The organism is Nonomuraea sp. NPDC051941 (genome assembly GCF_044593615.1).
Genome location: NZ_JBIUCF010000006.1, coordinates 57,672 through 114,443 on the forward strand (window position 1 = coordinate 57,672; position 56,772 = coordinate 114,443).

The 56,772-nt window shown below is 71.8% G+C and carries 54 protein-coding genes (2 of these 54 running past the window's edge); 26 read left to right on the plus strand and 28 right to left on the minus strand.

Translation table 11 applies throughout. From position 1 onward, the window contains the following. Positions 1-1,160, minus strand: partial view of a DUF6297 family protein gene (locus tag ACIHFD_RS13095; protein WP_397367013.1) — the 5' portion only. The gene continues 322 nt to the left of window position 1, outside the view; the window shows 1,160 of its 1,482 coding nt (coding positions 1-1,160); the start codon lies at positions 1,158-1,160; its stop codon lies beyond the left edge, outside the window. A gap of 68 nt (positions 1,161-1,228) precedes the next feature. After that, complete coding sequence (ccmA, locus tag ACIHFD_RS13100; protein WP_397367014.1) at positions 1,229-1,852, minus strand: heme ABC exporter ATP-binding protein CcmA; 624 nt, start codon at positions 1,850-1,852, stop codon at positions 1,229-1,231. A gap of 151 nt (positions 1,853-2,003) precedes the next feature. Between ccmA and ACIHFD_RS13105 the strand changes: the two genes are divergently transcribed. Further along, positions 2,004-2,246, plus strand: a complete 243-nt coding sequence (locus ACIHFD_RS13105; RefSeq protein WP_397367015.1) for a hypothetical protein — start codon at positions 2,004-2,006, stop codon at positions 2,244-2,246. Positions 2,247-2,256: 10 nt separating this feature from the next. Here ACIHFD_RS13105 and ACIHFD_RS13110 read toward each other — a convergent pair whose 3' ends face one another. From ACIHFD_RS13110 to ACIHFD_RS13120, 3 genes are all read right to left on the minus strand, one after another. Continuing rightward, positions 2,257-2,961 (minus strand): response regulator, encoded by a 705-nt coding sequence (locus ACIHFD_RS13110; protein WP_397367016.1) that lies wholly within the window; start codon positions 2,959-2,961, stop codon positions 2,257-2,259. Then, positions 2,958-3,851, minus strand: coding sequence for a sensor histidine kinase (locus ACIHFD_RS13115; protein ID WP_397367017.1), 894 nt, complete (start codon positions 3,849-3,851; stop codon positions 2,958-2,960). Before ACIHFD_RS13115 ends, ACIHFD_RS13110 begins: the two co-directional genes overlap by 4 nt. Before the next feature lie 767 nt (positions 3,852-4,618). Continuing rightward, complete coding sequence (locus ACIHFD_RS13120; RefSeq protein WP_397367018.1) at positions 4,619-5,107, minus strand: hypothetical protein; 489 nt, start codon at positions 5,105-5,107, stop codon at positions 4,619-4,621. 137 nt (positions 5,108-5,244) lie between these two features. Here ACIHFD_RS13120 and ACIHFD_RS13125 point away from each other — a divergent pair, with 137 nt between their 5' ends. After that, a complete protein-coding gene (locus ACIHFD_RS13125; protein WP_397367019.1) occupies positions 5,245-5,880 on the plus strand; it encodes an MOSC domain-containing protein in 636 nt (211 codons plus the stop codon). A gap of 438 nt (positions 5,881-6,318) precedes the next feature. Here ACIHFD_RS13125 and ACIHFD_RS13130 read toward each other — a convergent pair whose 3' ends face one another. Then, the gene (locus ACIHFD_RS13130; RefSeq protein WP_397367020.1) at positions 6,319-7,566 is read right to left on the minus strand and encodes a glycoside hydrolase family 18 protein; all 1,248 of its coding nucleotides are present in this window, start codon (positions 7,564-7,566) and stop codon (positions 6,319-6,321) included. 38 nt (positions 7,567-7,604) lie between these two features. Beyond that, positions 7,605-8,822, minus strand: coding sequence for a styrene monooxygenase/indole monooxygenase family protein (locus tag ACIHFD_RS13135; protein ID WP_397367021.1), 1,218 nt, complete (start codon positions 8,820-8,822; stop codon positions 7,605-7,607). A gap of 67 nt (positions 8,823-8,889) precedes the next feature. On the opposite strand from ACIHFD_RS13135, the gene hemW reads away from it, so the two are divergent. Continuing rightward, entirely contained in the window at positions 8,890-10,110 is a 1,221-nt protein-coding gene (hemW, locus tag ACIHFD_RS13140) for a radical SAM family heme chaperone HemW (RefSeq protein ID WP_397367022.1), read from the plus strand. Here hemW and ACIHFD_RS13145 read toward each other — a convergent pair. From ACIHFD_RS13145 to ACIHFD_RS13155, 3 genes are read right to left on the minus strand one after another with little or no spacing between them, the layout of a single operon-like run. Continuing rightward, positions 10,107-10,859, minus strand: coding sequence for a DUF4870 domain-containing protein (locus tag ACIHFD_RS13145; protein WP_397367024.1), 753 nt, complete (start codon positions 10,857-10,859; stop codon positions 10,107-10,109). The two genes, hemW and ACIHFD_RS13145, sit on opposite strands and share 4 nt — an antisense overlap. After that, complete coding sequence (locus ACIHFD_RS13150; RefSeq protein WP_397367026.1) at positions 10,856-11,662, minus strand: DUF3097 domain-containing protein; 807 nt, start codon at positions 11,660-11,662, stop codon at positions 10,856-10,858. The genes ACIHFD_RS13145 and ACIHFD_RS13150 overlap by 4 nt, the downstream gene beginning before the upstream one ends. Positions 11,663-11,679: 17 nt before the next feature. Beyond that, positions 11,680-12,462, minus strand: coding sequence for a hypothetical protein (locus ACIHFD_RS13155; protein ID WP_397367027.1), 783 nt, complete (start codon positions 12,460-12,462; stop codon positions 11,680-11,682). Positions 12,463-12,620: 158 nt separating this feature from the next. Between ACIHFD_RS13155 and hrcA the strand changes: the two genes are divergently transcribed. Genes hrcA through ACIHFD_RS13170 form a run of 3 tightly spaced genes read left to right on the plus strand, consistent with a single transcriptional unit; the run spans position 12,621 to position 15,512 of the window. Next, on the plus strand, positions 12,621-13,634 hold the full coding sequence (gene hrcA, locus ACIHFD_RS13160; protein WP_350724927.1) for a heat-inducible transcriptional repressor HrcA: 1,014 nt from the start codon (positions 12,621-12,623) through the stop codon (positions 13,632-13,634). 11 nt (positions 13,635-13,645) lie between these two features. Then, positions 13,646-14,785, plus strand: a complete 1,140-nt coding sequence (dnaJ, locus tag ACIHFD_RS13165) for a molecular chaperone DnaJ (protein ID WP_350724929.1) — start codon at positions 13,646-13,648, stop codon at positions 14,783-14,785. A gap of 1 nt (position 14,786) precedes the next feature. Beyond that, entirely contained in the window at positions 14,787-15,512 is a 726-nt protein-coding gene (locus tag ACIHFD_RS13170) for a 16S rRNA (uracil(1498)-N(3))-methyltransferase (protein WP_397367028.1), read from the plus strand. Positions 15,513-15,518: 6 nt separating this feature from the next. Here ACIHFD_RS13170 and ACIHFD_RS13175 read toward each other — a convergent pair whose 3' ends face one another. Next, positions 15,519-16,169 carry a hypothetical protein gene (locus ACIHFD_RS13175; protein WP_397367029.1) on the minus strand — a complete coding sequence of 217 codons (651 nt, stop codon included), beginning with the start codon at positions 16,167-16,169 and terminating at the stop codon, positions 15,519-15,521. Further along, complete coding sequence (locus ACIHFD_RS13180) at positions 16,166-16,678, minus strand: SigE family RNA polymerase sigma factor (RefSeq protein ID WP_049573205.1); 513 nt, start codon at positions 16,676-16,678, stop codon at positions 16,166-16,168. The genes ACIHFD_RS13175 and ACIHFD_RS13180 overlap by 4 nt, the downstream gene beginning before the upstream one ends. A gap of 280 nt (positions 16,679-16,958) precedes the next feature. Here ACIHFD_RS13180 and ACIHFD_RS13185 point away from each other — a divergent pair, with 280 nt between their 5' ends. The 8 genes from ACIHFD_RS13185 (at position 16,959) to era (ending at position 22,972) form a co-directional block, all read left to right on the plus strand. Next, entirely contained in the window at positions 16,959-17,303 is a 345-nt protein-coding gene (locus ACIHFD_RS13185) for a histidine triad nucleotide-binding protein (protein WP_363967462.1), read from the plus strand. A gap of 91 nt (positions 17,304-17,394) precedes the next feature. Beyond that, complete coding sequence (locus ACIHFD_RS13190) at positions 17,395-18,435, plus strand: PhoH family protein (RefSeq protein WP_185071921.1); 1,041 nt, start codon at positions 17,395-17,397, stop codon at positions 18,433-18,435. Further along, positions 18,432-18,908 carry an rRNA maturation RNase YbeY gene (gene ybeY, locus ACIHFD_RS13195; protein WP_397367031.1) on the plus strand — a complete coding sequence of 159 codons (477 nt, stop codon included), beginning with the start codon at positions 18,432-18,434 and terminating at the stop codon, positions 18,906-18,908. The genes ACIHFD_RS13190 and ybeY overlap by 4 nt, the downstream gene beginning before the upstream one ends. After that, positions 18,905-20,200: a hemolysin family protein gene (locus tag ACIHFD_RS13200; protein WP_355201846.1), complete on the plus strand. Its 1,296-nt coding sequence runs from the start codon at positions 18,905-18,907 to the stop codon at positions 20,198-20,200. The genes ybeY and ACIHFD_RS13200 overlap by 4 nt, the downstream gene beginning before the upstream one ends. A gap of 337 nt (positions 20,201-20,537) precedes the next feature. After that, entirely contained in the window at positions 20,538-21,167 is a 630-nt protein-coding gene (locus ACIHFD_RS13205) for a hypothetical protein (protein WP_350724941.1), read from the plus strand. Positions 21,168-21,242: 75 nt separating this feature from the next. Then, positions 21,243-21,560, plus strand: a complete 318-nt coding sequence (locus tag ACIHFD_RS13210; RefSeq protein WP_350724943.1) for a cytidine deaminase — start codon at positions 21,243-21,245, stop codon at positions 21,558-21,560. Positions 21,561-21,589: 29 nt separating this feature from the next. Further along, a complete protein-coding gene (locus tag ACIHFD_RS13215; RefSeq protein WP_397367032.1) occupies positions 21,590-22,045 on the plus strand; it encodes an NUDIX domain-containing protein in 456 nt (151 codons plus the stop codon). Positions 22,046-22,063: 18 nt separating this feature from the next. After that, positions 22,064-22,972: a GTPase Era gene (era, locus tag ACIHFD_RS13220; protein WP_397367033.1), complete on the plus strand. Its 909-nt coding sequence runs from the start codon at positions 22,064-22,066 to the stop codon at positions 22,970-22,972. Positions 22,973-22,996: 24 nt separating this feature from the next. On the opposite strand, the gene ACIHFD_RS13225 is transcribed toward era, so the two are convergent. The 7 genes from ACIHFD_RS13225 to ACIHFD_RS13255 form a co-directional block, all read right to left on the minus strand. Next, on the minus strand, positions 22,997-23,467 hold the full coding sequence (locus ACIHFD_RS13225) for a hypothetical protein (protein ID WP_397367034.1): 471 nt from the start codon (positions 23,465-23,467) through the stop codon (positions 22,997-22,999). 156 nt (positions 23,468-23,623) lie between these two features. After that, complete coding sequence (locus ACIHFD_RS13230) at positions 23,624-24,370, minus strand: urease accessory protein UreD (protein WP_397367035.1); 747 nt, start codon at positions 24,368-24,370, stop codon at positions 23,624-23,626. Beyond that, positions 24,370-25,044 carry an urease accessory protein UreG gene (gene ureG / locus ACIHFD_RS13235; protein ID WP_363967450.1) on the minus strand — a complete coding sequence of 225 codons (675 nt, stop codon included), beginning with the start codon at positions 25,042-25,044 and terminating at the stop codon, positions 24,370-24,372. Before ureG ends, ACIHFD_RS13230 begins: the two co-directional genes overlap by 1 nt. Positions 25,045-25,060: 16 nt before the next feature. After that, positions 25,061-25,936 (minus strand): urease accessory protein UreF, encoded by an 876-nt coding sequence (locus ACIHFD_RS13240; RefSeq protein WP_397367037.1) that lies wholly within the window; start codon positions 25,934-25,936, stop codon positions 25,061-25,063. Between the two features lie 4 nt (positions 25,937-25,940). Then, entirely contained in the window at positions 25,941-27,647 is a 1,707-nt protein-coding gene (locus ACIHFD_RS13245) for an urease subunit alpha (RefSeq protein ID WP_397367038.1), read from the minus strand. After that, positions 27,640-27,951, minus strand: coding sequence for an urease subunit beta (locus ACIHFD_RS13250; protein ID WP_350724958.1), 312 nt, complete (start codon positions 27,949-27,951; stop codon positions 27,640-27,642). Before ACIHFD_RS13250 ends, ACIHFD_RS13245 begins: the two co-directional genes overlap by 8 nt. Then, entirely contained in the window at positions 27,948-28,250 is a 303-nt protein-coding gene (locus tag ACIHFD_RS13255; RefSeq protein ID WP_080041930.1) for an urease subunit gamma, read from the minus strand. Before ACIHFD_RS13255 ends, ACIHFD_RS13250 begins: the two co-directional genes overlap by 4 nt. 200 nt (positions 28,251-28,450) lie before the next feature. On the opposite strand from ACIHFD_RS13255, the gene urtA reads away from it, so the two are divergent. From urtA to urtE, 5 genes are read left to right on the plus strand one after another with little or no spacing between them, the layout of a single operon-like run. After that, positions 28,451-29,656, plus strand: a complete 1,206-nt coding sequence (urtA, locus tag ACIHFD_RS13260; RefSeq protein ID WP_397367039.1) for an urea ABC transporter substrate-binding protein — start codon at positions 28,451-28,453, stop codon at positions 29,654-29,656. Then, complete coding sequence (gene urtB / locus ACIHFD_RS13265; protein ID WP_319713349.1) at positions 29,656-30,504, plus strand: urea ABC transporter permease subunit UrtB; 849 nt, start codon at positions 29,656-29,658, stop codon at positions 30,502-30,504. Before urtA ends, urtB begins: the two co-directional genes overlap by 1 nt. Further along, positions 30,501-31,520: an urea ABC transporter permease subunit UrtC gene (urtC, locus tag ACIHFD_RS13270; protein WP_363967443.1), complete on the plus strand. Its 1,020-nt coding sequence runs from the start codon at positions 30,501-30,503 to the stop codon at positions 31,518-31,520. The genes urtB and urtC overlap by 4 nt, the downstream gene beginning before the upstream one ends. Next, positions 31,504-32,253: an urea ABC transporter ATP-binding protein UrtD gene (gene urtD, locus ACIHFD_RS13275; protein ID WP_350724963.1), complete on the plus strand. Its 750-nt coding sequence runs from the start codon at positions 31,504-31,506 to the stop codon at positions 32,251-32,253. Before urtC ends, urtD begins: the two co-directional genes overlap by 17 nt. Continuing rightward, the gene (urtE, locus tag ACIHFD_RS13280; RefSeq protein WP_397367040.1) at positions 32,231-32,920 is read left to right on the plus strand and encodes an urea ABC transporter ATP-binding subunit UrtE; all 690 of its coding nucleotides are present in this window, start codon (positions 32,231-32,233) and stop codon (positions 32,918-32,920) included. The genes urtD and urtE overlap by 23 nt, the downstream gene beginning before the upstream one ends. Here urtE and ACIHFD_RS13285 read toward each other — a convergent pair. Continuing rightward, a complete protein-coding gene (locus ACIHFD_RS13285) occupies positions 32,917-35,487 on the minus strand; it encodes a BTAD domain-containing putative transcriptional regulator (RefSeq protein ID WP_397367041.1) in 2,571 nt (856 codons plus the stop codon). The two genes, urtE and ACIHFD_RS13285, sit on opposite strands and share 4 nt — an antisense overlap. A gap of 34 nt (positions 35,488-35,521) precedes the next feature. On the opposite strand from ACIHFD_RS13285, the gene ACIHFD_RS13290 reads away from it, so the two are divergent. After that, on the plus strand, positions 35,522-38,974 hold the full coding sequence (locus ACIHFD_RS13290; protein ID WP_397367042.1) for a serine/threonine-protein kinase: 3,453 nt from the start codon (positions 35,522-35,524) through the stop codon (positions 38,972-38,974). Here the strand turns inward: ACIHFD_RS13290 and ACIHFD_RS13295 are convergent. Further along, entirely contained in the window at positions 38,971-39,723 is a 753-nt protein-coding gene (locus ACIHFD_RS13295; RefSeq protein WP_397367043.1) for a Mut7-C RNAse domain-containing protein, read from the minus strand. The genes ACIHFD_RS13290 and ACIHFD_RS13295 overlap by 4 nt on opposite strands. Here ACIHFD_RS13295 and ACIHFD_RS13300 point away from each other — a divergent pair. Next, positions 39,722-40,627 (plus strand): TAXI family TRAP transporter solute-binding subunit, encoded by a 906-nt coding sequence (locus tag ACIHFD_RS13300; protein WP_397367044.1) that lies wholly within the window; start codon positions 39,722-39,724, stop codon positions 40,625-40,627. The two genes, ACIHFD_RS13295 and ACIHFD_RS13300, sit on opposite strands and share 2 nt — an antisense overlap. Here ACIHFD_RS13300 and ACIHFD_RS13305 read toward each other — a convergent pair. The 6 genes from ACIHFD_RS13305 to ACIHFD_RS13330 form a co-directional block, all read right to left on the minus strand. Next, positions 40,618-41,946 carry an ATP-binding protein gene (locus ACIHFD_RS13305; RefSeq protein WP_397367045.1) on the minus strand — a complete coding sequence of 443 codons (1,329 nt, stop codon included), beginning with the start codon at positions 41,944-41,946 and terminating at the stop codon, positions 40,618-40,620. The genes ACIHFD_RS13300 and ACIHFD_RS13305 overlap by 10 nt on opposite strands. After that, positions 41,943-42,608 carry a response regulator transcription factor gene (locus tag ACIHFD_RS13310; RefSeq protein ID WP_363967431.1) on the minus strand — a complete coding sequence of 222 codons (666 nt, stop codon included), beginning with the start codon at positions 42,606-42,608 and terminating at the stop codon, positions 41,943-41,945. Before ACIHFD_RS13310 ends, ACIHFD_RS13305 begins: the two co-directional genes overlap by 4 nt. 9 nt (positions 42,609-42,617) lie before the next feature. After that, complete coding sequence (locus ACIHFD_RS13315; protein ID WP_363967429.1) at positions 42,618-43,931, minus strand: MFS transporter; 1,314 nt, start codon at positions 43,929-43,931, stop codon at positions 42,618-42,620. A gap of 127 nt (positions 43,932-44,058) precedes the next feature. After that, positions 44,059-46,275: a glycoside hydrolase family 6 protein gene (locus ACIHFD_RS13320; RefSeq protein ID WP_397367046.1), complete on the minus strand. Its 2,217-nt coding sequence runs from the start codon at positions 46,273-46,275 to the stop codon at positions 44,059-44,061. 34 nt (positions 46,276-46,309) lie between these two features. Further along, on the minus strand, positions 46,310-47,284 hold the full coding sequence (locus tag ACIHFD_RS13325; RefSeq protein WP_397367047.1) for a GNAT family N-acetyltransferase: 975 nt from the start codon (positions 47,282-47,284) through the stop codon (positions 46,310-46,312). Between the two features lie 42 nt (positions 47,285-47,326). Further along, on the minus strand, positions 47,327-47,572 hold the full coding sequence (locus ACIHFD_RS13330; protein ID WP_397367048.1) for a DUF2630 family protein: 246 nt from the start codon (positions 47,570-47,572) through the stop codon (positions 47,327-47,329). 262 nt (positions 47,573-47,834) lie between these two features. Between ACIHFD_RS13330 and leuA the strand changes: the two genes are divergently transcribed. Beyond that, complete coding sequence (gene leuA, locus ACIHFD_RS13335; protein WP_397367049.1) at positions 47,835-49,541, plus strand: 2-isopropylmalate synthase; 1,707 nt, start codon at positions 47,835-47,837, stop codon at positions 49,539-49,541. Between the two features lie 46 nt (positions 49,542-49,587). Here leuA and ACIHFD_RS13340 read toward each other — a convergent pair whose 3' ends face one another. Next, entirely contained in the window at positions 49,588-50,496 is a 909-nt protein-coding gene (locus ACIHFD_RS13340) for a LysR family transcriptional regulator (protein ID WP_397367050.1), read from the minus strand. Positions 50,497-50,639: 143 nt separating this feature from the next. On the opposite strand from ACIHFD_RS13340, the gene ACIHFD_RS13345 reads away from it, so the two are divergent. The 4 genes from ACIHFD_RS13345 to ACIHFD_RS13360 all read left to right on the plus strand — a co-directional run. Then, positions 50,640-52,046 carry a M20 family metallopeptidase gene (locus ACIHFD_RS13345; RefSeq protein WP_397367051.1) on the plus strand — a complete coding sequence of 469 codons (1,407 nt, stop codon included), beginning with the start codon at positions 50,640-50,642 and terminating at the stop codon, positions 52,044-52,046. A gap of 32 nt (positions 52,047-52,078) precedes the next feature. Continuing rightward, the gene (locus ACIHFD_RS13350) at positions 52,079-53,365 is read left to right on the plus strand and encodes an MFS transporter (RefSeq protein WP_397367052.1); all 1,287 of its coding nucleotides are present in this window, start codon (positions 52,079-52,081) and stop codon (positions 53,363-53,365) included. 82 nt (positions 53,366-53,447) lie between these two features. Further along, positions 53,448-54,833, plus strand: a complete 1,386-nt coding sequence (locus ACIHFD_RS13355; RefSeq protein ID WP_397367053.1) for an MFS transporter — start codon at positions 53,448-53,450, stop codon at positions 54,831-54,833. After that, positions 54,830-56,772 carry the 5' portion of a PEP/pyruvate-binding domain-containing protein gene (locus ACIHFD_RS13360; RefSeq protein WP_397367054.1) on the plus strand. Its footprint extends 412 nt past the window's final position, so 1,943 of the gene's 2,355 nt are visible here — the first part of the coding sequence; its start codon is at positions 54,830-54,832; its stop codon lies off the right edge, out of view. Before ACIHFD_RS13355 ends, ACIHFD_RS13360 begins: the two co-directional genes overlap by 4 nt.

The following is a 56,772-nucleotide window of genomic DNA, read 5'->3' on the forward strand; positions in this document are numbered from 1 at the left end:
GCGGCCAGCCCCAGGGTCGCCCACGCGCCGCCCAGCAGCATGGGCAGCACCGCGCGGGCCGCGAGCGCCTGGCGGCGGTCAACGCCGAGCAGCCTGGACAGGGCCGGATTGTCGCCGTCCCTGCGCGCCCCCGACACGCTCACCGCCGCCACGGCCAGCGAACCCGCCAGCACGGCCGCCCCGAGCGCCACCGGAGCGCCGCCCGCCTGCGCCAGCACGGCGGGCAACGCGGACATCGCGAACATGGCCCCCAGCCGCCCCGGCCTGCGGCCCACCCGGCGCCAGTCGTGCCAGGCCAGCGCGAAAGGCGCGGGCAGCGCCGGCCACCGCCGCGAGCTGAGCTTCCTGGCCCGCCAGTGGTTGTCCTCCGCTATCCAGGTGAGCGCATCGGGGTCGAGGCCGACGGCCGCGTTCGCGACGCGTCCCGCCCGGGTCGAGGCGGTGACGAGGGTACGGGTGGGGATCCGGTCGAGTGACGTCCACGCGTGGCGTACCAGCAGGGCGGAGGAGGCCGCCGCGACGGCCGCGGTGACGGCCACCGCCGACAAGGGAGCGCTCGCGGCGACGGCGAGCACCGTGCGCAGCTGCCCGCTGACGGTCACGACGGCGGCCACCAGCAGCGCGACCGTCGCGGACGTCAGCCAGACCTGCCACGACTGGGACGCCTGACCGAGCACCGCCAGGGCCATCCCGCCCGCGGTCGCCGAGACGCCCAGCACCATGGCGCCGAGCAGGCGCCACACGAGCTGGTCAGGGGCGCCCAGCACGGCGACCAGCCCCAGCCCGAGCAGCAGCCCGGCCGCCACCGCCACCGTGAACAGCACCCGGGCGGTGCGTCCGAGCAGGTGCCGCCGGTTCAGCGGCGAGGGCAGCAGCCAGGAGGCGTCGGCGGCGGACAGCATCACGGGTCCCGCCGCGCGGGCCGCGGCCAGGAAACCGGCCAGCGCCAGCGCGAGCAGGGCCGCTCCCGCGCTCACGCGGGCGGGATCAGCCGTTCCGGCCAGCCCTTGGAGCACGGTGGTGAGCGGGTGGCCGAGCACGGCGGCGAGCATCGCCAGCCCGAACCCGGCGACGTACCGATCGAGCAGGCCACCGCGGGCCGGGCCACGCGAGCGGAGATACGCCCGCACCACCCGCACACTGCCTGCGGCCTCGCTCACGCGTCCACCCCAAGGGGGTACGTCGGCTCCGCTCATGCGTCCGCCCCCAGGAGGCGCCTCGGCTCCGCTCACGCGTCCACCCCTGACGGTGAGACCTGGCGGGCGCGCCCGGCCAGGTCGTGATCATGCGTGGCCATCACCACGGTGCCTCCCTCGTCCGCGTACTCCTCGAGCAGATCGGCCAGCCGGGCCCGGAAACCGGCGTCCAGGCCGCGTTCCGGCTCGTCGAGCAGCAGCAACGTGCTCGGCCTGAGCAGCGCGGAGGCCAGGGAGAGGCGCTGGCGCTGCCCGGTGGACAGGTTCAGCGGCGGCGCGTCCGCCCGCTCCACCAGCGCGAACACCTCCAGCGCCGCCTCCACCTCCATGCGGGCCTCGGCGTGCACGGCTCCCATGAGCTCCAGGTGCTCGCGGGCGGTGAGCCCCGGATACCAGGAGGGCTCGTCGCCGAGCATCGCCACCCGGCGCCAGAAGGCGGCGTCGTCGGCCGGCGGCTCCCCGAACACCCTGACCTCGCCGGAGGTCGCGGGCTGGAGCCCGGCCAGGCAGCGCAGCAGGGTCGACTTGCCGCTCCCGTTCGGGCCGACGACCGCCACGATCTCGCCCGGTGACACGGTCAGCTCCATGTCTCGCAGCACGGGGTTGCCGCCGAGTTCGACCGTGAGGCCGTGAACGCTGATGATCGAGTCGTACACGGATTCGAGCCTAGCCAGCCGATCGCACAGGCGATCGCGACGATTTTCTGTCGGTGCCATCGCCTACCTTCTATTCCGAACACCTGTGCGACTGGAGGGTGACGTGATTGCTTCTGAGCGATTCGAGCGTGCCGCCGTGTTGGGGGTGGCTGTGGCTGAGGAGGCTCGACGGCTGCTGAGGCTCCACCTGGTTTCGGGGGAGGAGGGAGGCGACGGCACCGTGCTCGTCGACGTGCCCTATCCCGACGCGGTCGTGGTGGCGGCGCTGCTCGACGTGGCGGCGGAGTGTTTCGGCGAACGGGGTGACTCGGTCGAGGAGACCAGGCAGGCGGCGTTGGAGACGTTGTTACAACTGGCCGGGTTCGACGGCGAGTCCCAGATCAGGCGCGCCTGATCGGCCGGGCTCACTGCGGGCGCGCCACCCCGTGCCGGAAGGCGTAGGAGACGGCCTGGGCTCGGTCCCGCAGGCCCGCCTTGGCGAAGAGGTTGTTGATGTGGGTCTTGACGGTGGCCTCCGAGATGTAGAGGCGGCCGGCGATCTCGGTGTTCGAGAGGCCGTCGGCGATGAGAGCCAGCACCTCGCCCTCGCGCGGGGTCAGCCCGTCGGGGAGCCCGTCACGGACGATTCCAGGAGGAGGGATGGTTCCGGTTGTGGCCGGGGTCTGCCTCGTGGGCGCCGACATGGTGTCCAGGAGGCGGCGCTGGACGGTGGGGTCGAGTTGGGCGTCGCCGCGCTTCACCGTGGCGACGGCCCTGGCGATGTCGTCGGCGTCCGCGTCCTTGGTGAGGAAGCCGCGCGCGCCCGCTCGCAGCGCCGCGAAGACGGACTCGTCGTCGGAGTACGTGGTGAGCACCACGACCTGGGTGTCCGGAAACCCGGCGCGGATGCGGCCGGTGGCCTCCACGCCGTCCATGCGCGGCATGCGCAGGTCCATGAGCACCACGTCGGGCCGCCGTTCCTCGACCAGCCGCAGCGCCGCCTCGCCGTCGCCGGCCGAGCCGACCACCTCGATGTCCGGCAGCAGCCCGAGCAGCAGCACCAGGCCCTCGCGCACCACGGCCTGGTCGTCCACCACGATGACCCTGGTCATCCGGGCACCCCCGGTCATGCCGGCACCTTCAGGCGCACCTGGAAGCCGCCGTCGTGTTCGCCTGCCGACAGTGTCCCGCCGAGCAGTTCGGCCCGTTCGCGCATGCCCACGAGGCCGTAGCCGCCCCCGGGCGAGCCCTTCTCGGTGGAGGCCGGGTTGGTGATGCGCAGCTCGCACCAGAGCCGGTCGAAGTCGAGCTCGACCGTGGCCGGGCTGCCGGGGGCGTGGCGGCGTACGTTCGTGAGGGCTTCCTGGGCGGTGCGCACCAGGGCGAGCTCCGTCTCGGGTGACAGGCGGTGCTCGGGGCCGGAGACGCGCAGCGTGCAGGCCTGGTGGGCGGCGCCCTCGAAGTCGTCCGCCAGCGTGCGCAGCGCCACGGGGAGCGCGGGCGGGTCCTCGCGCAGCGCCTGCACCGCGCGCCTGGCCTCATCGAGCCCCGACTTGGCCAGGTCGCGGGCCCGGGTGACCCGGTCGAGCGCTTCGGCCGTGCGCTCCGCGCGCAGCAGCAACTTGGCGCCCTCCAGATGGACGAGCTGGGCCGAGAGGGAGTGGGCGAGGATGTCGTGGATCTCCCTGGCGATCCTGGCCCGTTCCGCGAGCACGGCCTCTCGCGCCTCGGCGGCCCTGGTGGCCTTGCGCTGTCTGGCCGCGTACGAGATCAGGAAGATCAGGCAGGTGCTGAGGATGAGGGGGAGGTCCCGGGCCGGGTTGCCGACGATCACACCCGCCACGACCAGGCCCCCGACGGCCAGCAGGCCGATGGGCAGCGCCTGGCGCAGGGTGAAGCGGGTGACGGCCAGGCTGACGCAGATGAGCAGAGCCCCGATCGCGGCGCCGCCGTCGGTCAGGGTGCTGAGGGCGATGGAGAGGACCACGGCAAGGGCGACTGCGATCAGCGCGACAGGCACCCCGAAAACCCGCAAGGCCCGCAAGTCCCCCAACCCTGACCTCGCGCCCAACCCCGGCCCCGCCCTCAACCCTGACCCCGCCTCCGCTTCGGCCCCCACCAGGCCACCACCCGGCATCCTCAGCCTGCTTGACCCAGGCGGTCCTAAGGACATCGGGCCGTTGGGCGTCGGCGACCCCGACGGCATCGGATTGTCGGGTGCTGTTGGCCTCGATGGTGGCGGGCTGCCGGGTGCCGGTGCTCCTGGGTCCGTCGGGCTGTCTGGCGCGGATGGCTCTGGTGGGCTGCCCGGCACCGGCACCGGCGCTTCTGGCTGCGATGGGCTGGCCGGCGCTGACGGCTGCGTCGGCGAGCCTCCTGCCCGCCGGACCTCCCACTGGCCTTCGGACCGGACCTCCGCGCCCTCGGGCCGCCTCTCCTGCCGGACCTTCCGCTGGCCCTCGGGCCGCGCCTCCAGTCGGCCCTCCTGCCGGGCCGCCCGTGAGACTTCCCGCAGGGCCTCCCGGTGGGTCTCCAGCGGGACCTCCCGTCGGGCTTCCGTCAGGGCCGACCATGAGTCTTCCCGTGGGGCCTCTCGGCGGGTGTGGCGGTCGCGTAGTGACAGGAACAGGGTGGTGAGCAGGGTGAGGCCCAGTCCGGCGGTCAAAAGGGTGACCGCCAGTCCGATGCCGGTCAGGCCCGGCGCGGGGGTTGCTCCCATCTGGGCCGCGATCAGCAGCGCGATCACCCCGAGCTGCAGCGCGAAGGCGATTCCGTACGGCGCACGCATCACCCCACGACGGTATCCGGTCGCCTGCCCATGCTCGAAAGCGCACGCCCTCTACGGGCGACGACGTACGACTGGGCGCCGATGGTGAGGCCGAGGAACAGCATGATCCCGCCGCTGGAGAGGTCGAGGCCGAGGGCGCCGCCGGTGAAGTACAGGCCGACGCGGATGGCGACCGAGGCCAGCCACACCAGCATGGTCCAGGCCGTGGCCTTCGACCAGGAGACGCCGGAGTCGTCCAGCCATACCCGTACGGTTGTCCCCCGCCACACGCCCAGGACGACGGCGACGACGGCCTCCACCAGGGCCAGGCCGATGCTGAGTGCGAGCTGTCGGGGATCGATGATCCCGCCTGATGCGATGCCGACGATGACCATGAAGGCGGCGGTGTAGAGGATGCCCCGCTTGGCGGTGGGACGGGTCTGCATCTGGCGGTAGACCACGAACACCACGGCGAGAGGGACGAGGAGAGAGATCAGTATGGGTTCCACGGGTTTGACGGTAGGGATCGGCACGGCGTACCGGATCGGCCCGAGGGTTGAGTGCGCGGATCTCCACCCTGGGGTGGAGATCGAGGTGAGAGGTAATCGGGTCGCTGGGGGAGCAGGCTCTCGGTTACCGTCCAAGCATGGGCGTTATCTCCGTAAATGTGGGCCGATCGGTCGAGGCTGAGTGGGCGGGGAAGCTGGGGCGTACGGCGATCGACAAGCGGGCGGTCACGCACCGGGTGGCCGTACTGGCCAACGGGCTCGCGGGTGACGAGCGGGCCGACAGGAAGCACCACGGCTCGCCCGACCAAGCCGTCTACTCGTACGCAAGAGAGGACTATGACTGGTGGGAGGGGGAGCTCGGGCGGGAACTGCGTAACGGGCAGTTCGGCGAGAACCTCACCATGTCCGGCCTCGACGTCACGGGGGCTGTGATCGGCGAGCGGTGGCGGGTGGGCAGCGCCTTGCTGGAGGTGAGCGGGCCCCGGATTCCGTGCGTGGTGTTCCGCAACTGGATGGACGAGCCGGGGTGGGTCAAGCGGTTCACGGCGGCGGGGCGGCCCGGGGCCTACCTGCGGGTGGTCTCACTCGGGGAGCTTGGCGTGGGGGACGAGGTGGAGGTCGTCTCGCGGCCCGAGATCGGGGTGACGGTGGGGGACTGGTTCCGGGCTCGGCACGGGGACGAGGAGGCGCTGCGCCGCATCCTGGCCGTTCCCGGGCACGACGCCGAGTGGGACCGCATGGCCGAGCGTCTTTTCAGCGGCCAACGATCTTAGCCCGTCCGGCCTGCCCGTCCGGCCTGCCCGTTCGGCCTGCTCGTTCGGCCTGCTCGTTCGGCCTGCTCGTTCGGCCTGCTCGTCCGTCCGGTCCGTCCGTCCGGTCGGCTCGTCCGGCCCATCCAAGTGGTCGAGCGGTGGGCGGGCGGGTTGGTTGGACGGCGGTCAGGCAGCCTAACCACCCGACCTTCCCACCGACCAACCCACCCACTCGCCCGTCGGGCCGCCCATCCGCCGGGCCGCTCGCTCATTGGGGCACCCGCTCGTTGGGGCAACCGCCTATTCGGGCGTTCGGCCCGCCCGTTCGGCCCGCCCGTTCGGCCTGCCCGTTCGGCCCGCCGTCCGGCCCGCCGTCCGGGCCAACCGCCCAGCCCACTTGGATGGGCAGCCGTCCGAGGCTGCCCATCCGCCTCCTAACCCGCCCATTTGGGGTGGGGGTCAGTGGAGGATTGAGTACAGGGCTGAGGTGAGGGAGGCGTGGGTGTCGTCTTGGTCGATGGACCACATCATCGAGCCGCCCAGCCCCTTGAGGCGGATGTACGCCGCCTTCTGCAGCAGCACCGCCGGATCGTCGTACGACCAGAACTCGTTCCCGTCATACAGCCACAGCGTCCCGGTCCGCAGGTCCCGGTAACGCTTGCCGGGCTTGGTGACCAGGTCCTTGTAGTCCTCCGTCCCGGGTCCCCACTTCCCGGCGGCGGGGCCGGCGGCCGGCTTGTAGAGGCCGTCGCCGCCGCCGGTGACCCCCGTCCAGCCCTGCCCGTACGCGGGTACGCCGACCACGATCTTGCGGCCGGGCGCCCCGCGGGACAGGTAGTCGCGTACGGTCTGGTCCACGCTGTACCTCACCGGGTTCGGATCCCGCCGATCGGTGAGGAGGTTGCCGTTGTGCCCGGTCTGCGCCTCCCATGTCCCGTGCAGGTCATACCCCTGGACGGTGGCGAAGTCGAGCGCCCTGAACACCCGCCGCACCTCGAACCCGGCGTCGATCTTGGCGGCCGCGGCCGGGAGGAAGGCCGTGAGCTGCGCGTTTGAGGAGAAGGCGGTGAGCTGCGCCCGCAGTTCCTCCGCGAACAGCGTGAAGTTCCGCCTGTCCTCCGGCCGCACGACGTTCCCCTCGGCGCCGGAGGAGCCCGGCCACTCCCAGTCCAGGTCGATCCCGTCGAACACGCCGGCTCCGGCGCCCGCGGGGAGGTCCGGCAGGTTGCCGCGCAGCCACAGGTCGATGCACGAGCGGGCCAGCGCGGCGCGGGACTCGGCGGTGAGGACCGCGTCTGAGAAGTACTTGGAACCGGTCCAGCCGCCCAGCGAGATCATCACCTTGAGCCCCGGGTGCTTGGCCTTGAGCTTGCGGAGCTGGTTGAGGTTGCCGTTCAGGGCCTGGCCGCGCGCGTCGGCCACGCCGTCCACGCTCTGCTCCGCGGGCACGGGCCGCTGCCAGTCCGCCCACGGGTCGGCCGAGTAGCAGGCGCCCCCGGCGTTCACGAACCCGAACGCGTAGTTCAGGTGCGTGAGCTTGGCTGCGGCACCCGTGGCGTCCACGTCCTTGACGTGGTAGTTGCGCCCGTAGACGCCCCACTGGATGAAGTACGCGACCCGTTTGAAGCCGGTGCGGGCCTCGGCCGGCGCGGAGATCGCCGTACAGCCGAGTAAGAGCGAGAGTGCGAGGAGGATCGTCTTCTTCACGGGGCGACTCCCGAGGGGTGCACTTATAGGAAACTTTCCTAAAAGTAGGGCGACGGCCCGCCGCCGTCAACGATCCGCGCCACCTCCTCGGGGTTCGAGATCACCGCCCACTCGTACGCCGGGTTCGCGAACAGGCCGAGGACCAGGTCCGCCACGTCCTGCCTGCTCGTGGCCGCCAGCAGCAGGGTCACGACGTGCGCGGCCGGCGGCCGCAGGAACGCGTTGGTCCAGTCGGTGACCGGCGCCGCCGCCTCCCACATCCGCTCCGCCGTGGCGCGGCCGAAGGCGGCGTCGTACGGGCCGCCCGCCGCGATGGCGTCGGCCGCGATCCAGGCGCAGGCCGAACCCAGGTTCGCGCCCTGGCCGGTCAGCGGGTCGTTGGTGATCCAGGCGTCGCCGACGGCCAGCGCGATCCGCCCGCCGGGCAGCTCGGCCACCGCCTCGCGAACGACCGGCGTGATCGCCCCCTGCAGCAGGTCGTCCTCACCCAGCAGCTCGAAGCCCCCGTCCACCCGCTCGGCCAGTCGCGGCGCGTGCTCGGCGAGCAGCCCGGCCAGCTCCCCGGCGACCTCGGCCGCGGGCAGGTGCGAGAGCGGCTCCAGCGGCCCGCCGGGAACCGCCTCGACCAGCACGCTGGAGACCACGCCGTGCCTGGTCATCATCGGCATGCGGAGGATCTCCCCGCACCCGGGCGAGACGTTGTAGCTGAACATGGGGCCGAGGTCGAGACCGCCGTACAACCCGGCCGTCAGGACGCGCTGCGGCCGGTCGAACGGCGAGCGCGCCGGGTCGCGCGGGAACAGCTCCGCCACCGAGCGCCGCCCGGCCGTCACGACCATCAGCTCGTGCTCCCGGGACCATCGATCCACCCGCGCCGCGTCCGGCGGCGCGCCGGTGACGACGACCTCGCCGCCCCGGCCGGTGAAGTCGTCCAGGTACGCGGGCAGCAGCAGCCGGAAGTCGACCGCGTGGAACGGCTCGGAGATCCCGGCCAGGAACTCCAGCGGCGGATCCCCCTTGATCGAGAGCTTGGCGGATCCCATCAGGCACGCGGGATCCCGGTAGTGCTCGCAGCCCAGCTCCCGCTCCCGCGCCAGGGTGTGCCCCATCCTGGCCACCGTGTTGGGCAGCCGCCCCGAGCGCAGGGAACCGGCGTCCCGCTCGCTGTAGAGCGTGGCCTCGATGCCGAGCTGCTGGAGGCGCAGAGCGAGGGTCAGCCCCGAGATTCCCGCGCCCACGATGCCGATGCCCGCCATGTGCAGCAGTGAACCTCTCAGGGGTTGCAGTTCGATAGCACCCTCGAACAACGGGCAAACTGAAGGGGTGCCATCCACCCTGCCTGACGGCGATCCCGTGCCCACCTCGGGCGAGCTGCCCGACAGCGCCCTGAGGGGCCTCGGCGAGCGTCCGTTCGGCTTCTACGTGCACGTGCCGTTCTGCGTGACCCGCTGCGGCTACTGCGACTTCAACACCTACACCGCCGCCGAGCTGGGCCCCGGCGCCTCGCACCGGGACTACGCGGACACGGTCGTCGAGGAGATCCGCCTCGCGCGCCGCGTCCTGGGCCCGGCCGAGCTGCCGGTGGAGACGGTGTTCTTCGGCGGTGGCACGCCCACGCTGCTCCCCCCGGAAGACCTGGCCAGGATCCTGGCCGCGATCGACTCGGAGTTCGGGTTGAGCGCAAGGGCCGAGGTGACCACGGAGGCCAACCCCGAGTCCGTCGACCCGGCCTACCTCGACAAGCTCCGCCAGGGCGGCTTCAACCGGATCAGCTTCGGCATGCAGAGCGTGGCCGAGCACGTGCTCCAGGTGCTCGACCGCCGGCACACCCCCGGCAGGGCGGCGGCGGCCGTCAAGGAGGCGAGGCAGGCCGGGTTCGAGCACGTCAACCTCGACCTGATCTACAGCACGCCCGGCGAGTCCGACGACGACTGGCGGGCCTCGCTGGCCGCCGCGATCGAGGCCGGGCCCGACCACGTGTCGGCGTACTCGCTGATCGTCGAGGAGGGCACCAGACTGGCGGCCAGGATCCGGCGCGGCGAGCTGCCCATGCCCGACGACGACGTGGCCGCCGACCGCTACCTGATCGCCGACGAGCTGCTGTCCCAGGCCGGGTTCGACTGGTACGAGGTGTCCAACTGGGCCACGTCCGACCGGGCCCGCTGCCGCCACAACCTGCTCTACTGGACCGGCGGCGACTGGTGGGCCGCCGGGCCCGGCGCCCACAGCCACGTCGGCGGCACCCGCTGGTGGAACGTCAAGCACCCGGCCGCCTACGCCCAGCGGCTGGCGGCGGGCACGTCGCCCGCCCACGCGCGCGAGGTGCTCGGCGACGACGACCGGGCGGCCGAGCGGCTGATGCTGGAGCTGCGGCTTTCGTCCGGCTACCCGCTGGCCGAGGTGACCCCGGACGCGCGCCCGGCCGTGGCGAGCGCGCTGGCGCGCGGCCTGCTGGAGCCCGGGCCGTTCAGGTCCGGCCTCATGGTGCTCACGCTGCAGGGGCGGCTGCTGGCCGACGCGCTGATCAGGGATCTGCTGGTCTAGGTGATCAGGCGGACGGCGAACGGGTAGCGGTACGGCTCGCCCTTGTTGGTGGCCATGGCGGCCTGGATGTGGAAGATCAGGGACAGGATCCAGACGACCGGCAGCAGGAGCAGGCCGATGAAGATGATCGTCAGGATGCCCGAGATGACATAGCCGATGAACATCGTGATCTGGAAGTTGAGCGCCTCAGCGGCCTGATCCCTGACGTAGGGGGACTCGTCCTTCTTCATCAGGTAGATGATCAGCGGGCCGACCCAGGAGACCAGCAGGCCGAGCAGGTGCGAGAGCATCGCCATGGTGGTGTCGTCGGTGCCCGGGCGTGGGCCGAACCTGCCGGGGACGTACGGCTCGCCGGGCGCGCCGTAGCCGTAGCCGGGCGGCTGCGGCGCGGAGCCGTAACCGCGCGGGGGAGGGCCGTAACCCTGGGACTGCTGGCCGTAGCCGGGCTGTCCGTAGCCGGGTTGGCCATGACCGGGTTGTCCGTAGCCGGGCTGGCCGGGACCGGGCTGGCCGTATCCGGGTTGACCGTACGCCGGTTGGCCGTAGCCGGGCTGGGATCCTGGCTGCTGCCCGTACCCCGGCTGGCCGTAATGGGGCTCGGATCCGGGCTGCTGCCCGTAGACACTGGGCTGCTGGCCGTATCCCGGCTGCTGGGGGCCGGAGCCCTGGCTGGGCGGGATGCTCGACGGGGGGACGAAGCGGGTGGCGTCGTCGTCCGGCGGCGGCGGTTGCGGTGGGTCCTGGCTCATGATGCCTCCGTAACGAAGTCGATCAGTTCCTCGACCCGGCCGAGCAGTTCCGGCTCCAGGTCTGTGTACGTGGAGACGGCCCCGAGGATCCGCCGCCACGCCTCCGCGGGCTCCATCCGCCAGCCCAGGGCGGCGATGACGCCCTCTTTCCACGGCACTCCGCGCGGCACCGCGGGCCAGGCGGGAATGCGCAGCACGGACGGCTTGACCGCCTGCCAGATGTCGATGTACGGATGCCCCACGACGAGCACGTCCGGCGAGGTGATCTCGGCGGCGATCCTGCTCTCCTTGGAGCCGGGCACGAGGTGGTCCACCAGCACCCCCAGCCGGCGCTCCGGCTCCGGGCCGAACTCCGCCACGATGGCCGGCAGATGGTCCACGCCCTCCAGGTATTCGACCACGACCCCCTCGACCCGCAGGTCATGGCCCCAGATCTTCTCCACCAGGGCGGCGTCGTGCACGCCCTCCACGTAGATGCGACTCTCCCGGGCGACCCTCGCCCGCAGCCCCTCCACGGCGATCGAGCCCGAAGCGCTGCGCCTGGGCCCCGCCGGGGCCGCCGACGGGCGTACGAGCGTCACGGGCTTGCCCTCCAGCAGGAACGCGGCGGGCGCGAGCGGGAACAGCCGGCGTTTGCCCAACCGGTCTTCGAGCGTGACGGCCTCCTTGTCACAGGCCACCACCGCGCCGCAGAAGCCGCTGTCTGCGTCCTCCACGACGAGGTCCAGCTCGGCCGGCACTTTCGGGATCTTGCCCTTGCCCGGCCGCCGCCAATTCCCCGCCAGCACATCGCCCTCGTACACACGGGGACCGTAGCAAATCACCCGCCGACCGCAAGGCGCTTGCGCGCGCCGCTGCGGCGGACCAGCACGATGATGGTGCCGGCGATGGCGATGAGCAGTCCCGCCCCGGGGATCAGGATGAGCGCCATCACCCCGCCGGCGATGCCGCCCGCGGCCGAGGTCAGCTCGCGGCCCACGCCGTAACGCACGTCGGCCTGCTCCTGGGTGGTGCAGGACAGCTGGTAGTCGCCCCTGGTGGGCGCGTTGATCACGAGGATCTGCTCCCACTTGACGGACCCGGACGTGACCGTCTGCGTGCCGGTGGTCTTGGCGAGCCTGGCTCCGTTGGTGATCTGGCACTCGTAGTGGACGGCGGTGTCGCTGGAGAGGTAGACGGCGGGTTTGTTCGCCGGGTCGATCGGCACCGTCACGGTTTCGCCGGACGCGAACGTCCTGGTGGGGGCTATGTTGCTGACGCTGCTGACGATGCCCGTGGTGAACAGGACGACGCCTGCGATGGTGCAGACCACGGCGATGCCCCAGACGAGCCCGATCCACCAAAGTCGCGGTTTGATGGCTTTCGAGTCGATTCGTGCGGGGAATTGGGGCTGTTGGCCGTACTGTCCGTACTGAGGAGGCGGGCCGTACTGAGGCGGAGGCCCGTACTGCGGCGGCGGCCCGTACTGGGGCGGTGGCTGACCGTAGCCGGGCTGGGACCCGGGCTGAGGGCCATAGCCGGGCTGGGAGCCGGGCTGAGGGCCGTAACCCGGCTGGGAGCCGGGCTGGGGCCCGTACGGCGGAGGCGGGGAGTTGTCGCTCATGTCGGCAAGTGTGGTACTTGCCCCTTGTAAGAAGCTAGGAGCCTGGTTGCGACCTTGTGTTATCGCACCTTGTGGATGAGAGCCGTACACTTGGCACTCAGGAACACAGAGTGCTAGATGGTTGCGTTCCTCGGATGTCAGAGGCAGGAGGTGAGCACGTGCTCGACGATCGGAAGCTGGCGGTGCTCCGCGCCATTGTCGAAGACTACGTGTCCACCAACGAACCGGTGGGCTCCAAGGCGCTCGCCGAGCGCCACAACCTGAAAGTCTCCCCGGCGACGGTCAGGAACGACATGGCCGCGCTGGAGGAGGAGGGCTACATCACCCAACCCCACACCAGCGCCGGCCGCGTGCCGACCGACAAGGGCTATCGGCTGTTCGTCGACCGGCTCTCGCAGGTCAAGCCCCTGTCCGGGGCCGAGCGCAGGGCCATCGAGACGTTCCTGGCCGGTGCGGTCGACCTCGACGACGTGGTCACCCGCACGGTCCGGCTGCTCGCGCAGCTGACCAGGCAGGTGGCGGTGGTGCAATACCCGACGCTGACGCGTTCGACGGTCAGGCACGTCGAGCTGGTGCCGCTGAACGACCGGCGGGTCATGCTCGTGCTGATCACCAACACCGGCCGCGTCGAGCAGCGCGTCATCGAGCTGCCCGAGGTGGTGGAGGACACCCGCATCGCCCACCTGCGCGCGGTCCTCAACGCCTGCCTCGACGGCTGCGGCCTGAGCAACGTGCCCGAGCTGGTCGCCGACCTGCCCGAGCGGCTCCCTCTCGAAGACCGCCCGGTGGTGGCGACGATCCTGTCGGTGCTGCTGGAGACGCTGGTCGAGCGGCACGACGAGAAGATCGTGTTCGCCGGCGCGGCCAACCTCGCGGGCGCCGACTTCTCGATCGGCCTGCGCGACGTGCTCGAGGCGCTGGAGGAGCAGGTCGTGCTCATGAGGCTGCTCGGCGAGACATCCGCAGACACACCGTCCGCGCTCACCGTGCGCATCGGCTCCGAAAACCCCTATCTGCGGGGGACATCCATAGTCGCGACCGGATACGGTTCAGGCGACAACCAACTGGCCCGGCTCGGGGTGTTGGGGCCCACGAGGATGGACTACCCAGTGACGATGGGAGCCGTGCGCGCGGTGGCACGCTACGTCAGCCAGATCCTGGCTGCATCATAAGAGGTCGATAAGTGGCAAACAGCGACTATTACGCCACCCTCGGGGTGCGCCGTGACGCCAGTCAGGACGAGATCAAGAAGGCTTATCGCCGACTTGCCCGCGAGCTGCATCCCGACGTGAACCCCGATCCTGAGACCCAGGAGCGGTTCAAGGAGATCACGCAGGCCTACGAGGTGCTGTCCGACCCGAACAAGCGCCAGATGTACGACCTGGGTGGCGACCCCTTCGGCGGCGCCGGAGCAGGCGCGGGCGCCGGCGGCTTCGGAGCGGGCTTCCCCTTCAGCGACATCATGGACGCGTTCTTCGGCACCGCGGCCGGCGCCAGGGGCCCGCGCTCGCGTGCCCGCAGGGGACGCAACGCCACCATCCGGGTCGAGCTCGACCTGCGCGAGACGGCGTTCGGCACCACGCGTGAGCTGGTCGTCGACACGGCCGTGCTCTGCGAGGTCTGCCACGGGGCCGGCACGGCGCCCGGCACCCACCCCGACACCTGCGACATGTGCAACGGGCGCGGCGAGATCTCCCAGGTCACCCGCTCGTTCCTGGGCCAGGTCATGACCTCGCGGCCCTGCCCGCAATGCGGCGGTTTCGGCACCATCATCCGTCACCCCTGCCAGGAGTGCTCCGGCGACGGCCGGGTGCGCACCCGCCGTACGATCAAGGTCCGCATCCCCGCGGGCGTCGAGGACGGCACCCACATCCAGCTCGCCGGCGAGGGCGAGGTCGGCCCCGGCGGCGGCCCGCCCGGAGACCTGTTCCTCGAGATCGTCGAGCGTGCCCACGAGATCTTCGAGCGGCGCGGCGACGACCTCCACTGCACCGTGCAGATCCCGATGACGGCCGCCGCGCTCGGCACCATCCTGGCGGTCGAGACGCTCGACGGCTCGGAGGAGGTCGATGTCCGCCCCGGCACGCAGTCGGGCCAGGTCATCACCATGTTCGGGCGGGGCGTGCAGCGGCTCAACGAGTCCGGCCGCGGCGACCTGCTGATCCACGTCAACGTCGAGACCCCGACCCGCCTCGAGCCCGCGCAGGAGGAGCTGCTGCGCGAGCTGGCCAAGCAGCGGGGCGAGGAGCGGCCGCCGGGCAAGTTCGCCCCCGGCCAGCAGGGCTTCTTCTCGCGGCTGCGCGACGCCTTCAACGGCAGGTGACGTGACCGTCCCGGTGTTCCTGTCGCAGGAGCTGGACGGGCCCGAGCTGACGCTCGGCGGCCCTGAGGGGCGCCACGCGGCCTCCGTGCGGCGCCTGCGGGCCGGCGAGCGGATCGATCTGACGGACGGTGCCGGCGCGGTCGCCGAGTGCGTCGTCCGCGAGGTCCTCAAGGACGCGCTGAGGCTCGACGTGCTGCGCCGCTACGAGGTCGACCAGCCGCGGCCGCGGCTGGTCGTCGTCCAGGGGCTGCCCAAGGGTGACCGGGGCGAGCTGGCCGTCGAGATGATGACCGAGGCGGGCGTGGACGTCATCGTGCCCTGGGCCGCCTCGCGCAGCATCACCCAGTGGAAGGGCGACAAGGTCGCCAAGGGGCTGCACAAGTGGCGCTCGACGGCTCGTGAGGCGGGCAAGCAGGCCCGCAGGTTCCACCTTCCCGAGGTGACCGAGCCCGCCACCACCGCGCAGGTCGACAAGCTGCTGGCGGGCGCGGCGTTGGGGCTGGTGCTGCACGAGGAGGCGGCCGAGCCGCTGTCCGGCGTGGCGCTGCCCGCGTCGGGCGACATCGTGGTGGTCGTGGGGCCCGAAGGGGGCGTCTCGGACGACGAACTGGCCGGGTTCCGGGCGGCAGGGGCGGTGTCCGTGCTGCTGGGGCCCACGGTGCTGCGTACGTCCACGGCAGGGGTGGCGGCGGCCTCAGTGCTGCTCACGCGTACCGGACGCTGGTAGAGCCTTTCAGGGCGTCGGGTGAGAGGCGTCCACCAACGGGCTGGTCACGTCGGTCGGACTGTCGGTGATGTCGTCGGGCGGGCACTCGTCGGCCGGGCACGTCGTGGGCTGCAGGGTCTCCTCCACCGACGACGGCGACGGGGTCGGCGAGACCGTGGGGCAGTCGGACGGCGGCTCGGCCTGCTCGGCCAGGGGCGACGGGCACTCGGTCGTCGTGGGAGTTGGGGTCGGCGAGGGCCGGCTGGTCGATTCGGCCCTCTTCGTGGGCCGGGGCGTCGGGCTCTTGGAGGGGATCTCGGGGATTCCCACCGGGTGCTGGTCGTGGCTGGTCGGCTGCCTGGGCGGCGGCGGCTCCTGGGAGCGGGTGGTGGAGGAGTTGGACGGCACCTTGGAGGTCGTCTCGCTGTCCACCCACTTGGCGGGCTGGTCGATGATCTGCGAGCGCAGGCTGGGAACGGCCATCACGATCGTTCCCGCCACCAGGAGGGCGCTGGCGGCGGCCGCGCCCGCTCGCCACCAGAACAGATTGCGGACGCCGCGCCGCTCGATGCGGGTGCGGATGATCTCCAGTCCGTCCGGCGAGGGCACGACCGCGTCCGCCTCCGCGCGGAGCGCACGGCGCAGGAGATCTCCGTGCTCGTCGGGGGGCTGGGTCATGACATTTTCTCCAGAACGGATCGCAAGGCGGCCATGCCACGTGCGGTGTGGCTCTTGACCGCGCCCTTGCTGATGCCCATCGCGTGGGCTATCTCAGCTTCGGACAGATCACCGTAGTACCGCAGAACCAGTGCTTCTCTCTGTCGGGTCGGCAGGGCCCGTAACGCCTCGATGACGGCGGAGCGTTCCAGCTCGCCGATCGCGCCGTTCTCGGCGCTCGGGGCGTCCGGCAGACCCTTGGGAGCGTACTTCTCGACGACCGCGCGGTGACGCAGCACGGAACGGGACCGGTTGACGACGGATTGACGGAGGTAGGCCAGTGCCTTGTCGGGGTCACGCAGCCTGCGCCAGGCGCCATGGATGGCGACGAACGCATCCTGCACGACTTCCTCGGCTGTTGCCATGTCTCGCACCAGCAACACGGCAAGACGCACCAACGACCGAAAATGCGCGCTATAGAGCGCGGTCACGGCCATGTCGGCATCCCACCCGACCGGCACCGCCCCCATCGACCTGTCGGCCAGAAGGGTTTCGGTGGTCACATCAGTGGGACGCGCGGCCTTCCCAGAGGGTTTACGCTCTTCCGGTTCTTGAGGTTTCCCCGGTTCCTTAGGGTGCATTACCCAGTCGTGTCCTCGCCAGGTGGCGCTCGCCCGACCCTGAATCGTCTCTTTTTTTGCTGAAGTGTCGCACACTTACCCTAACCGTGTGGATCTTCCTGCGCACGACACAGCTGATTACCGATTCGCAACGGGTTCCGTGCGTCGGGGGTCTCGATAAGGTGGCCGGGTGAGCGATTGCCTCTTCTGTCAAATCGTCGCCAAGGAGATTCCCGCCGAGATCGTTTACGAAACCGGCAGGACGCTGGCGTTCCGCGACGTCAACCCGCAGGCCCCGACCCACGTGCTGGTCATCCCGAAGCAGCACCACCGCGACGCCGCGGAGCTCGCCAGGGCCGACGACGGGCTGGCCGACGACGTGCTCAAGACCGCCCACGCCGTGGCCGTGCAGGAGGGCGTGGCCGACGGCGGCTACCGCGTGGTGTTCAACACCGGGCCCGGCGCCGGGCAGACGGTCTTCCACGTGCACGCCCACGTCCTGGGCGGGCGCGGCCTCACCTGGCCCCCCGGCTGATATTGGGGAGAGCAATCGGCCTGGTCCCGGATACCATGGGCTCAGACGAACAACGCAAGAGACCTGGAGGCATCAGGCCGCGGGCCTGCCCATGTCCGAACTACACGAATCCCGACGTACGGCACCTCCCTCGCGCACTCAAGCCAAGGTGCTGATTCCGGACGAATACCCGATGGTCAGCCTCCTGGGCTCCCGCGACGAGCTGCTACGCGTCATCGAGGGTGCCTTCAGGGCCGACATCCACGTACGGGGTAACGAGATCACCGTCACCGGCAGCCCCGACGAGAGCGGCACCGTGGTGCGGCTCTTCGAGGAGCTGGTCGAGGTCCTGCGCAGCGGCGGCGAGCTCACCCCCGACGCGGTCGAGCGGAGCATCGCCATGCTCCGCATGACCTCCGACCGTCCCGCCGAGGTGCTGTCGCTCGACATCCTCTCCTCGCGCGGGCGCACCATCAGGCCGAAGACGGTCAACCAGAAGCGCTACGTCGACGCGATCGACAAGCACACGGTCGTGTTCGGCATCGGCCCCGCCGGCACCGGCAAGACCTATCTCGCGATGGCCAAGGCCGTGCGGGCGCTGCAGGAGAAGCGGGTCAACCGGATCATCCTGACCCGCCCGGCCGTCGAGGCCGGCGAGCGGCTGGGCTTCCTGCCCGGCACCCTGTACGAGAAGATCGACCCCTACCTGCGGCCGCTCTACGACGCCCTGCACGACATGGTCGACCCCGACTCGATCCCCAAGCTGATGGCCGCGGGCACGATCGAGGTCGCGCCGCTGGCGTACATGCGCGGTCGCACGCTCAACGACGCGTTCATCATCCTCGACGAGGCGCAAAACTCCTCGGCCGAGCAGATGAAGATGTTCCTCACCCGGCTCGGGTTCAACTCCAAGATCGTGGTGACCGGTGACGTGACGCAGGTCGACCTGCCCGCCGGCACGGTGAGCGGGCTGCGGGTCGTCCAGGAGATCCTCGACGGCATCCCCGACATCCACTTCGCGCGCCTGTCCAGCGCCGACGTGGTCCGTCACAAGCTGGTGAGCGAGATCGTGGACGCGTACGGGCGTTACGACGCCACGCAGGCCGCGCAGGAGCCCAAGAGCATCCAGCACCGGGGGAAGCGGCGACCATGAGCATCGAGATCAACAACGAGTCCGGCGTAGAGGTCGACGAGGAGAAGCTCTCCGCCCTGGCCGCTCACGTGCTCGGCGAGATGGGCATCAACCCGCTCGCCGAGCTGTCCATCGTGGTGGTCGACGAGGACGCCATGGCCGAGCTCCACGAGAAGTGGATGGGCGAGCCGGGCCCGACCGACGTGCTGGCGTTCCCGATGGACGAGCTGCGCCCCGGCGGCGGAGCGCGCGGCGACTCCGAGAGCCCGGCCGACCCGGCCCTCCTCGGCGACGTCGTGCTCTGCCCGCACGTGGCAGCCCGGCAGGCCAAGGAGGCGGGCCACAGCGCGGCCGACGAGCTGGAGCTGCTGTGCACCCACGGCATCCTCCACCTGCTCGGCTACGACCACGCCGAGCCCGAGGAGCACAAGGAGATGTTCGGCCTGCAGGCCCGGCTCCTGGAGTCGTGGCAGGAGGTGCGCAACCCGCGGTGAACGCCTGGTTGCTGTCGGCCATCGCGCTCGTGATCATCGGTGGCCTGATCGCCAGCGCGGAGACGGCACTGACGCGCATCTCAAGGGTGCGCACCGAGGAATACGTGCGTGAGGGCCGGCGGGGCGCGGTGCGCCTGCAGGCCATCGTCAACGACCCGCCCCGCTACCTCAATCTGCTCCTGCTGCTCAGGCTGAGCTGCGAGCTGGTGGCCACGGTCATCGCGACCCTGCTGTTCATCGACCTCATGCACGACCAGGGCTGGGCGTACGTCTGGGCCGCGGTCGTGATGATCGTGGTCAGCTACGTCGTGGTCGGTGTCATGCCGCGTACGCTGGGCCGCCAGCACGCCGAGCCGGTCGCGCTGGCCAGCGCCCCCATCGTCTACGGCCTGACCCGCATCTTCGGCCCGCTGCCCAAGCTGCTCATCCTGCTCGGCAACGCCCTGACCCCCGGCAAGGGGTTCCGCGACGGGCCGTTCACCTCGGAGGCCGAGCTGCGCGAGCTGGTCGACCTGGCCGAGGAGCGCCGGGTGATCGAGCCGGACGAGCGCGAGATGATCCACTCGGTCTTCGAGCTGGGTGACACGCTGGTGCGCGAGGTCATGGTGCCGCGCACCGACATGGTCCACATCGAACGCGGCAAGTCGATCAGCCAGGCCCTGTCGCTGGCGCTGCGCAGCGGGTTCTCCCGCATCCCCGTCGTGGGCGAGAACGAGGACGACGTCATCGGCATCGCCTACCTCAAGGACATCGCCCGCAAGATCCACGAGTCCGGCGAGGGCGGAGGCGAGGACACGGTCGAGTCGATCATGCGGACGGCCGCGTACGTGCCCGAGAGCAAGCCCATCGACCAGCTCATGCGGGAGATGCAGGCGCGCCAGATCCACATCGCCATCGTCATCGACGAGTACGGCGGCACCGCCGGGCTGGTCACGATCGAGGACGTGCTGGAGGAGATCGTCGGCGAGATCACCGACGAGTACGACCAGGAGGCGCCCCGCGTCGAGCCCATGTCCGACGGCGGGATGCGGGTGACGGCCCGGATGCCGGTCGACGAGCTGGGCGAGCTGTTCGACACGGAGATCGAGGTCGACGACGTGGAGACCGTGGGCGGGCTGCTCGCCCACGCTCTGGGCCGGGTGCCCATCGCCGGGTCGCAGGCCGAGGTGGCCGGGCTCATGCTCACCGCCGAGAGCCTGGCGGGCCGCCGCAACCGCATCAGCACGGTGGTGGTCCGCCGTGCCAAGCCCTCGGAGGACGACACCGAACCGGTCGGCGCCGAACACGACTGACCTGTCTCAGGGCGGGTCCGGACGAAGGCGGACGAAAGGTCGCAAGCGTTCTACAAGTCTTCTGCAAGCCGGTCCGGGCACTCTCTAACCACGACATCCAGTGCGGTGGGTGTCAGAGGGGAAAGCATCCGAACGCCGGGTGGGGTTCGCGGCGGGAGGATGTCCCTGGGGGGAACGACGGTGTCCCGGCCGGCTGCCCAGCCGGCTGGGACGCAGGTCGGCGTAAAGGGTGTTCTCGTCCGGAAAACCGGGTGAGGGCACCCTTTTTGCGCATTGGTGGAAGCTCCGGTGGATTGCCGCATTCGTCGGTGGGGGAGGCTGCGATCCAGGGGGAATCATGAAACGCGAGATCATCGCCTGTGCCCTGCTGGCCGGCGTTCTGGGGGGTTGCGTCAGCGGGGGGACGGGGAGCGCTCTCGACGCGCAGGCCACCGCGCACCTGCGCGAGGTGCTCAGCAAGGAGCCGCCGTTGCCCGACGGCTTCACGGCCCGGCCCGAGCAGGCGTGGCGGATGCCGTTCGCGCAGGCCGACAGCAACTGCAAGGCCGTGCTCGAGCCCGTCGGGGGGCTGGCGCCGCGGCAGGCGCTGACGGCCGAGGCGGCGGTCAGCTACCGCGGTGACGGGCTGGGGGAGCAGGCGGGGGTGGGGCTGGCCCGGTACGCGGACGGGGAGGCCGAGGAGCACCTCGACGCGCTGGCCGAGGCCCTGGAGTCGTGCCGGGAGGTACGTACGTCCTCCGGCACCGACCTGCGCTCGCAGGAGCTCCCGGTCGAGAACGCGGCCGACGAGACCGTGGGCGCGCGGCTGAGCGGGCGCCTGAACGGCTACCCGTACGCGATGGACGTCGTGCTGTCGCGGGTGGGCGACACGCTGGTCTCGGTCGTGCACACGGGCATGAACGACGTGGACGCGGCCCGTACCAGCGAGGTGGTCGACGCGGTCATCTCCATGACCGGGACCCACTGACAGGAAACCTGCTGTCATGCCTGGTCGAGGCTGCGGGGGCAAACCGCTTGGCGGATTTCTCGTAGCCTTGTTCCCGTGACACTCGATCCTGAAGACAGCAAGATCATCACTCTGGCCCGGGCGGCCCGAGCGCGTAACGAGTCCGCGGAAGGGGCCGCCGTACGCGACGAGACCGGCCGTACGTACTCGGCGACCGACGTGGCGCTGGACGCGCTCGCGCTGTCGGCGGTGCAGGTGGCCGTGGCCATGGCGGTCTCCAGCGGCGCGCGGTCCCTGGAGGCCGTGGCGCTGGTGAGCGAGGGCGCGCCGAGCGCCGCCGACGAGGCCGTGGCCGCGGAGCTGGGCGTCAAGGCGCTGCTCGTGGCCGGTCCCGACGGGAAGCTGCGGGGCTGATCATGCCGATGTCGCCATTTTTGGCGAAATTGCGGGAGAAGGTTGGCACCGAGCTGCTCATGCTGCCGTCGGCGGCGGGCTTCGTGTTCGACGACGCGGGCAGGCTCCTGGTGGCCCGCCACGGCGACGTCGGCCTCTGGGCCGCGCCCGGCGGCGGCATCGACCCTGACGAGCGGCCCGAGGACGCCATCGTCAGGGAGCTGCGCGAGGAGCTCGGCATCGACATCGAGGTACGCGGCCTGATCGGCGTGTTCGGCGGCCCCGAGTTCCGCACCGTCTACCCGAACGGCCATCAGGTCGGCTACGTCATCGCCGCCTACGCCTGCGTGATCGCCCCGGGCTCCGCCGGACCGGAGCCGGACGGGGTCGAGATCAACGACTACCGATGGGTGACCGAGCAGGAGTTCTCGGAGCTGCCGACGACGCCCTGGACCCCGATCGCCGCGCCCCAGGCGTTCGCCTGGTGGCGTGCGCATGCCCGCTGATAGGCCACAATGCAGAATGTGACTTCGCCAGACAACCATCGCGCCGGATTCGCCTGTTTCGTGGGGAGGCCGAACGTCGGCAAGTCCACGCTCATGAACGCCCTGGTCGGCAGCAAGGTGGCGATCACCTCGTCCAAGCCGCAGACGACCAGGCGCACCATCAGGGGCATCGTGCACCGGCCCGACGCCCAGCTCGTCATCGTCGACACGCCGGGCCTGCACCGGCCGCGCACGCTGCTCGGCGAGCGGCTCGACAGCCTGGTGCTGTCCACGCTGACCGAGGTCGACGCGATCGGCTTCTGCGTGCCCGCCAACGAGCCGATCGGCAAGGGTGACCGGTTCATCGCCGACAAGCTCGCGGCGGTGAAGAAGACGCCGGTCGTGGCGGTCGTGACCAAGTGCGACCTGGCGTCCAAGGAGCAGATCGCGGAGCAGCTGCTGGCGGTGTCGCAGGTGGGGGAGTTCGCCGCGATCGTGCCGGTGTCGGCGCAGTCGGGCGAGCAGCTCGACGTGCTGGCCGACGTGCTGATCGAGCACATGCCCGAGTCGCCGCCGCTCTACGAGGACGGCCAGCTCACCGACGAGCCCGAGCAGGTGCTGGTGGGCGAGCTGATCAGGGAGGCGGCGCTGGAGGGCGTACGCGACGAGCTGCCCCACTCGATCGCCGTGGTCGTCGACGAGATGATGCCCCGGGAGGGGCGTGACGACCTGCTGGACATCTACGCGCACCTGTTCGTGGAGCGGCCCTCGCAGAAGGCGATCGTCATCGGGCACAAGGGCGAGCGGCTGCGCGAGGTGGGCACCAAGGCCCGCAAGCAGATCGAGGCCCTGCTCGGCACCCGCGTCTACCTGGACCTGCGGATCAGCGTGGCCAAGGACTGGCAGCGCGACCCCAAGCAGCTGCGGCGCCTGGGCTTCTACGACTGATCAGCTCGGGGCCGGCGGACCAGCTCAGGGGCGGCGGAGCAGCGCTACGACGGACAGTACGACGACCGCCACCGCGCAGCCCATGGCCGCGAACCAGCCGAACTTGATCACCGGCCCGACCGACAGCACCTGGCCCAGGTCGAAGGAGAGCCGGTCACGGACGCCGCTCCCGTCGGTCATGAAGAGCACCAGCACCGCCACCGCCACCGCCCCCGGGACGGCGGCCAGGGCGGCGACCCTGGGGCGGGTGAGCAGCCCGGCGATGCCGCAGCCCAGCGCCGCCAGGCCCGCCACCAGCGTGTAGACGCCGAACGTGTCGTCGATGCCGCGGATGTCGTTGGCCAGCCCGCCGCCGATCAGCTCGCTGCGCACCTCGAGCCCGGACCACGGCAGGACGGCGCAGAACACCAGCAGCGCTCCGGCCACCACGACGGCCAGGGCGTAGCCGCGACGGGCCGCCGGTTTGGCGGGGGCGGGCTGGAGGTAATCGGCCACACGATCACTGTAAGCCGGACCCGCGCCTCCCACCACCGAACGCAACGGGGTCGTCACCATCACCGCCAACCGCCGCAGCCGCTACCGGGCGCCGTCATCGGCCGCCGGGGCTGGGCGATACGGGGGTGCCGCTCTTGTCTTAATGGGTTCGCCAGGTCAGGGCTCCGGGGTGAGGGTGGTGCGTTCGCCCCATTCGAGGCGGGAGCGGAGCTGGACGGCGTCCGCGGCCAAGGCGGACACGAGCGTGCCCCGACCGGCCAGGGGCAGGACGGCGACGCCTTCGGCCACCACCGGCTCCTTGGCGGACGTCGTGAGGAACGTGGTGCCGACGCAGCGGGCAGAGCCATAGACGGCCGGGGAGGTGTCCACGGCCGGGTCGCCCACGGTGAACTCCTGCCGGAGCACCGGGCGGCCGTCGCACGTCGCGTCGAAGCGGGCGTGGCAACGCCCCGAGACCTCGCCGTGGCGGCCGAAGACGATCTCCTCGCGCCACAGCACCTCGGCGTCCGCCGCCAGCTCGAGGCGTACCAGGAGCCGATGCTCGCACCCGGCGGCGAGCACCGTGGGCTCCGGGGTGAAGCGGAGTGTGGCGCCCGCCCCCACCCGGGCGGTGATCAGCATCTCGGACGTGCCGTCCCCCGGCAGGACCAGGGTGCTGGCGACCGAGCCCAGCTCCAGGGTGGTGCGCGGGGCGACGTCCAGGTCCAGGGAGAGCCGGTCGCCGCCGAGCGGGCCCGCCGCCGTGGAGATGAGATGCACGGTGTACGGCCCCGTCTGGCGCAGCGTCAGCGGGGGCGCCGAGGCCAGCCGGCGGATGAGGGTCCGGCCGTCCGGGGACGAGGCCGTCGCGACGGCGGCGCTCGCCCTCATCCCGCGGCGGCCGGGCCGGGCGCTGGCGGGCATCAGGAGACGGCGGCCGCGTGGGTGTGGGACCAGGCCGTCACCTGCTCGGACACCCAGGAAGCGACCGTGGCGGCGGTGGGCTCCTGCCTGATCGAGGTGAACAGCACCGGCCTGTCACCGCGTACGGCCGCCGCGTCCCGATCCATCACGCCCAGGTCGGCGCCCACCATCGGGGCCAGGTCCGTCTTGTTGACGACCAGCAGGTCCGCCGTCGTCACCCCCGGACCGCCCTTGCGCGGCACCTTGTCGCCGCCCGACACGTCCAGGACGAAGATCTGCCTGTCCGCCAGCCCACGGCTGAACGTGGCCGTCAGGTTGTCGCCGCCGCTCTCCACGATCACCAGGTCCAGCGGGCCAAAGCGGTGCTCCAGGGTCTCCACGGCGTCGAGGTTCGCGGCGATGTCGTCGCGGATGGCGGTGTGGGGGCAGCAACCGGTCTCGACGGCGAGGATGCGCTCGGGGTCGAGCACGCCCGCCCGGCGCAGGAAGTCGGCGTCCTCGGTGGTGTAGATGTCGTTCGTCACCACCCCGAGGGACAGCGACGGGCCCAGCGTCCTGCACAGCGCGGCCACCAGGGCCGTCTTGCCGCTCCCTACCGGGCCGCCCACCCCGAGCCGCAGCGCCCGGCCGCGGCCGTCGGGGGCGTGGTGGTGGTCGTCGTGATTGGCACCCATGTCTGGGGATCCTTCCTTAGGAGACGAACAACCTGACCTCGGCGCGCGCGTGCTGCTCGGCCAGGAGGTCAAGGGCTGGGGACGAGTACGCAGGGAGCGCCGCCAACCAGGGGAGCGGGTCCGCGGGGTCCGGGGTCTGGCTCGTGGGGCCGGGGTGGGCGGTTGAGTCGGCGTTCGTCACGTCGGGGTGAGCGGTGGAGCGGGCGGTCGTCACGTCGGGGTGAGCGGTGGAGCGGGCGTTCGTCACGGCGAGGTGGGCTTCGGTGGCGACGGCCGTGAGGTCGGGGGTGAGGTCGGCCAGGAGCCCGTGCACGGCCACCGGGTCGAGGCCCAGGAGCCGCACCGCCGCCGTGGCGGGCCCGCTGATCGCATGGTACGCCGCCGCCATGGCCGCCTCCTCGGCCGTGGCGCCCGCCGCGTACGCCACCGCTCCGAGGGCGATCGGGTGATGGGGGCTCGGTACGGCTCGCGCCAACTCATCGAGCACCGGTGACGGCCACACGCGGCGGGCGACCCTGAGGAGGAGCCTGCCCTGGGTCCTGGACGCGTCCCGCTGGGCGGGGGCGGCGGTCCTGGCATCGACCTCGGCGTCGAGCAGCACCCACGGCGCCCCGGCCGCGACCTGACCGACTTCGGCGTCGGCCCCCGCCCCAGTGGTGCTGCTCGCGCTGGTGGGCGGCTGAGGTGATGGGGTGGTGGCCTGGGTGTGGGCGGCGGCTGTGAGGGTGGCGGCGAGGGAGCCGGTGGTGTGGAGGCGGCCGCGGAGGAAACGCGCCAGTGAGGGCACGTCGGAGACCGCTCCCGACGTGATGGCCTGTTCGGTGCCGCCCGAGTGGGCGTGGCCGCCGGCCGGGAGGCGGGAGTCGGCGAGGAGGAGCAGCGCTGGGTTCATGGCATCAGAAGAGGAAGTAGCGCTGGGCCATGGGAAGGCGGGTGGCGGGGGCCGGTTCGACGAGGTCGCCGTCGATGCGGACCTCGAACGTGTCGGGCGCCACCTCGATCCGGGGCATGGCGTCGTTGAGCGGCATCCAGGACTTGCCGCGCCGTCGTACGTCGGCCACCGGAGCCAGGCGGCGGCGTACGGACAGCCGGTCGGCGAGGCCCGACTCCAGGGCCACCGGCGCGACGAAGTGGAGCGAGGTGGCGGCGGCGGTCACCGGTGAGGCGCCGAACATGGGACGGGGCAGCACCGGCTGCGGCGTCGGGATGGAGGCGTTGGCGTCGCCCATCTGCGCCCAGGCCACCACGCCGCCCTTGAGGACGAGGTCGGGCTTGACCCCGAAGAACGCCGGGTCCCAGAGGACGAGGTCGGCGAGCTTGCCGCGTTCGACGGAGCCGACCTCGCCGTCCAGCCCGTGGGCGATAGCCGGACAAATCGTATATTTCGCGATGTAGCGGCGGGCTCGCAGGTTGTCCGCGGGCCCACCGAGCGACCCCCGGCGGCCCTTCATGACGTGCGCCGTCTGCCACGTACGGATGATCGTCTCCCCGATCCGCCCCATCGCCTGCGAGTCCGAGCCGATCATCGAGATCGCCCCCAGATCGTGCAGCACGTCCTCGGCGGCCATCGTCGCCGGCCTGATGCGCGACTCGGCGAAGGCCAGGTCCTCCGGGATCGACGGGTTGAGATGGTGGCACACCATGAGCATGTCGAGGTGCTCGTCCAGCGTGTTGACGGTGTGCGGCCGGGTGGGGTTGGTGGAGGAGGGCAGGATGTTGGGGTAGGAGGCGACGCGGATGATGTCGGGAGCGTGCCCGCCGCCGGCCCCTTCGGTGTGGTACGCGTGGATCATCCGATCCCCGATGGCCTTCAGCGTCGACTCCACGAACCCCGCCTCGTTCAGCGTGTCCGTGTGCAGCGTCACCTGCACCCCCGAGGCGTCCGCCACGCTCAGGCAGGCGTCGATGGCGGCCGGCGTCGAGCCCCAGTCCTCGTGCAGCTTGAAGCCGGAGGCCCCGGCCTCGAGCTGCTCCATCAGGCCGTCGGCGGAGACCGTGTTGCCCTTGCCGAGCAGCGCGAAGTTCAGCGGGTACGCGTCCAGCGACTCCAGCATCCGGCCCAGGTACCAGGCGCCGGTGACGGTCGTCGCCTTGGTGCCCTCGACGGGCCCGGTGCCGCCGCCGACGATCGTGGTGACGCCGGAGGCGATCGCCTCGTCGAGGACCTGCGGGCAGATCAGGTGGACGTGCGAGTCGACGCCCCCGGCGGTGAGGATCTTGCCGTTGCCCGCGAGCACCTCCGTGGACGGCCCGATGACCAGGTCGACGCCGTCCATCGTGTCGGGGTTGCCGGCCTTGCCGATGGCGTAGATGCGGCCGTCGCGGATGCCGACGTCGGCCTTGACCACACCCCAGTGATCGAGGATCACCGCGCCGGTGATGACCAGGTCGGCCGCGCCCTGCGCCCGGGTGGTCCGCGCCTGTCCCATGGACTCGCGGATGACCTTGCCGCCGCCGAACACCGCCTCGTCGCCCGGCCCGGCGGGCCCGACCGACAGGTCCTCGGTGACCTCGATGAACAGGTCGGTGTCGGCCAGCCGGATCTGGTCGCCGACCGTGGGGCCGTAGAGCGCCGCGTACCGGGCGCGCGAGATGTCAGCCATCGAGCGGCCCCGCCCACTCCGGCCGCAGCCCGGGCACGACCCGGTTGCCCGCCAGCGGCACGAGCGTCACGTCGCGCTCGACGCCAGGCTCGAACCTGACCGCCGTCCCCGCCGGCACGTCCAGCCGCATGCCCCAGGCCGCCTTCCTGTCGAACTCCAGCCCCGGGTTGGCGGCCGCGAAGTGGTAGTGCGAGCCCACCTGCACCGGCCGGTCCGCCGTGTTCACCACCCGCAGCGTGCGGCGCTCGCGCCCGGGGTTGAGGGTGTGAGCGCCCTCGGGGTGCACGTACTCGCCCGGGATCACGGGATCGGCCTGTGTACGGTGACCAGCTTCGTGCCGTCGGGGAACGTCGCCTCGATCTGCACGCTCTCCAGCATCTCCGGCACGCCTTCCATGACGTCGGCCCGGCCGAGCACCGACCGTCCGGCCTCCATCAGGTCGGCCACGGAGCGCCCGTCCCTGGCGCCCTCCATGAGGAACGACGCGATGATGGCGGTAGCCTCGGGATGGTTCAGGCGCAGGCCTCTGGCCTGCCGCTCGCGCGCCACCCCGGCGGCGACGTGGATGAGCAGCCGTTCCTGCTCGTGTGAGGTAAGCCGCATGGCCGGACCATAGGAACCGGCGGTTTCGTGGCTGTTGCCGGGGCATGTCGTGTTGGTTTCGCACTGCGACTCAACCCCCATATTTCGGATTAAGTGCATTTGTGAACACCCGGCAAACGCGTCTTAACAATCGCGATCTACTCGGGAAATCTCGCGGAGTCACCTTTCTCCCAGTAACGGTCGGCAGGAAGGAAACGGCTGTGCGCATCTCCCGTCCGATTGTCTCCGCCACCTTGGTGTTAGCCCTCGCGGCCTGCGGATCGAATGCCAAGCCCGCCGACTCCAAGGAGATCAAGGTGGGCCTTCTCCACTCGCTCAGCGGCACGATGGCGATCAGCGAGGTCACCGTCCGCGACGCCGAACTCCTGGCCATAGAAGAGATCAACAAGGCCGGCGGCGTGCTCGGCAAGCAGCTCGTCCCCGTGGTGGAGGACGGCGCCTCCGACTGGCCCACGTTCGCGGAGAAGGCCACCAAGCTGATCAGGCAGGACAAGGTCGCCACCGTCTTCGGCGGCTGGACCTCGGCCAGCAGGAAGGCGATGCTGCCGGTCTTCGAGCGCCACAAGGCCCTGCTCTGGTATCCGGTGCAGTACGAGGGGCTGGAGAGCTCGCCGTACATCTTCTACACGGGCGCCACCACCAACCAGCAGATCATCCCCGGCCTCGACTACCTGAAGGAGCAGGGCAAGAAGAAGCTGTTCCTGGTGGGCAGCGACTACGTCTTCCCGCGGACCGCGAACAAGATCATCAAGGCGTACGCGGCGGCGAACGGGATGGAGATCCTCGGCGAGGAGTACACGCCGCTCGGCCACACCGAATACTCCACGCTGGTCAACAAGGTCATGCAGGCCAAGCCGGACGCCGTCTTCAACACCCTGAACGGCGACAGCAACGTGGCCTTCTTCAAGCAGCTCAAGAGCGCGGGCGCGTCCGCCGACAGCATGCCGGTGCTGTCGGTGAGCGTCGCCGAGGAGGAGGTCACCGGCATCGGCGTGGACAACATCGTGGGCCAGCCGGTCGCCTGGAACTACTACCAGACCACCGACACCCCGGCCAACGACGCGTTCGTCAAGGCGTACAAGGCCAAGTACGGGCAGAACAAGGTCACCTCCGACCCCATGGAAGCCGGCTACAACGCGGTCTACCTGTGGGCCGAGGCGGTCAAGAAGGCGGGCAGCACCGAGGTCGAGGCGGTCAAGAAGGCCGCGCCCGGCATCTCGCTCGAACGCCCCGAGGGCCTGGTCACCATCGACGGCGAGAACCAGCACATGTACAAGACCGCCCGCATCGGCATCGTCCAGCCCGACGGCCTGATCAAGCAGGTGTGGGACTCCGGCAAGCCGATCAAGCCGGACCCGTACCTCAAGGGCTACTCCTGGGCCTCCGGCCTGGCGGCGGGGCAGTGATGCCAGCCTTCCTCAACCAGCTCCCCATCGGCCTGTCCATCGGGGCGGTGCTGCTGCTCATCGCGCTCGGGCTGACGTTCACGTTCGGGCAGATGGGCGTGATCAACATGGCGCACGGCGAGTTCATCATGGCGGGCGCGTACACCGCGTTCCTGCTGCAGGACCTGGTGCTCGCGCTGCCGGCGGCGTTCCTGGTGGCGGGGCTCATGGGGCTGATCCTGGAGCGGGCCGCCATCAGGCACTTCTACGGCCGCCCGCTGGACACGCTGCTGCTCACCTGGGGTGTCAGCCTGGTGCTGCAGCAGCTCGCCCGCGACCTGTTCGGCGCGCCGAACGTGCAGGTGCCCGCCCCCTCCTGGCTCGCGGGCGGGGTGGGCATCCTGCCCTACAACCGGCTGTTCATCATGGGGCTCGCGATCGCCGGCGTGGTGGCGGTCTGGCTGTACCTCAACCGCACCGGGCTCGGCCGCCGGACCCAGGCCGTCGTGCAGAACCGGCAGCTCGCCGCGACCAGCGGCATCGACACCGGCCGGGTGGACATGCTGACGTTCTTCATCGGGTCCGGGCTGGCGGGCGTGGCCGGGGTGGCGCTGACGCTGATCGGGCCCGTCGGGCCGGCGCTCGGCACGTACTACATCGTGGACGCGTTCCTCGTCGTCGTGGCGGGCGGGCTCGGGCAGCTGCGCGGCGCCGTGCTGGCCGCGATCGGGCTGGGGCTGCTGAACTCCTACGCCGAGTTCTGGTCGGACGCCTCCCTGGCGAAGGTCATCGTGTTCGCCGTGATCATCGCGTTCCTGCAGGTGCGCCCGCAGGGCATGTTCGTGCTCCGGTCGAGGGTGCTCACATGATCAAGAGAAATCTGCCTTTCGCGACCGTGGCCGTGATCGCCCTGGTGGCGGCCCCGCTGCTGCTGGAGCCGTTCCGGCTGGGGCTGCTGGCGAAATACCTCTGCTACGCGATCGTCGCGCTCGGGATCGGGCTGGCCTGGGGGCAGGGCGGCATGCTCACCCTCGGCCAGGGCGTCTTCTTCGGGCTCGGCGGCTACGCCATGGCGATGTACCTCAAGCTCACCGAGGCCGGCGGCGGGCTGCCCGACTTCATGGTGTGGAGCGGGGTGGAGCGGCTGCCCGCGCTGTGGGCGCCGTTCGCCAACCCCATATTCGCCCTCGCCATGGCCGTGCTCGGACCCGTGGCGATCGCGCTGCTGCTGGGCGCGCTGGTGTTCCGGCAGCGGGTACGGGGCGCGTACTTCGCGATCCTCACCCAGGCGCTGGCCGCCGCCCTGGTCATCCTGCTCATCGGCCAGCAGGGCCTGACCGGCGGCACCAACGGCATGACGAACTTCTTCGAGCTGTTCGGCCAGGACCTGGCCGAGGACTCCACGCAGCGGACGCTCTACCTCGTGGTGGCGGTCGTCCTCGGGGTCCTCTACCTCGCCACCCGCCAGCTCGTGAACAGCCGCTACGGCCGGCTCCTCGTCGCCGTCAGGGACGGCGAGGACCGGGTGCGCTTCCTCGGCTACGACCCGGCCCTGGTCAAGACCGTCACCTTCGCCGCCTCGGCGGGCATGGCGGGGCTGGCGGGCGCGCTGTTCGTGCCGGTGGTCGGCATCATCTCGCCCGCGCTGCTCGGCGTCGTGCCCTCGCTGGAGCTGGTCGTCGCGGTGGCGGTCGGCGGGCGGCACGCGCTGGCCGGCGCGGTGCTCGGCGCGGTCGTCATGGGCTACGCCAAGACGGCGTTCAGCGAGCAGTTCGCCGACGGCTGGCTCTACCTGCAGGGAGCGCTGTTCATCCTGGTCATGACGCTCGCCCCGAAGGGGATCGTGGGCCTGGTGGGGAGGTGGCGGCGTGCTCGAACTGCGTGACGTCCAGGTCGTGTTCGACGGGTTCCGGGCGCTCGACGGCGTGGACCTGACCGTGCCCGAGGGCGAGCTGCGCTTCCTGATCGGGCCCAACGGCGCGGGCAAGACCACGCTGATCGACGTGATCACCGGGCTCACCAGGCCGGCGGCGGGCAGCGTGCGGTTCGGCGAGCACGACCTGGTCGGCAGGAAGGAGCACCAGATCGTCCGCCTGGGCGTCGGCCGCACGTTCCAGACGTCGGTCGTGTTCGAGGAGCTGAGCGTGGTCGAGAACCTCGACCTCGCGGCCAGCTTCCGCAAGCCGCTCTGGTCGCTGGCCAGGCGGCGCAAGGGCGTGTCGGAGGCCGTCGAGGAGGCGCTGGCCAGGACCGGACTCGAAGATCTCGCCGAACGTTCGGCCGGTGTTCTCTCGCACGGTCAGCGCCAGTGGCTGGAGATCGGCATGCTGCTGGCGCAGCGCCCCCGGCTGCTGCTCCTGGACGAGCCGGTGGCGGGCATGTCCAGCGACGAACGGGAGCGCACGGGGGAGCTGCTCACCCAGATCGCCGCCGACCACACGGTGATCGTGGTGGAGCACGACATGGAGTTCCTTCGGCGGCACGCCTCGACGGTGACCGTGCTGCACGAGGGCAGGGTGCTCGTGGAGGGGTCGGTCGACGAGGTCAGCGCCGACCCCCGCGTGCAGGAGGTCTACCTGGGGAGGAGGGCCAGCGATGCTGTCGGTGACCGGCCTTGAGTCGGGGTACGGGAGGGCACGCGTACTGTTCGGGGTCTCTCTGGAGGTCGGGCCGGGACAGCTCGTGTGCGTCATGGGACGCAACGGCGTCGGCAAGACCACGCTGCTCAACACCGTCATGGGCGTGATCCCGGCGACGGCCGGCACGGTCACGTTCGACGGCCGCGACATCACCCGGCTGAAACCGCACGAGCGGGTCAGGCTCGGCATGGGGTACGTCCCCCAGGGCCATCAGTGCTTCCCCCAGCTCTCGGTCCTGGGCAACCTGCTGGTCACCATGGAGGCCGCCAAGGTGACCAGGGAGGCCATCGACGAGGCCCTGGATGTGTTCCCCGCGCTCAAGCCGCTGCTCAAACGGAGCGCCGGCCACCTGTCGGGCGGCCAGCAGCAGCAGCTCGCCATGGCCCGGGCCCTGGTCACCAGGCCCAGGATGCTCATACTCGACGAGCCGACCGAGGGCATCCAGCCGTCGATCATCCTGGAGATCGAGGCGGCGATCGAGCGGCTGCACGCCGCAGGGCTGGCCGTGCTGCTCGTGGAGCAGTACCTGGACATCGCGCTGCGGCTGGCCGACACGTTCGTCATCCTCGACGGCGGGCACGTCGTGCGCACCGGGGCCGCCGAGGAGCTGCACCGGGAGGACGTCCGCCGCCTGCTCGCGGTCTAACCCTGGGCCAGCAGGGCGCGGGCGTTGGCGGCGCCCTGGCGGTCGCCGGTCCGCTCGAACACCTCCAGCGCCGCCCCGGCCAGCTCCCGCGCCCGCCCCGCCGCGCCCTCGGCCCGGTTCACCCTGGCCAGGGCCAGCAGGGCGTGCGCGTCCAGCAGCCGGTCGCCGAGGCGTACGGCGATGCTCCTCGCCTGCTCGGCGGCGGCCCTGGCGTCCGATTTGGCGGCCTGCGCCAGGTGCGTCGCGGACAGGTCGAGCAGCGTGTCGGCCTGCCGGTGCCGGTCGCCCAGCTCCTCCAGGTGCTTGACGGCGGCCCGCAGGCGTTCGGCGGCCTCGTCGAGCCGCCCCGCGCGGCGCAGCACGGCCCCGAGCACGCGCTCGGCGTCGGCGGCGTCCCGCTGGTTGTCCGCGCCCTCCAGGCAGGTGCGCAGGGCCCGCTCGGCGTCCTCCAGCCGCCCCTGCTCCAGGTGGACGCGGCCGAGCCGGCGCCTGGTGTGGTTCACCTCGCGGGTCCGGCCCTGCCGCAGGAACATGCCCAGCGCCAGCCGCAGCCGCCCGTGCGCGAGCTCCCACTCCCGCTCGGCCAGGTGCAGGTCGCCCTGGTCCAGCAGGACCAGCGCCTCGCCCCGGTCGTCGCCCGAGCGCCGCGCCGCCTCCAGCGCCCGCGCGGCCACCGCCCGCCAGTCGTCCAGGAACCGGTGGCGCTCCAGGTAGGGAGCCAGCAGGTGCGCCAGCCGCCAGCACCCCTCGTCGAGCCCCGCCGCGTGCAGGTCGGCGACCAGGCTCACCAGGAACGCCCGCTCGGCCGCCAGCCACTCGACCGACTCCCTGATGTCCCTGGTGGCCACGGCCGTGGCCGGATCGCCCGACACCAGCGAGAACCGCGAGGCCCGCACCCTGGCCAGCACCACCTCCGACAGCCGCCCCAGCACGCCCGGCACGGGCTGCTCGCGGGCGAAGAGCCTGGTCAGGTCGTGCAGCCGGTAGCGGACCTGGCCCGCCACGTCCACGCCGTGCGTCTCCAGCAGGCCCGCGTCCACCAGCGCCTCGGCCTGCCCGCCGAGGTGCTCGGTCACCCAGTCGGCGAAGTCGGGGGCCGACAGCGCGCCGAGCCCCCGCAGCGTCAGGCGGGCGGACTCGGGCAGCCCGTCGAAGCCGATCGCGAACACACTGCGCACCGCCTGGTCACCCGCGTGCAGCCGGTCGAGCCGCTCGTGCTCGTCCTCCAGCAGGCCCACCAGGTAGTCGACGGTCCACTCCGGCCGGGCCGCCAGCCGGGAGCCGGCGATGCGCAGCGCGATCGGCAGGCCGCCGCAGAAGCGGGCCAGCCGGGTCATGGCGTCGTCGGCCGGCCGGCCCGAGCCGCTCACCAGCAGGTCGATGGCCTCGCCGGCGCCGAGCACGCCCACCGACAGCCGCCGCGCGCCCGTCAGGCCGCCGAGCGAGGACCGGCTGGTCACGATCGTCGGGCACGAGGTCAGCAGCGGCCGCACCTGCGCCTCGCCCGAGGCGTTGTCGAGCAGCACCAGCAGCCTGCGGTTGGCCGTGTAGGTGCGGAAGAGCCTCTCCCGCTGCTCCGGCGACGCCGGGATCGCCTGGGCCGGGCAGCCCAGCCAGCGCAGGAAGTCCTCCAGCACGGCCGACGGGGTGGTCGTCTCGCGCAGGTCGGCGTACAGGATGCCGTCGGGGAAGCTCTCCCGCTCCCGCCAGGCCGCGTGCACGGCCAGCGCCGACTTGCCCGCGCCCGCCTGCCCGTGCACCACGACGTGGCCGCCCACCACCTCGTCGAGCAGCTCGCCCCGGCCGGTGAAGCCGGTCACGTCGGGCGGCAGCAGCACCGGCGGGCCGGCCGAGACGTGCAGCGACACGTCGTCGTGCAGCATGCGGTGGTAGAGCAGCTGCAGCTCGGAGTCGGGCTCGATCGCGAGCCCGCCGTCGAGCTGGTCACGCAGCACCGCGTACGCGGCCAGCGCGTCCACCCGGCGGCCGCTGCGGTAGAGGGCCAGCATGTACTGGCCGCGGAAGCGCTGCCACATCGGGTGCTGCCTGGTCAGCCGGCGCAGCTCACCGAGCAGCTCGCGGTGCCTGCCGGCGTCCAGGTCGGCCTGCACCCGGCGCTCCAGCGCCAGTAATCGCAGCTCCTCCAGCTCCTCGCGCAGCCGGCGCGTCTCGACCCACCTCTCGCCCTCGGGGTCGACGTCCTCCAGGACCTCGCCCCGCCACAGGCTCAGCGCCTCCTCGTAGGCCCCCTTGTCCACCAGCAGCCGGAACCGGTCGACGTCGAGCTGCCCGTCGCCCAGCGCCAGCACGTACGAGCCCGCCACGGTCGTGATCACGTCTTTCCCGACGAGCTGGCGGAGCTGGCCGACGTAGCCGCGCACCAGCGAGTCGGAGCGGTCGCCGTCCTCGCGCGGCCACAGCAGCCTGCGCAGCCGCTCGACCTTGAGCGGGCGCCCGGCGTTCAGCAAGAACATCGCCAGCAGATCGCGGTGCTTCGGCACGGTGGGAGTGCGGTCCTGGCCGTCGCCGTCGAGCACTTCGAGCGGCCCCATGATGCGAAATTCCACGCGACCTTCCTTGGAGGAGGAGACGTCGATCAGAATGGCACAACTGATGGCTGCTCTCACTCCTACCGACCCCCACCGGCTGGGCCGCTACTGGCTGGCCGGGCGGCTCGGCGCCGGTGGCCAGGGTGTGGTGTACGAGGCGTACGGGCAGGACGGCGAGCGGGTCGCGGTCAAGGTGCCCAGGTTCGACAGCGCCGACGCCAGGGCCAGGCTGGCCAAGGAGGCGGCGGCGGCCCGGCGGGTGGCCTCGTTCTGCACGGCCAGGGTGATCGAGGCGCAGGTGGACGTGCCAGCCCCGTACATCGTGAGCGAGTTCGTCCCCGGGCCCAGCCTGCGGCAGGTGGTCGCGGAGTCGGGGCCGTACGAGGGCGACCGGCTGCGCCGGCTGGCCGTCGGGGTGGCGACCGCGCTGACGGCCATCCACCGGGCCGGGATCGTGCACCGGGACCTGAAGCCGGACAACATCATCCTCGGCCCCGACGGGCCACGCGTGATCGACTTCGGGGTGGCCCGCGAGGTCGGGCCGACCACCTCCGGTCCCATCATGGGGACGCCGCAGTACATGTCGCCCGAGGTGTTCCAGGGGCGCGCGGCGACGGCGGCGGCGGACCTGTGGGCGTGGGGGATGGTGGTGCTGTTCGCCGCCCGGGGGAGTGACGCCGTGGAGGCGGGCGATCCGGTGGCGGTCGTCACGCGGGTGCTGAGCTTCAGCCCGGACGCGGGCGGGCTGCCCGAACCGCTCGGGTCGCTCGTCTCGGCGGCCCTCTCCCAGGCGCCCGCCGACCGGCCGCCGGCGAAGACGGTGCTCCTGCGGCTGCTGGGCGAGCCGGACGGGGACGCGCTGGCCGCGGGCGGAGCGCTGGCGGGGGAGCTCAGGAGCGCCGTCGCGGAGCCCGATCTCGGGGCCGTCGCCGAGGAGCTCTACGCCGAGCTTACCGAGGCCGAGCGGGCGAGCGTTCCCGAGGTCCTGCTGCGGATGATCGACGGCGACGAGCTGCGGCCGGTCGGCCGCGACGAGCTCCCGGACACCGGGGCCGTGGACGCCCTGCTCTACGTCTTCGCCGCCGCGGGCCTCCTCACCCGGAGCGGCACCACGTTCGAGCTGGCCCGGCCGGGGCTCATCCAGGCCTGGCCCCGGCTGCGCGACTGGGTGGCCGCCAACCGCGAGGGCCTGCCCGTGCACCGCCGCCTCGCCGACGCGGCCGCCCAGTGGGACGGCCACGGCAGGAAGCCCGCCGACCTGCTGCACGGCTCCAACCTCGACAGGGCGCTGCGGTGGGCGGCCTCCGAGCGCAGGGATCTCACGCTGGCCAGGCGGGAGAGCGAGTTCCTCGACGCGGGGGCCAGGCAGACCAGGCGGCAGTCCAGGAGGCGGGGCCTGCTGGCGGCGGCCCTGGCCGTGCTGCTGGCGGTCGCGCTCGGCGGGCTCGGGCTGGCCGAATATCTGCGCAGGCAGACCGTACGCCAGCGCGACGACGCCCTGGCCAGGGAGCTCGCCCTGCGGGCCGCCGACCTGCGGCAGTCGGAGCCGCCGCTGGCGCGGCTGCTCACCGTGGCGGCCTGGCGGCTGAGCCCGTCGCTGCCGGAGACGCGCGGGGCGCTCTACGACTCGCTCTCCCAGCCCGTGACCGACGTCTTCACCGATCCGTACCGCGGCGCCGGCTCCGTGTACGGGCTCGGCCAGGACGGGCGCGCGCTCGTCGCCGTACAGGCCGGTCTGGCCAGGATCTGGGACGTGCCGGCGCACCGGCTGCTCCAGGAGATCAGCGGGGTGGGCACCGGAGTGCGCAAGGCGGCGATCGACCCCGGCGGGCGCACCCTCGCCCTCCAGGACGATCAAGGGGTACGGCTCTGGGACGCCGCCACGGGCCGTCCGCTCGGCGACCGGTTCGGGGTGCCCGCGGGCGAGCTGGGCGAGCTGGAGTTCGACGCGACGGGACGGCTGCTGTCCGTGCCCGTGGGACCGGCCGCCGTCGAGCGCTGGTGGGACATCGGCACCCGCAGGCCCCTCACCACCCCCGGAGGAGCGGGGCTGGACGCGGTGAGCCCGGACGGCCGCCTCGGCGTCGTCGCCAGCAGCGTCACCGGCCGCGCCCAGCTCTGGGACCTGCGCGCCGGCAGGCGCCTGGCCGTCCCGCGGCTGCCGCTTCGGTCCGATCTCCTGGAGGCGGAGTTCAGCGCGGACAGCCGGGTCCTGGCGGTCACCGCGAACCGGGCGCCTGGCGAGTCCGGCATCACGATCTACGGCCTCCCCACGGGCGAGGTGCGGCTGAGCGACGTGTCGGGGGACGCGGTCGAGTTCGCGTTCGGCGACCGGTTCGTCGCCACCTGGGCGTGGGGCAAGGAGCTGATGATCCGCCGGTGGCCCGGCGGGGACGTCGTGCTGCGGCGGCAGTCGCCCGCCCCCATCCTCGACCTGCGCTTCGACGGCGACCGGCAGGCGCTGCGGCTGCTGAGTGACGGCGGGGCCGTCTTCACGATGGACGTCTCCATGCTGTTCGACCGGTCGATCGGCGGCGGCGACGACCAGGGCCAGGTCCTGCTCGACCCGTCGTCCCGGATCCTGGCGGCCAAGGAGCACGACGCCCTCACCCTGTGGGACACGGCGACGGGACGCCCGCTGGCGGCCTCGATCAGGTGGCGGGGCACGGGCACGGCCATGGCGTTCAGCCGCGACGGCCGCCGCCTGGCCTTCGTCGAGAACGACACCGTGCACGTCATCCAGGTGCGGCCGGGGGCCGCGGCCCAGGAGTTCCGGATCGCGACCAAGGGTGCGAACGGGGTCGACAAGGTCGCCTTCAGCCCGGACGGCCGCACCCTCGCGCTCTCACCCTGGGGCACCGGCGGCGGCCTGCCGGTGGAGCTGCACGACCTCGAACGCGGGACCTCCAGGACCGCGACGGTCCCGGGAGCGGGGCAGTTGGCCTTCCGCCCGGACGGGCGCCTGCTGCTCGCGGGCGTGACACCGCGGCTCATCGACCCCCGGACGGCCGCCGGACGGCCGCCCGCCCCCGGCGCCGGGCGGCTCGAGGGCACCTTCGCCTTCAGCCCCAACGGCAGGCGGGTGGCGTTCTCCGGCCCCGACCGGATCACCGTCTGGGACGGGGACGTCACCACCCGGCTGGCGAGCTTCCCCGCCGTGCCGGACAGCGACGTCGCGCAGCTCGCCTGGTCGCCCGACGGGCGCACGCTGGCCGCGTACGAGAGGGGCGACCGCGTCCGCCTGTGGGACGTGCCGCACAACCACCCGCTGGGCATGATCTTCGACGGTCTCCGGTCGTTCCAGGCGGCCGGGAGCGGCCGGCTGGCCTTCTCACCGGACGGCAGGAGGGTCTACAGCGTCACGCCGGACGGCACGCTGCGCACCCACGAACTCGACGGGGACCGGGTGGCCGGCGCCGTCTGCCGGCGTGCCGGACGTACCCTCACCGCCCAGGAGTGGGCCCGCCACCTGCCCGGCGTCGAGCCCTTCACCCTCTGCCGCTAGGCGGTCCAGGCGCGGGCCGACCTGATGATCTCCTCCAGGTGGTCGCTGTGCGCGCCGCGCCAGTAGACCTGGCCGCACTCGCCGCACCGCCCGTACGCGTCGTAGTTGCGCTCCGTGCCCGCCTCCAGCAGCGGCGCGATCTCCTGCTTGGCGACCGGCCGCAGCTCGCCGTTGCACGCCGTGCACCGCGTCCACGGGCGCAGCGGCGGGGTGAAGCGTTCGAGCAGGTCGCGGAGCTGGTCGGCGGGGCGGGAGCCGCGTACGTACGCGCCCAGCCACAGCGCGCGGCGGCGCAGCAGGCCGCGGTCCTGCGTGAGCAGCACCCGGTGCTCCTCGTTGGCCTGCACCACCAGCGAGGGGTCGTCCATGTCGTTGTGGTAGGCCGTGTCGATGCCGAGCAGCCGCAGCCGCCGAGCCAGCGTGCCCAGGTGCACGTCCAGCAGGAACCGCGGCTCCTCCGGCAGCGGCTGCGGGCGGGGCACCGGGTGGACCTCCACCACGTCACCGGCCACGAGCTGGTACGACGGCGGCACCCCGCGGCCGTCGGCGACCATCGGCCCCACCTCGGTCAGCGGGATGCCGAGCGACTCGACGTGGTGACCCAGCGTCGAGGTGCCGTCCGGCGTCACCCGCTGCCACTCCTGGCGCCGGCTCACCGGCAGGAACATCGTCAGCTCTGAGGCGATGAGTAGGCGTGCGTCCCGTTCGCTCACATGTCCATTCTGGTGGACCGGATAACGTAATTTCATGCCGATATCTCGCCGTGCCTTCCTCGGGCTCGCCGCGCTGGCGGCCGGGTGCTCGGCCGCCGACGGCAGGCGGACCGAGTTGCGGCTGGCGACGGGTGTGACGGGCGGGATCTACGAGCAACTCGGCGACGGGCTCGCGCGGGAGCTGCGGCAGGACGGGCTCACGGTGCGGGTGATGAAGACCGCGGCCAGTGTGCAGAACCTGACGATGATGACCGACGGGCGGGCCGACGTGGCGTTCGCGCTGGCCGACAGCGCCGACGACGCCGTCAGGGTGCGCCACCAGCCGGTCTCCGCGCTGGCCAGGGTGTACATGAACTACGTCCACCTGGTGGTGCGGCGGGGCTCCGGCATCGCGGCGGTCAAGGACCTGGCGGGTCGGGCGGTCTCCATCGGGCTGGAGGGCTCGGGCACCGCGGTGACCGCCACCCGCGTGCTGGCGGTGGCCGACCTGGCCGAGCCCGCCGAGGTCAGCAGGCTGGGCCTGGACGAGTCGGTCCAGGCGTTGCGCGACGGCGGGATCGAGGCGTTCTTCTGGTCGGGCGGGGTGCCCACGCCGGTCCTGGCCGCGCTGAAGGACATCGAGCTCGTGCCGCTGGAGCCGCTGGTGACGGTCCTGCGCCGCCGGTTCGGCCCGCTCTACGAGCACGGGCTGGTGCCCGCCGGCGTGTACGGCGTCGGCCGGCCGGTGCCGACCATCGGCACCCCCAGCTACCTGATGTGCCGGGCCACGCTCCCGGACGATCTGGCGTACTCGATCACCGAGACCCTCTTCGGCGCCCGCGACCGCCTCCAGGCCCCGTCGGCGCCCGGCGGGCGGCTCGACGTGCGCTATGCCATCGGCACCGGCGTCGTCCCGCTCCACCCGGGCGCCGCCCGCTACTACCGCTCCGCCTACGGCTGAGCCCTCAGGCGCAGCTCCACGACCAGACCGTGCGGTACGGCGGGCAGCAGCGCCAGCGTGGCCCCGCACGCCCTGGCCAGCTCGGCGGCGATGGCCAGGCCCAGGCCGCTGCCCACCACGTTCGCGTGGGCCCCGGACCGCCAGAACCGTCCCAGCGCCTCCGCCCGCTCCTCCTCGCCGAGCCCGGGCCCGTCGTCCGCGATCCGCAGCACCCCGTCCTCCAGGGTGACCGTGACGGTGCCGCCCTCGGGCACGAACTTCTGGGCGTTGTCGAGCGCGATGTCCGCGACCCTGGCCGCCGCCTCAGGAACCACCGCCATTTCCGAAATTTCGGTTATGAGGTGGACGCCCTTGGCCGCGTACACCTCCCGCCAGGTCCCCAGCCGGGGCGCCAGCGGGATCTCCTTGCCCTCGACGCCCGCGCCCGCCTCCACCTTCGCCAGCGCCAGCAGGTCCTCCACCAGCAGCGCCAGCCGGTCCAGCTCCGCCATCGCCTCCTCGAACTCGGCCGTGCCCTCACCCCGCAGATGCGGCTCCAGGTTCTCCAGCCGCAACCCGAGCACCGTGAGCGGGGTGCGCAGCTCGTGGGAGGCGTCCGCCACGAACGCCCGCTGCCGCTCCATCGCGTTGGAGACCGCGTCGGCCATGGTGTTGAAGCGCTCCTCCAGCCGCCGCAGCTCGGAGGGCCCGGCGCCGGGATGCGCCCGCGCGTCGAGCCTGCCCTGCGCGATGGCCTGCGTGGTGCGGTCGAGCTCGGTGACGGGCCGCAGGATCCAGCGGGCCAGCCGCCTGGCCACCAGCGCCGAGTAGCCCAGCGCCACCAGCGCGCCGACCAGCAGCGCGCCCCACACCAGCGACACGTCCTGCCTGGCCCGGTCTGTCGGGGCCTCCAGCAGCACCACGCCGGACAGCTGCGCGTCCCGGCCCGCGGGCTCGGCCAGCAGCACCGTGGCCGGTCCGAACGGGCTGATCGTGGGCAGGTCCTCGGTCGTGCGGCCGGACAGCGCCAGGCGGGTGGCCTCCCGGTCGTCGGCCTCGAAGCGGCCCGCGGTGGCCAGGACGGAGCCGTCGCGGTCGCGTACGCGTACCGCCGCCCCGTAGAGCTCGGCGTAGCGGTCGATCTCGGCGATCAGCCCCGAGCGGTCGTCCTCCCTGGCCGCCTGGTCGGCCAGCTCCGCGAAGCGGGTGGCGTCGGCGCGGCGGTCGAGGAGCAGGCGGTTCGTCCGGTGGGAGGCGTAGGCGAGGCCCAGCGGCACGGCCAGCGCCGCGATCAGGAAGACGATCAGCGTGGTGAACGTGACCACCAGGCGGGAGTTCACGCCGTCGAGCCCAGCCGGTAGCCGGTGCCGCGCAGCGTCTCCACCAGCCCCGGACGGCCGGTCTTGGAACGCAGGTTGGCCACGTGCACGTCGAGCGAGCGGGACGCCGACAGCAGCGGATCGCCCCAGACCTCGTCGAGGATCTCCTCCCGGCCGCGCACCACGCCCGGCTCGCGCGCCAGCATCGCCAGCACGTCGAACTCCCGCCGCGTCAGCGTCACCGGCTCGCCGGCCACCGTGACCTGCCTGGAATCCAGGTCGATGCGGACGTCGCCGACGCTCACCACGTCGTCGCGGGCCGGCATCGGCCTGGTGCCGCGCCGCACCACCGCCTCCATGCGGGCCATCAGCTCCACCGTGCGGAACGGCTTGACCAGGTAGTCGTCGGCCCCGGACCGCAGCCCGCGCAGCACCTCGCGCTCCTCCGTGCGGGCCGTGACCACGATGAGCGGCACCGCCGACACCCGGCGCAGGCGGCGCAGCACGTCGAGGCCGTCCATGTCGGGCAGGCCCAGGTCGAGCAGGACGAAATCGACGCCCCCCGCCAGGCGGAGGGCGTCGACGGCCAGCCCGGCACGGGTGACCTGATGGCCGTGCCGGGCGAGGGCCGTGGTGAGCGCGGACGCGAGCCGATCGTCGTCCTCGACCAGGAGCACTCGCATACGGTCAGGTTAGACGCGGGCCGCGACCACATCCTCCGAAGCCTGCTCGGCGCGGGAGAGGGCGGCGTCCCTGGTCTCGCGCATGGTGAGGTAGACCACGAGCGACACGGCGGCGCAGGCGGAGACGTACCAGAAGTAGCCGGACTCGATCTTGTTGTTCTTGAACCACAGCGCCACGTACTCGGCGGTGCCGCCGAACAGGGCGTTCGCGATGGCGTAGGGGAGGGCGACGCCGAGCGCGCGCACGTTCGTCGGGAACAGCTCGGCCTTCACCACCGCGTTGATCGAGGTGTAGCCGGTGACGATGATCAGGCCGATCAGCGAGAGCGTGAGCCCGCCGGCGAACCCCGTGACCCCGCCGAGCGCCGTCATCAGCGGCACCGTGCCCAGCATCGACCCGATCCCGAACGTGATCAGCAGCGGCCGCCGCCCGATCCGGTCCGACAGCCCACCGGCCAGCGGCTGCAGGCACATGAAGATGAACAGCGCGCAGAAGCTCACCAGCGTGGCCGTCTCCTTGGGCAGGCCGGCGGTGATGGCGAGGTATTTGGTGAGGTACGTGGTGTAGGTGTAGTACGCGACCGTGCCGCCCATGGTCAGGGCGATGACCAGCAGCGCTTCCTTCTTGTGGGCGAGCAGCTGCTTGATCGTGCCGCGGCCCTGGTGCTCGACCTCGCGCTCCTCCTCGTCGTACGCCTCCGTCTCCAGGAGGTTGCGGCGCAGGTAGAACACGACCGCGGCACCCAGGGCGCCGATCACGAACGGGATGCGCCAGCCGTAGGAGTTGAGGGCCTCCGTGGACATCGTGTTCTGCAGGATGATCTGCAGGCCGAGGCCGACGAGCTGGCCGGCGGTCATGGAGACGTACTGGAAGCTCGAGGCGAAGCCGCGCCGGCCGCGCGGGGTGGCCTCGGTGAGGTACGTGGCGCTGGCCGCGTACTCGCCGCCGACCGACAGCCCCTGCAGCAGGCGGGCCACCACCAGCACGACGGCGCCGAAGTAGCCGACCGTCTCGTACGTCGGGGCGATGGCGATCAGCAGGGCGCTGGCCGACATGAGGGTGACGGTGAGCGTGAGAGCCGCCTTGCGGCCCTTCCTGTCGGCGTAACGGCCGAGCAGCCAGCCGCCGAGCGGGCGCATGAAGAAGCCGACGGCGAAGATGGCCGCGGTGTTGAGCAGCTTCGCCGTGTTGTCGCCCTCAGGGAAGAAGGACGCGGCGAAATAGACGGCGAAGCTGGTGTAGACGAACCAGTCGTACCACTCGACCAGATTGCCGACGGAGCCGCCGATCACTGCCTTCCACGGCACGCGTGCCTTGCTCACGGGTAACCTCCTGGGGGGAGTAGGTGCAGGTCAGAGCCTCTCTGCAGAAGGATGTTCGGACAAGGGCAGGGCGCCAAGATCTAACGTCCGCTTAACATGGGCGCAACCTCGGGCTTGCCCCGGCCCGTCACAATGGCGGGTTGGCCTTCTCGGCCCTCTCCAGCGCCAGATCCGGCCACCACTCACCGGCCTCCGGGGACACGACGCCGCGCTCGGGGTCCTTCTCCCCGCCCTCCCCGCGCCGGCACCGGCCGCTGGACGAGCCCGCCCGCGCGATCCACAGGTAGGCGTCCACCAGCTCCTCACCCGTGTCGGTCGTGGGCCGGTCGCCGGCGCCCCGGCCCGGCGGGTTGCACCACGTCTGCGGGTCGGGGTACTTCTTCGGCGGCGGGGACCACGAGCCCTGGCCGTTCCTGGCGGTGTCGACCACGAAGTGGGGCATCGTCGCCGGGTCCACCTTCCCGTCCGACGGGCAGTCCTTGGCGCCCGTGGCCCGCTGGACGCTGACGCAGGCCGACAGCGCCTTGCCGTACGCGACGTTCCTCTCCGTGGGGTGGAAGGCCCCCGTGTTGAGGAAGAAGCCGTCCGCCCGGTCGATGCCGGCCTTGATCAGCCGGTCGGCCATGAGCGCGGTGCCCGGGTAGAGGTCCTGGCTGCCGTCGAGGTAGACGGCCGTGTTCGGGTTGGCCTTGAGGGTCTGGACGGCCTGTCTGAGGTCGTTGTAGCGCTGCTCCACCGAGCCCCGTGGGTCGCATTCCTCGACTCCGGGGATCTTGACCGTGGCGCCCGGTTCGAGGATCACCACCGCTTTGGCCTGGCCTATCGTGCTCGCTATGCCCTTGATCCACTCCTGGTACGAGGCCAGTTCCGCGGCGGTCGTCGAGCGGCACTCGCTGCCCGGCAGGGAGTTGATCAGGAACACCGGGACGCCCCCTTCCTGCCGGGCCGCTTTGACGGTGGCGTCGACCTCCGGCCTGGCCTCGGGCTGGTTGAGGCGGATGGCATGGGGGACCGCGGCCAGCCTGCTCATGAGCTCGGCGTCCTCGGGGCGGTCCTTCTTCCACTGCTCGGCCTGGCGGGTGGCGGCCGGCTCCGGTGGAGAGTAGAACGTGATCTTGCCTGGGGCTGTGAGCGGGTTCTGGGGCTTGGCCTGGCTGTTGGAGCGGGCGGCTTGGGTGGTGGTCGTCTGGGCGGGGGTGCTGGCGCTCGACGAGGTGCCCAGGGTGCGCCAGGCGACGGCCACGGACGCCCCTCCCACGGCCACGGCGACGGCCGCCGCCGCGGCGAGCACCCTCCTCCGGTTCCCCGCCACCCCGGGGCTGGGAGTCAAGGGGCTGTCGGGCGGCGCCGCCGCCGCGACGGGCGGTCTCGGGCCGTCAGGCGGCGCCGCCGCCGCGACGGGCGGTCTCGGGCCGTCAGGCGGCGCCGTCGTCACGTCGGCGTGCGCCGGGTGACCGGTCGCGCTCGTGCGCGTGCCAGTGCTACCAGTGGATGCCGGAGTAGCGCTTGAGGCCGTCTCCGCGCTGGGGAGTGGAGCGCCGCCGGGGTCCGCCACGCTGAGGTGGTCCATCAGGTCCTGGGCCGTGGGGCGTTCGCGCGGGTTCTTCGTCAGCGAGGCGAGCACCAGGTCGCGCAGCGGGCCCGAGAGGCCGTGCAGCTCCGGGGCTTCGTTGACGATGCGCAGGAGGATCGTGGGGACCGAGCCCGAGCCGAACGGCGGCCTGCCGCTCGCCGCGTAGGCGACCGTGCAGCCCCACGAGAAGATGTCCGAGGCCGGGCCGATGGTGGCGCCCGACACCTGCTCGGGCGACATGTACGACGGCGTCCCCACGATCGCGCTGCTCATCTCCGCGTCCATGAGCTGCGCGATGCCGAAGTCGATGACCTTGGGCCCCACCTGGGAGAGCAGCACGTTCGACGGCTTGAGATCGCGGTGCACGACCCCCGCCCCGTGGATGGCGCGCAGGGCCATGGCCATCGCGGCGGCCAGGCCGTCCAGCGCCGAGCCCTTAAGCGGTCCCGACTCGTGGACGGCGTCCCCCAGGCTGGGCCCCTCGACGTACTCGGTGACCAGGTACGCCACGTCCCCCTCGACGTCGGCGTCCAGGACGGGAGCGGTGCAGAAGCGGGCGACCCGCTTGGCGGCGGCCACCTCGCGGGCGAAGCGCCGCCTGAAGTCCGCTTGCGCGTCCATCCTGGCGTGGATGAGCTTGACCGCCACCCGCGTGCCGTCCGGCGCCTGGCCCAGGTAGACGACGCCCATGCCGCCCTCACCCAGCCGAACCAGGAGCGTGTACGGCCCCACCTGGCGCGGATCCCCGTCCCTCAACGCCTCCAAGGTCATAAAGGGTCAGGTTAGCCTCCCGCCTCCGAACGGCCTACAGCTCCAGCCGCCATTCGTTCCATTCGTCGAGGAGCTCGAAGCCCATGGCCTCGTTGATGGCCAGCATGTGGGCGTTGGAGGTGGCGTTCCAGGTGATGATCCGCTCCAGGTGGGGCTCGTGCTCGCGGAGCCAGAACAGGTTGGCGAGCTTGAGCAGCAGCCCGAGGCGGTGGCCCCGGTGCCCGGCCAGCACGGTCGTGTCCGCCTGATGTCCCCAGCCGTCCGAGCGGTCGGCGGTGAGGTAGACACGCGTGTATCCGGCGGGGGCTCCGTCGGAGTCGCGGCGGGCGATCATCGAATAGCTGGTGAGGCCGCGCTCCTTGATGCCCTCCTCGCGGTCGCGGATGCGCTCGGCGCTGAAGTCGAAGTCCTCGATGCCGGCGTCGCGCGGGGCGTCGTTCATGCCGTTCATCAGGGTCGAGAGGTCGGGGATCAGACCGGGGTCGGCCGAGCCGGTCCAGCGTTCGAGGCGGTAGCCCTCGACGGTGGGGATCATGCGTTCCAGGGTGTCCCAGCCGGCTTTGCGGAGATCCAGCACGCGGCGGGCCTCCGCGACCGCGACCGTCATGCCGTGGGCGAGCGCGAAGCGGGCGCCCACGCCGGTGGTCGGCGTCTCCGTGAGGAGCAGGCTTCTGCCGTGGTGGCGCAACCTCTCCAGCGCATGCTCGAACAGCGCCGAGCCCAGCCCCCGGCCGCGCCGCTCGGGGCGCACGACGAGGGGGAAGATCCAGCCCATGTGCGTGTTGTCGAGCTGGGAGAGCGACAGGGCGTAGCCGCCGACGACCTCGCCGCCCTCGACGACGGCCCACAACTCGGCCCGGTCGCCCGGCGAGTGCCTGGCGATGTCGTGGCGGAAGTGGGCGAGCGACAACAGAGGGCCCGGGTCGTCGGAGTAGGCCACCGTGTACGCCTCATGCAGGCCCGTGACCAGGTCGCCCGGCCGGTCGAGATCGATGGGCTGGATCCACATGTGCCCAGCAAATCGCACGGACGACGGCTGGGGCGAGCGAATTTACTGGCTGTAGTTCTCGACCTCGTTGGCGGGGCGGGCGGCGGCGTTGTCGGGGTCCTCGCCCGCGCTCCGCCTGGCCCGGCGCTGCCTGAGCAGGTCCCAGCACTGGTCGAGCGCATTCTCCAGCTGCTGGATGCGCTCGTGCTCCTCGTCCGTGGTCACCTCGCCCGTGGACAGCCGGTTGCGCAGCTCGTGCTCCTCGTCGACCAGGGCACTGATCTTGGTGAGAATTTCGTCGTCCCGCATGCCTGAACTCTAGTCACCGGTCCGGGCCGGCCTCCCGCCCCGGGGCCCGTTTCCCACCGCACTCCGGCTGAGGGCGACTCGCCGCCTTCTCAGGATCTGAGATCCGGGGCAGTGCATCGCGAGACGTCTGGTACCGTGCATGGCATGCTGCGTGGGCTGCTTCTTAGCTGCCGCGGCGGGGGCCACTGAGGCCGGCTCCCTCGCCGCGGAGCCAGTCATGCGCGTCGGCCGATTTCTTTCGACCGATGAGGAGCCAGCAGACATGACCACTCAGCAGCCCAGCCCCATGCCGACCCATCGCTATCAGGCGTTCGAGCCCATCCGCCTGACCGACCGCACCTGGCCCGACAAGGTCATCACCAAGGCGCCCCGCTGGTGCGCGGTGGACCTGCGGGACGGCAACCAGGCCCTGATCGACCCGATGGACTCCCATCGCAAGCTGCAGATGTTCGAGCTGCTGGTACGCATGGGCTACAAGGAGATCGAGGTCGGCTTCCCGGCCGCCTCGCAGACCGACTTCGACTTCATCCGCCAGATCATCGAAGAGGGCCGCGTCCCCGACGACGTGGTCATCCAGGTGCTGACCCAGGCCAGGCCGGAGCTGATCGAGCGCACCTTCGAGTCCATCGAGGGCGCCAAGCAGGCCATCGTCCACCTGTACAACTCGACCTCCACCCTCCAGCGCCGCGTCGTGTTCGGCCTGGACAAGGACGGCATCACCGCCATCGCCGTCGAGGGCGCCAAGCTGGTCAAGAAGCTCGCCGACGCGAGCGACGTCGACGTCTACTTCCAGTACTCTCCCGAGTCGTTCACCGGCACCGAGCTCGAATACGCCGTCGAGGTGTGCGACGCGGTCAACGACGTGTGGCAGCCCACCCCCGAGCGCAAGGTCATCATCAACCTGCCGGCCACGGTCGAGATGGCCACCCCCAACATCTACGCCGACCAGATCGAGTGGATGCACCGCAACCTCAAGCACCGCGACTCGATCGTCCTGTCGCTGCACCCGCACAACGACCGCGGCAGCGCCGTGGCCGCCGCCGAGCTGGGCTACATGGCGGGCGCCGACCGCATCGAGGGCTGCCTGTTCGGCAACGGCGAGCGCACCGGCAACGTCTGCCTGGTCACCCTGGGCATGAACCTGTTCTCCCAGGGCGTCGACCCCGAGATCGACTTCAGTGACATCGACGAGATCCGCCGCGTCACCGAATACTGCAACCAGCTGCCCGTGCACCCGCGCCACCCGTGGGGCGGCGAGCTGGTCTACACCGCCTTCTCCGGCTCCCACCAGGACGCCATCAAGAAGGGCTTCGAGCACCTCGAGCGCGACGCGGCCGCGGCGGGCGTGCCGGTCGACGCGTTCACCTGGGCGGTGCCGTACCTGCCGATCGACCCGAAGGACATCGGCCGCACCTACGAGGCCGTCATCCGCGTCAACAGCCAGTCGGGCAAGGGCGGCGTCGCGTTCATCATGAAGGCCGACCACCAGCTCGATCTGCCGCGCCGGCTGCAGATCGAGTTCTCGAAGGTGGTGCAGGCCCGCACCGACAGCGAGGGCGGCGAGATCAGCCCCACCGCGATGTACGAGATCTTCCGCGACGAATACCTGCCCAACCCGGCCAACCGCTGGGGCCGCCTCAGCCTGATGGCCCACCGCCACGAGTCCACGGTGGACGACAAGGACCGCATCGGCGCCGACGTCCGGGTCGACGGGGAGATCCGCGAGATCGCGGGCGCGGGCAACGGCCCGATCTCGGCCTTCACCGACGCCCTGGCGGGGGTCGGCATCCAGGTGCGCGTGCTCGACTATGTGGAGCACGCGATGAGCGCCGGCTCCGACGCCAAGGCCGCCTCCTACCTGGAGTGCGAGGTCGACGGCCAGGTGCTGTGGGGCGTCGGCGTCGACGCCAACACCACGACGGCCTCGCTCAAGGCCATCATCTCCGCGGTCAACCGCGCCTCGCGCTGACCGCACCGCACCCATCCACTCGGTACGCCGTCCAAGGGGCCATCCGTCACTTGGGCGGCGGGCCGAGCAGTGAGACCAGCAGCCCGGTGAACTCCGTCACCGACCAGGGCAGCCGGCGGCCCAGGGCGGTCTGCACCTGGGCCTCCCGCTGGCGGAACACCGGGTGGTCCAGCCGTATGTAGGCGACCCCTTCGCCCGAGCCCTCGCGGTGCAGGTCGCCGAGATCTCCGACGAGCGCGATGCCACCCCCGCAGCGGACGAACTCGTGCAGCGGGCCGAGCCCGTCACAGACCAGCACCGGGCGGACCGTCAGCCCTTCGATCTGCGTGCCGATGTCGAAGAGCTCGCGCTGGCTGGTCCCGGTGGAGGCGAGGGCCAGCGGGTGCTCGCACAGCTCCGCCAGCCCGACCTGGTCGCGTCCGGCGAGCTCGTGCCCGAGCGGGACGATCGCGACCACCGGGATCACGACGGCGCACTCCACCCGCACATCGTGCTGCGGCCCCATCGCATAGGTGACGGCGACGTCGGCGATCCCCTCGATCACCCGGCGGGTGGCCTCCTGCCGGGGGACGACGTCGAGCTGGAACGTCACGTCGGGGTGGTCGCGCCGGAAGGCCGCCATCGCCCGCGGGACGATCCGCCGTCCGAACCCCTCCGAACAGGCCACCGTGACGTTGCGGACATCGGCTCCGCGCCCGGTCCGCAACTCGTTCACCAGGGCGGACGCCTCGGCCTCGCTGCGGCGGACGTGGGCGAGGAGCCGGGACCCGGCCTCGGTCAGCGCCATCCCGCGCGGATGCCGGACGAACAGGGGCACCCCGCACCCGGACTCCAGCTTGGCGATCTGCCTGCTGATCGCCGAGGGCGCGACGGTCAGCGTACGGGCCGCCTCGGTCACCGACCCCGTCCGGGCCACCTCGAGGAAGTACGAGAGGCCCACCGGCAGGAGTTGCATCGGGACCTCCTGGTAAATGCTTCGGGCACACGGGTTTGCCAATAGTAGAACGCTCATTGCGGCAATCGGCAATGGTCCAAGCCCGTGAACCGGCCTACGCTGCTGACCAGCACAGCCCTCGTGATCCCCCGGAGGAACCTCTCGTGATCCCAGCAGACCTCATCGAACAGGCGGAGGAGTACGTCGATTCCGGCGCGTTCTTCACCGACCTCGCCGCGATGGTCTCCTACCCCACCGAGAGCACCAAGCCGGGAGCCCGCGTTGCCGTCAAGGCATACCTGGACGAGGTTCTGGCGCCCGCGCTGACCGGCCTGGGGTGCTCCGTGACCGAGCACGCCAACCCCGACCCCGCTGGGGGCCCGTTCCTGATCGGCACCCGGATCGAGTCCTCCTCGCTGCCGACGCTCCTCTGCTACGGCCACGCCGACGTGGTGGACGGCCACGCGGGCCGGTGGAGCGACGGCCGGGACCCGTGGACGCTGACCGCCGACGGCGACCGCTGGTACGGCCGCGGCTCGGCCGACAACAAGGGTCAGCACCTGATCAACCTCGCCGCGCTGCGCCTGCTGCTCGCCCGGCAGGGGAGGCTCGGGTTCAACCTGATCTTCCTGTTCGAGTCCGGCGAGGAGATCGGCTCGCCGGGACTGGCCGAGTTCGCCGCGGCGCACCGCGAGGAGCTGCGGGCGGACGTCCTGATCGCCTCGGACGGGCCGCGCCTGGACGCGGCGACGCCCACGCTGTTCCTCGGGTCGCGCGGCGGCGTCGACATCGCGCTCGACGTCGATCTGCGCCCCAACACCTACCACTCCGGCAACTGGGGCGGCGTCCTGCGCAACCCCGCCACCACCCTCGCCGGCGCGATCGCGAGCTGCGTCGACGGGCACGGGCGCATCCGGGTGCCCGCCCTGCTGCCGCCGGAGCTCCCGGACGCGGTCCGCGAGGTGCTGGCCGGCGTCACCGTCGCGAACAGCCCCGGCGACCCGGCCCCGGACGAGGGCTGGGGTGACACCGGCCTGACCGCCGCCGAGCGGCTGTACGGCTGGAACACCCTGGAGGTCCTGGCGATGGGGTCGGCCGACATCGACAACCCCGTCAACGCGATCCCCGGCCGGGCCCGCGCGATCCTGCAGCTGCGGTACGTGGCCGGGACCGACGTGAGCGGCGTGGAGCGGGCCGTCGCCGAGCACCTCGCCGCCCACGGCTACCCGATGGTCGGCGTCAGCGTCCTCGGCCACTTCCCGGCCAGCCGTACGGCACTCGACGACCCGTGGGTGCGGTGGGCCAGGGGATCGCTGGAGCAGGTGACCGGCGGGCCCGTCGCCCTGCTCCCGAACATCGGCGGCTCCCTGCCCAACTTCGTCTTCACCGACGTCCTCGGCCTGCCGACCCTGTGGCTGCCGCACTCGTACCCGGGTTGCCTCCAGCACGCGCCCGACGAGCACCTGCTCGCCGGGATCGCCCGCGAGGGCGTCGTGCTGGCCGCCGCGCTGTTCCACGCTCTCGGCAACCCTTCGGCCGACCACCCTCTCCCCGCCCCCCAACCGGTCTGACGGACGTCAGCCCCCCACCGGAAGGACCTTCGATGGCCGTCGCCTCCACAGATCCGACCCAGCCCGCGACACGCGGCTCCACCGGCCGCGCGATCGCGGCGGCGACCATCGGCAACGCGCTCGAGTGGTTCGACCTCGCCGTGTACGCGCTGATGGCGGCCTACATCGGACAGGTGTTCTTCCCCTCCGGCGCGCCCGGCGTCCAGCTGGTGCAGGCGTACGCGGTGTTCGGCGTGACGTACCTGATCCGTCCGCTCGGAGGGCTGGTCATCGGCGCGTACGCCGACCGGCACGGGCGCAAGAAGGCTCTGGTGCTGACGATCTGGCTGATGGCCCTCGGCACCCTGCTGATCGTGGTCATGCCCGGCTACGCCACGCTCGGGCTCCTCGCGCCGCTGGGGATCGTGGTCGCGCGGCTGATCCAGGGATTCGCGGCCGGCGGCGAGTTCGGCGCCGCCACCTCGTTCCTGGTCGAGCAGGACGACAGCCGCAAGGGTTTCCTCGGCAGCTTCCAGTTCGCCAGCCAGGGGCTCGCGACCCTGATGTCCTCCGGGTTCGCCGCGGGCCTGACCGCCGTGCTGTCCAAGGAGCAGATGGCGGCCTGGGGCTGGCGGGTGCCGTTCGTGTTCGGGCTGCTGGTCCTTCCGGTCGGCCTCTACATCCGCCGGTACGTCATGGAGTCGCCGGAGATCACGCCGGAGGCGACGGGCGAGCGTCCCTCGCCGATCCGGTCGGTCTTCCGCGACCACTGGGGCGGCCTGCTGATCGCCGGTGGCGCGCTGGTCATCTCGACCGCGCTCAACTTCATCCTGCAGTACATGCCGACCTTCGGGATCGAGGAGCTGGGCCTGAACGATTCGCTGTCGTTCGTCGCGCTGCTCATCACCGGAGTCACCCTGACCGTCGCGACGCCCTTCGTCGGCCTGCTGGCCGACCGGTTCGGCCGGCTGAAGATCATGATCCCGGCCGCGGTGCTGATCGGCGGGAGCGTCGTCCCGCTGTTCCTCTGGCTCACCGCGTCGCCGTCGTTCCTGACCCTGACGCTCTGCATGGCGATCCTCGGCCTGCTGAAGGCCGCCTACTTCGGCGCGCTGCCGTCGGTGATGGCCGACGCGTTCCCGGTGCAGGCCCGCGCGACCGGCCTGTCGTTCAGCTACAACGCGGCGGTCGCGGTCTTCGGCGGGTTCACCCCCGCCATCGCCGCGGCGCTCGTCTCGGGGACCGGCTCGCAGGTGTCGCCGGCGTACTACCTGCTGGCCGTCTCCTTCCTGAGCATCGCCGCCCTGGCCTCCGCGCTCCGGACCCGCGGCATCCGCTGAGACCCGATTAGTGAACGTTGCGTTTCTTCGAGTTGAATCCTATGCTCCTTAGAGAACGAGTCGTTCTCTAAGGAGAGGCGTCATGGGCGTCGTGCTGTCCGGATTGATGCTGGCGATGCTGCTGGGCGCGCTCGATCAGACGATCATGGCGCCCGCGCTGCCGGCCGTGGCGGGCAGCCTGGGCGGGCTGGACCAGATGCCCGCCGTCGTCAGCGCCTACCTCGCCGCCGCCACCGTTGTCATGCCCGTCTACGGCAAGCTCGGCGACCGGTACGGCCGCAAGCCCACCATGCAGGTCGCCATCGTCGTGTTCGTGACCGGGGCCGTGCTGTGCGCGGTGGCCACGTCGATGCCGCAGTTCATCGCCTTCCGGGCCGTGCAGGGCCTGGGCGGCGGCGGGTTGATGATCGGGGCTCAGGCGATCATCGGCGAGGTGGTGAGCCCGCGCGAGCGGGGCCGCTACCTCGGGCTCATCGGGGCCATGTACGTGGTGGCCGCCGTGGGCGGGCCGCTGATCGGGGGGTTCTTCGTCGACCGGCTGAGCTGGCGGTGGATCTTCGCGATCTACCCGCCGCTCGGGGTGCTGGCGCTGGTCGTGCTGAGCGCCACCCTGCGGCTGCCGAGGCCGCGCGGGCAGGCGAGCCGGGCGCCGCTCGACGTCGCGGGGGCCGTCACGCTGGCCGTCGCCGTGGTCGGGGTGGTCCTGCTGGGGCAGACCGGGAACCCCGTCTATCTCGGCGTGGCGATCGCCGGGGCGCTGGCGTGGCTGGTCAGCGCCCGGTTCGCCAAGGACCCGATCCTGCCGCTGCGGCTGTTCCGGGACCGGGCGTTCGCGGTGCCGGTGTCGATCAGCCTGCTCATCGGGTTCGCGTTGTTCGGGACGATCACGTACATGCCGGCCTACCTGCAGATCGCGCTGCGCTCCAGCGCGACAGGGGCGGGGCTGCTGGTGACGGCGCTGATGGCGGGCGTGCTCGCCACGACCGTCGTGTCCGGGCGGCTGATCACGCGGACCGGGAGGTACCGGCCGTACCCGATCGCAGGCACGGCCGTGGCCGCCGCCGGGCTCGGGCTGATCGGCCTGGCGGGCCGCGACCCGCTCGCGCTGGCCGGAGCGATGCTGGTGACCGGGCTGGGGGTCGGGCTCGTCATGCAGACCATGGTGCTGGCCGCCCAGAACGCCGTGGAGTACGCCGACCTGGGCACCGCCACCTCGTCGGTGACCTTCCTGCGCCAGGTCGGCGCGTCCGCCGGGGTCGCGCTGGTGGGCGCGCTGATCACGCTGAGGTCCGGGATCTCCGCCACGAACCCGTCCGCCGTCCCCGACGGCATGCGGGACGCCTTCGCCGCGGCCGTGCCGCCGGTTTTCGCGGCCATGGCGCCGCTGCTGGCCGTGGCGTTCTTCCTCGCGCTGGCGCTGCCGGCGCGTCCGCTTCGCACCACCGCCTATGCCGAGGAGAGATCGTGAAACTCGTCGCACCGCTGGCCGCCTTCGGCCGGGACGACCTGGCCATGGCCGGGGGCAAGGGCGCCAACCTGGGCGAGCTCGTCAGGAACGGCTTCCCCGTCCCGGGCGGCTTCGTCGTCACCACCCACGCCTACGACGTGATCGCCCAGGGGCACGGCACGCGGGCGTACTTCGAGCAGGTCGAGCTGCCCGACGAGCTGCGGGAGGCCGTCACGGGCGCGTACGCCGCGCTTGGCGGCGGGCCCGTGGCCGTGCGCTCCAGCGCCACCGCCGAGGACCTGCCGGGGGCCGCGTTCGCCGGCCAGCAGGACACGTACCTGAACGTGGTGGGCGAGCGGGCCGTGCTCGACGCCGTACGCCGCTGCTGGGGCTCGCTCTGGACCGACCGCGCCGTCGCCTACCGCGCCCGGCTCGGCATCGACGACTCCGAGGTGCGGATCGCGGTCGTGGTGCAGAGCATGGTCGAGGCGGACCTGGCGGGCGTCATGTTCACCGCGAACCCGGTCACCGGCGACCGCGCCCAGCTCGTCGTCGACGCCTCCAGCGGGCTCGGCGAGGCCGTGGTGTCCGGCCTGGTCACGCCCGACCACTACGTGATCTCCGACGCCGGCACGGCCTTCACACCGGGGCGTCGCGAGGTCGTCATCAGGGGCGCGGCGGGCGGGGGAGTCACGCGCGAGACGGGCTCGGCCGCTCAGGAGCGCCTGCCCGACGCGGCGCTCGGGGAGCTGGTCAGGCTGGGGAAGGAGGTCGCCGCGCACTTCGGGCGGCCCCAGGACATCGAGTGGGCGTACGCGGGCGGTCGCGTCCACCTGCTGCAGGCCCGGCCCATGACCGCGCTGCCGCCGCCCCCGGTCGGGAGGCTCAACCCGGCCCAGCGCCGCATCGCCACCATTCTGATGGAGTACCTCCCGGAACGGCCCTATCCGATCGACATGACGACCTGGATCCCGTACGGCCCCGTCGGGCTGATGGCCAAGGTGGCGGCCGGCTTCGGCATAGCCGGCGTGTTCGAGGGGTTCCTGCGGGAGGAGGACGGCGTCGTCTACCAGCTCGTTCCGCGGAGCCCGCGCCCCACCCGGAAGCTGCCGGCCGTCCCGTTCAGCCTGCTGGCCAGGGCCAGGAGGTTCGACCCCGCCCGCTGGACCGAGGACCCGCGCTTGCGCGCCTACCTCGCCGCGGTCAGGGAGCTGGCCGCCCGCGACCTGGCGGAGCTGCCGTGGGCGGAGCTCGTCCGCATGCCCCGGCAGGCCCTGGACCTGGTGGACCCGGTGGCCGGCCTGCGCGCGGACTACCTGCCCGGCACCGGGCTGGCACTGCTGCGGCTGCTGGTGGCGGTCAAGCTGCTCGGGCGCGGCCGGCTCTTCGGCGACCTGCTGCACGGAGCGCGTACCCGCACCACAGACGCCAACCAGGCGCTGGAACGGCTGGCCGAGCTGGCCAGGCGGACGGGCGCGCTCGACGGGGGCCCGAGGCCGGCCGAGTTCGAGGAGGGGCTGCGGGCGTTCCTGGCCGAGTACGGCCACCGCGAGACCTCGAGCCCGATCCTCGTCACCACGCCCACCTGGTCCGACGCCCCCGAGACCGTCATCGACCTGATCAAGGTGCTGGCCGCCGCGCCGCCCGCGCGCAAGGACGGCGACGACGCTCTCGGCCGCCTGCTCCGCCACCCGTGGCTGACAGCCGGCGGCCGCGCCCGGATGCGGCGGCGGGTGGAGGCCGCCCGCGCGGGCGTCGCGTTCCGCGAGGACAGCCACTTCTTCTTCATGATGCCGCAGCCCATCCTGCGCAGATCACTCATGGAGATCGGCCGCCGCCTGCGCGGGCAGGGCGTGCTCGACCGGCCGGAGGACGTCTTCCACCTGCGACTGCCGGAGCTGGAGGCCATCCGCGACGTGACCGCCATGGCCGGCGCTGACCGGGAACGGCTGCGCGAGGC

Coding starts and splice junctions, on each gene's coding strand:
- ACIHFD_RS13110 (WP_397367016.1), bottom strand. CDS start 2,961: ATGACCGGGGGTGCCCGGATGACCAGGGTCATCGTGGTGGACGACCAG.
- ACIHFD_RS13125 (WP_397367019.1), top strand. CDS start 5,245: ATGGGCGTTATCTCCGTAAATGTGGGCCGATCGGTCGAGGCTGAGTGG.
- ACIHFD_RS13135 (WP_397367021.1), bottom strand. CDS start 8,822: ATGGCGGGCATCGGCATCGTGGGCGCGGGAATCTCGGGGCTGACCCTC.
- ACIHFD_RS13145 (WP_397367024.1), bottom strand. CDS start 10,859: ATGAGCCAGGACCCACCGCAACCGCCGCCGCCGGACGACGACGCCACC.
- ACIHFD_RS13155 (WP_397367027.1), bottom strand. CDS start 12,462: ATGAGCGACAACTCCCCGCCTCCGCCGTACGGGCCCCAGCCCGGCTCC.
- ACIHFD_RS13175 (WP_397367029.1), bottom strand. CDS start 16,169: ATGACCCAGCCCCCCGACGAGCACGGAGATCTCCTGCGCCGTGCGCTC.
- ACIHFD_RS13180 (WP_049573205.1), bottom strand. CDS start 16,678: ATGGGGGCGGTGCCGGTCGGGTGGGATGCCGACATGGCCGTGACCGCG.
- ACIHFD_RS13190 (WP_185071921.1), top strand. CDS start 17,395: ATGTCCGAACTACACGAATCCCGACGTACGGCACCTCCCTCGCGCACT.
- ybeY (WP_397367031.1), top strand. CDS start 18,432: ATGAGCATCGAGATCAACAACGAGTCCGGCGTAGAGGTCGACGAGGAG.
- ACIHFD_RS13205 (WP_350724941.1), top strand. CDS start 20,538: ATGAAACGCGAGATCATCGCCTGTGCCCTGCTGGCCGGCGTTCTGGGG.
- ACIHFD_RS13230 (WP_397367035.1), bottom strand. CDS start 24,370: ATGCCCGCCAGCGCCCGGCCCGGCCGCCGCGGGATGAGGGCGAGCGCC.
- ureG (WP_363967450.1), bottom strand. CDS start 25,044: ATGGGTGCCAATCACGACGACCACCACCACGCCCCCGACGGCCGCGGC.
- ACIHFD_RS13240 (WP_397367037.1), bottom strand. CDS start 25,936: ATGAACCCAGCGCTGCTCCTCCTCGCCGACTCCCGCCTCCCGGCCGGC.
- ACIHFD_RS13245 (WP_397367038.1), bottom strand. CDS start 27,647: ATGGCTGACATCTCGCGCGCCCGGTACGCGGCGCTCTACGGCCCCACG.
- ACIHFD_RS13255 (WP_080041930.1), bottom strand. CDS start 28,250: ATGCGGCTTACCTCACACGAGCAGGAACGGCTGCTCATCCACGTCGCC.
- urtB (WP_319713349.1), top strand. CDS start 29,656: ATGCCAGCCTTCCTCAACCAGCTCCCCATCGGCCTGTCCATCGGGGCG.
- urtC (WP_363967443.1), top strand. CDS start 30,501: ATGATCAAGAGAAATCTGCCTTTCGCGACCGTGGCCGTGATCGCCCTG.
- urtE (WP_397367040.1), top strand. CDS start 32,231: ATGCTGTCGGTGACCGGCCTTGAGTCGGGGTACGGGAGGGCACGCGTA.
- ACIHFD_RS13290 (WP_397367042.1), top strand. CDS start 35,522: ATGGCACAACTGATGGCTGCTCTCACTCCTACCGACCCCCACCGGCTG.
- ACIHFD_RS13300 (WP_397367044.1), top strand. CDS start 39,722: ATGCCGATATCTCGCCGTGCCTTCCTCGGGCTCGCCGCGCTGGCGGCC.
- ACIHFD_RS13295 (WP_397367043.1), bottom strand. CDS start 39,723: ATGAAATTACGTTATCCGGTCCACCAGAATGGACATGTGAGCGAACGG.
- ACIHFD_RS13310 (WP_363967431.1), bottom strand. CDS start 42,608: ATGCGAGTGCTCCTGGTCGAGGACGACGATCGGCTCGCGTCCGCGCTC.
- ACIHFD_RS13320 (WP_397367046.1), bottom strand. CDS start 46,275: ATGACCTTGGAGGCGTTGAGGGACGGGGATCCGCGCCAGGTGGGGCCG.
- ACIHFD_RS13325 (WP_397367047.1), bottom strand. CDS start 47,284: ATGTGGATCCAGCCCATCGATCTCGACCGGCCGGGCGACCTGGTCACG.
- ACIHFD_RS13330 (WP_397367048.1), bottom strand. CDS start 47,572: ATGCGGGACGACGAAATTCTCACCAAGATCAGTGCCCTGGTCGACGAG.
- leuA (WP_397367049.1), top strand. CDS start 47,835: ATGACCACTCAGCAGCCCAGCCCCATGCCGACCCATCGCTATCAGGCG.
- ACIHFD_RS13340 (WP_397367050.1), bottom strand. CDS start 50,496: ATGCAACTCCTGCCGGTGGGCCTCTCGTACTTCCTCGAGGTGGCCCGG.
- ACIHFD_RS13350 (WP_397367052.1), top strand. CDS start 52,079: ATGGCCGTCGCCTCCACAGATCCGACCCAGCCCGCGACACGCGGCTCC.
- ACIHFD_RS13355 (WP_397367053.1), top strand. CDS start 53,448: ATGGGCGTCGTGCTGTCCGGATTGATGCTGGCGATGCTGCTGGGCGCG.